Annotated in this window: 38 protein-coding genes; 33 read left to right on the top strand and 5 right to left on the bottom strand. The window is 61.8% G+C overall.

Annotation, left to right across the window (positions count from 1 at the left end):
- Positions 1-343: 343 nt before the first annotated feature.
- Both ACQ754_RS15550 and ACQ754_RS15545 read right to left on the bottom strand, forming a co-directional pair.
- Positions 344-1,036: a glutathione S-transferase family protein gene (locus ACQ754_RS15550; RefSeq protein ID WP_440997963.1), complete on the bottom strand. Its 693-nt coding sequence runs from the start codon at positions 1,034-1,036 to the stop codon at positions 344-346.
- A 122-nt stretch (positions 1,037-1,158) separates the two neighbouring features.
- Positions 1,159-1,716, bottom strand: coding sequence for a YgjV family protein (locus ACQ754_RS15545; protein ID WP_440997962.1), 558 nt, complete (start codon positions 1,714-1,716; stop codon positions 1,159-1,161).
- A 125-nt stretch (positions 1,717-1,841) separates the two neighbouring features.
- On the opposite strand from ACQ754_RS15545, the gene ACQ754_RS15540 reads away from it, so the two are divergent.
- The 5 genes from ACQ754_RS15540 to ACQ754_RS15520 all read left to right on the top strand — a co-directional run bounded on the left by ACQ754_RS15540 (position 1,842) and on the right by ACQ754_RS15520 (position 8,404).
- Complete coding sequence (locus tag ACQ754_RS15540; protein ID WP_440997961.1) at positions 1,842-3,410, top strand: hypothetical protein; 1,569 nt, start codon at positions 1,842-1,844, stop codon at positions 3,408-3,410.
- Between the two features lie 420 nt (positions 3,411-3,830).
- Entirely contained in the window at positions 3,831-4,733 is a 903-nt protein-coding gene (locus tag ACQ754_RS15535; RefSeq protein ID WP_440997960.1) for a hypothetical protein, read from the top strand.
- Between the two features lie 34 nt (positions 4,734-4,767).
- Positions 4,768-5,820 (top strand): matrixin family metalloprotease, encoded by a 1,053-nt coding sequence (locus ACQ754_RS15530; protein ID WP_440997959.1) that lies wholly within the window; start codon positions 4,768-4,770, stop codon positions 5,818-5,820.
- Between the two features lie 173 nt (positions 5,821-5,993).
- A complete protein-coding gene (locus ACQ754_RS15525; RefSeq protein WP_440997958.1) occupies positions 5,994-7,727 on the top strand; it encodes a S8 family peptidase in 1,734 nt (577 codons plus the stop codon).
- Between the two features lie 101 nt (positions 7,728-7,828).
- Positions 7,829-8,404, top strand: a complete 576-nt coding sequence (locus tag ACQ754_RS15520) for a hypothetical protein (RefSeq protein WP_440997957.1) — start codon at positions 7,829-7,831, stop codon at positions 8,402-8,404.
- Between the two features lie 155 nt (positions 8,405-8,559).
- Here the strand turns inward: ACQ754_RS15520 and ACQ754_RS15515 are convergent, their stop codons facing one another.
- Positions 8,560-9,453, bottom strand: coding sequence for a dihydrodipicolinate synthase family protein (locus tag ACQ754_RS15515; protein WP_440997956.1), 894 nt, complete (start codon positions 9,451-9,453; stop codon positions 8,560-8,562).
- A 235-nt stretch (positions 9,454-9,688) separates the two neighbouring features.
- Here ACQ754_RS15515 and ACQ754_RS15510 point away from each other — a divergent pair, with 235 nt between their 5' ends.
- The 28 genes from ACQ754_RS15510 (at position 9,689) to ACQ754_RS15375 (ending at position 41,983) form a co-directional block, all read left to right on the top strand.
- A complete protein-coding gene (locus ACQ754_RS15510; RefSeq protein ID WP_440997955.1) occupies positions 9,689-10,765 on the top strand; it encodes an ERCC4 domain-containing protein in 1,077 nt (358 codons plus the stop codon).
- Positions 10,766-11,285: 520 nt separating this feature from the next.
- Positions 11,286-11,615: a MarR family EPS-associated transcriptional regulator gene (locus ACQ754_RS15505; protein WP_440997954.1), complete on the top strand. Its 330-nt coding sequence runs from the start codon at positions 11,286-11,288 to the stop codon at positions 11,613-11,615.
- Positions 11,616-11,804: 189 nt separating this feature from the next.
- Complete coding sequence (locus ACQ754_RS15500) at positions 11,805-12,989, top strand: ATP-binding protein (RefSeq protein ID WP_440997953.1); 1,185 nt, start codon at positions 11,805-11,807, stop codon at positions 12,987-12,989.
- Positions 12,986-13,957 (top strand): ParA family protein, encoded by a 972-nt coding sequence (locus tag ACQ754_RS15495; protein WP_440997952.1) that lies wholly within the window; start codon positions 12,986-12,988, stop codon positions 13,955-13,957. Before ACQ754_RS15500 ends, ACQ754_RS15495 begins: the two co-directional genes overlap by 4 nt.
- 326 nt (positions 13,958-14,283) lie before the next feature.
- Complete coding sequence (locus tag ACQ754_RS15490) at positions 14,284-14,676, top strand: hypothetical protein (RefSeq protein ID WP_440997951.1); 393 nt, start codon at positions 14,284-14,286, stop codon at positions 14,674-14,676.
- Positions 14,673-15,989, top strand: coding sequence for a lipopolysaccharide biosynthesis protein (locus ACQ754_RS15485; protein WP_440997950.1), 1,317 nt, complete (start codon positions 14,673-14,675; stop codon positions 15,987-15,989). Before ACQ754_RS15490 ends, ACQ754_RS15485 begins: the two co-directional genes overlap by 4 nt.
- Positions 15,970-16,596 (top strand): class I SAM-dependent methyltransferase, encoded by a 627-nt coding sequence (locus tag ACQ754_RS15480; RefSeq protein ID WP_440997949.1) that lies wholly within the window; start codon positions 15,970-15,972, stop codon positions 16,594-16,596. The genes ACQ754_RS15485 and ACQ754_RS15480 overlap by 20 nt, the downstream gene beginning before the upstream one ends.
- A 605-nt stretch (positions 16,597-17,201) precedes the next feature.
- Positions 17,202-18,137, top strand: coding sequence for a glycosyltransferase family 2 protein (locus ACQ754_RS15475; protein WP_440997948.1), 936 nt, complete (start codon positions 17,202-17,204; stop codon positions 18,135-18,137).
- Between the two features lie 47 nt (positions 18,138-18,184).
- The gene (locus tag ACQ754_RS15470) at positions 18,185-19,435 is read left to right on the top strand and encodes a glycosyltransferase (RefSeq protein WP_440997947.1); all 1,251 of its coding nucleotides are present in this window, start codon (positions 18,185-18,187) and stop codon (positions 19,433-19,435) included.
- Positions 19,436-19,563: 128 nt separating this feature from the next.
- A complete protein-coding gene (locus ACQ754_RS15465; protein ID WP_440997946.1) occupies positions 19,564-20,310 on the top strand; it encodes an FkbM family methyltransferase in 747 nt (248 codons plus the stop codon).
- Between the two features lie 6 nt (positions 20,311-20,316).
- On the top strand, positions 20,317-21,729 hold the full coding sequence (locus ACQ754_RS15460) for a hypothetical protein (RefSeq protein ID WP_440997945.1): 1,413 nt from the start codon (positions 20,317-20,319) through the stop codon (positions 21,727-21,729).
- 54 nt (positions 21,730-21,783) lie between these two features.
- The gene (locus ACQ754_RS15455) at positions 21,784-22,725 is read left to right on the top strand and encodes a sulfotransferase domain-containing protein (protein WP_440997944.1); all 942 of its coding nucleotides are present in this window, start codon (positions 21,784-21,786) and stop codon (positions 22,723-22,725) included.
- Positions 22,726-23,048: 323 nt separating this feature from the next.
- A complete protein-coding gene (locus tag ACQ754_RS15450; RefSeq protein ID WP_440997943.1) occupies positions 23,049-23,894 on the top strand; it encodes a glycosyltransferase in 846 nt (281 codons plus the stop codon).
- Positions 23,891-25,021 carry a glycosyltransferase gene (locus ACQ754_RS15445; protein ID WP_440997942.1) on the top strand — a complete coding sequence of 377 codons (1,131 nt, stop codon included), beginning with the start codon at positions 23,891-23,893 and terminating at the stop codon, positions 25,019-25,021. The genes ACQ754_RS15450 and ACQ754_RS15445 overlap by 4 nt, the downstream gene beginning before the upstream one ends.
- 499 nt (positions 25,022-25,520) lie before the next feature.
- Complete coding sequence (locus ACQ754_RS15440; protein ID WP_440997941.1) at positions 25,521-25,856, top strand: FkbM family methyltransferase; 336 nt, start codon at positions 25,521-25,523, stop codon at positions 25,854-25,856.
- 6 nt (positions 25,857-25,862) lie between these two features.
- Positions 25,863-26,702: a glycosyltransferase family 2 protein gene (locus ACQ754_RS15435; protein WP_440997940.1), complete on the top strand. Its 840-nt coding sequence runs from the start codon at positions 25,863-25,865 to the stop codon at positions 26,700-26,702.
- Between the two features lie 464 nt (positions 26,703-27,166).
- Positions 27,167-27,658, top strand: coding sequence for a hypothetical protein (locus ACQ754_RS15430; RefSeq protein WP_440997939.1), 492 nt, complete (start codon positions 27,167-27,169; stop codon positions 27,656-27,658).
- A gap of 215 nt (positions 27,659-27,873) precedes the next feature.
- Entirely contained in the window at positions 27,874-28,764 is an 891-nt protein-coding gene (locus ACQ754_RS15425; RefSeq protein ID WP_440997938.1) for a glycosyltransferase, read from the top strand.
- An 80-nt stretch (positions 28,765-28,844) separates the two neighbouring features.
- Positions 28,845-30,812, top strand: a complete 1,968-nt coding sequence (gene asnB, locus ACQ754_RS15420) for an asparagine synthase (glutamine-hydrolyzing) (protein WP_440997937.1) — start codon at positions 28,845-28,847, stop codon at positions 30,810-30,812.
- Positions 30,799-31,605, top strand: a complete 807-nt coding sequence (locus tag ACQ754_RS15415; protein WP_440997936.1) for a class I SAM-dependent methyltransferase — start codon at positions 30,799-30,801, stop codon at positions 31,603-31,605. Before asnB ends, ACQ754_RS15415 begins: the two co-directional genes overlap by 14 nt.
- A gap of 7 nt (positions 31,606-31,612) precedes the next feature.
- Positions 31,613-33,796: a bi-domain-containing oxidoreductase gene (locus ACQ754_RS15410; RefSeq protein ID WP_440997935.1), complete on the top strand. Its 2,184-nt coding sequence runs from the start codon at positions 31,613-31,615 to the stop codon at positions 33,794-33,796.
- A gap of 160 nt (positions 33,797-33,956) precedes the next feature.
- On the top strand, positions 33,957-34,697 hold the full coding sequence (locus ACQ754_RS15405) for a HipA family kinase (RefSeq protein ID WP_440997934.1): 741 nt from the start codon (positions 33,957-33,959) through the stop codon (positions 34,695-34,697).
- Positions 34,697-35,506 (top strand): DUF3037 domain-containing protein, encoded by an 810-nt coding sequence (locus tag ACQ754_RS15400; RefSeq protein ID WP_440997933.1) that lies wholly within the window; start codon positions 34,697-34,699, stop codon positions 35,504-35,506. Before ACQ754_RS15405 ends, ACQ754_RS15400 begins: the two co-directional genes overlap by 1 nt.
- A 27-nt stretch (positions 35,507-35,533) precedes the next feature.
- Complete coding sequence (gene wecB / locus ACQ754_RS15395; protein WP_440997932.1) at positions 35,534-36,673, top strand: non-hydrolyzing UDP-N-acetylglucosamine 2-epimerase; 1,140 nt, start codon at positions 35,534-35,536, stop codon at positions 36,671-36,673.
- Positions 36,670-37,911, top strand: coding sequence for a UDP-N-acetyl-D-mannosamine dehydrogenase (gene wecC / locus ACQ754_RS15390; protein WP_440997931.1), 1,242 nt, complete (start codon positions 36,670-36,672; stop codon positions 37,909-37,911). The genes wecB and wecC overlap by 4 nt, the downstream gene beginning before the upstream one ends.
- A gap of 54 nt (positions 37,912-37,965) precedes the next feature.
- Positions 37,966-39,015, top strand: coding sequence for a CBS domain-containing protein (locus ACQ754_RS15385; protein ID WP_440997930.1), 1,050 nt, complete (start codon positions 37,966-37,968; stop codon positions 39,013-39,015).
- An 86-nt stretch (positions 39,016-39,101) separates the two neighbouring features.
- Positions 39,102-40,661, top strand: coding sequence for a heparinase II/III family protein (locus tag ACQ754_RS15380; RefSeq protein ID WP_440997929.1), 1,560 nt, complete (start codon positions 39,102-39,104; stop codon positions 40,659-40,661).
- Positions 40,662-40,678: 17 nt separating this feature from the next.
- Positions 40,679-41,983: a glycosyltransferase family 4 protein gene (locus ACQ754_RS15375; RefSeq protein WP_440997928.1), complete on the top strand. Its 1,305-nt coding sequence runs from the start codon at positions 40,679-40,681 to the stop codon at positions 41,981-41,983.
- A 294-nt stretch (positions 41,984-42,277) separates the two neighbouring features.
- Here the strand turns inward: ACQ754_RS15375 and ACQ754_RS15370 are convergent, their stop codons facing one another.
- Positions 42,278-42,400, bottom strand: a complete 123-nt coding sequence (locus tag ACQ754_RS15370; protein WP_440997927.1) for a hypothetical protein — start codon at positions 42,398-42,400, stop codon at positions 42,278-42,280.
- A 6-nt stretch (positions 42,401-42,406) separates the two neighbouring features.
- Positions 42,407-43,192: a transposase gene (locus tag ACQ754_RS15365; protein WP_440997926.1), complete on the bottom strand. Its 786-nt coding sequence runs from the start codon at positions 43,190-43,192 to the stop codon at positions 42,407-42,409.
- Between the last annotated feature and the right edge of the window lie 65 nt (positions 43,193-43,257).

Genomic DNA, 43,257 nt, shown 5'->3' with positions numbered 1-43,257 from the left:
GCTTAAGTCACTGATCCGACAGAGCCCCAAGGCCGCAAATACCACCTCTCACGGCCTTAACCTGTGGAACCGGGGCGATCAGGGCCCGGGAAGAACTGACCATTGCGGTTGTGGAAGCGGAAATGGTGGATCGTTTCTTGACCAACCAAAAGTCGCCGGACCGCGCCGGGGCAGGCACCGGTGCGGAAACGGCCTCACGGTAGGAGGGCACTCGAGTGTGAAATTCCGGAGGCCGCCGGGACGGGCTCGGATTCCCGAAGCGTCGATCCTTCGAGCGGGTTACTCGAAAGGGAATCGGCTTTGGTGGTGCCCGATCGCGGCGGCAATCCCCGTTACCATTGATTCATGCGCCCAGACGCCTCCGGGCCGAGGTGATGGGTGAAACCGGCGATACCCCGGCTTCCTCCGCTGCGAGACGTTGTCGCCTCATCGCGGCCTCGAATCCTTCGCGTTCCCGGAGCCGGTCCCAGTAGGCGCATACCGCGCCGTCCATTTCCGGCCGCAACCCGAGATCCTCCGCAAGCATCAGGGCGTATCCCACAGAGACGTCGGCTATGGTAAAGCGCCCGCCGCAAAGGTGATCGCCCTTCTCAAGGGCGCGCCGGACGGCGTCCAGACGGGATAGGAACCAGCGCGCGTAGTCATCGGCGACCTGCGGTACGCGTCGGGTCTCACTCTCGAGATAGCGGTAGCGGAATATGAGGGTCTGCGGGAATGTCAGCGTCGATTCCCCAAAATACAGCCAGTTGAGAAACGCGCCATAGTCATGCTCCGTGGGAGCCAGCGATAGGTCGCCGTCCCCGTATCGTGCCACTAGATACTCGCAAATGGCGACGGATTCCGTCATCGCGGTATCCCCATCCACGAAGTACGGCACGGTGCCCAGGGCGTTGGTCGTCTTGTACTGCTTGTGCAAGACCCGCGGGGGGAAGGGCAGCACCTCGAGCTCGTAGGGGAGGCCGAGTTCCTCGAGCACCCATAACGCCCGGAAGGAACGGGCGTTCACGCAATGCCAAAGTTTTCTTTGTATATTCATGACGTCATTGCTTTGCGTATCAGTCATTCCGGAGCAGGTGCAACGGCAACCTCGGGTGAGCCCGCGTCCCGGATAGGGCAGTCTCTCGATCGGCATAGGGTGCCACGGGGTTCCTCGCGGAGCTATCCGGGGCCCGAGCCTGCCGATACGAGCTCGTCGGATGCTTGCGGAGAGCGGCGTTTGATCCGAGCGAGGCGCCAGATAGTGACGATATTGGTGATGACGACCAAGGATTCGGCCAGCACCCCGCCCACCGAGCCGACCAGGGCATGGCTCAGCAGCCACGCCAGCGCCGCGATGCCGAGGAGCACGCGCATGGGGATGCCACGAAACAGGAACATCCCCGTGGTGCCCAGGACCATGGCCACGACGGCGGGAAGGTCCGCCCAGCCCTGCCAGGTCAGCGCCGCGGCGACGCCGCTTGCCGCGAGCACTGCCGCCATGACCGCCCTGCTCCCGGGGTGGCGTCGGGCGAGGGTGATGCGCGCGATCACCAGTACTGTCAGCGCGGCGGCCGTCCAGCTCCCGAAGAGCAGGAACTGCAGCGCGAAGGCTACATTGGCGGCGATCAGCAGCACCATCAGGCGGTCATCCCGCTTGCTGGCGAACGCCACCAGGCAGAGCAGGAACGAGACCAGGCCGAAGAACTGGCCGGCCATTGCGCTGTAGGTTTCCAACATCAAATTCTTCGCTAGACCCCCGTAAACCATGCTCCGTGCTGACTATACTGGCTAGAGCGCATCCGGGAGCGATGATCGGCGATGGACCCGTCCCCGGTTCCTGGCCGTTCACGGAGGGACACGGCATGGCATTTGAGACGACCGCTGTGTTCTGGGTCGGTGTGGTGCTGATTTTCGTCTACGCACTGGAGCGGTTCAACACGCCGCCGACCAATCGTTCATCCACGACTTGGCTCCGTTATCACCTCTCCGCCCTGGTGTACGTAGGGCTTTTCGAGATCACGTTCGCCCTGATCGCGCGTTATCCCCAGCTCGTCGAGTACGTTCGCGCCATGGCGCCGACGCTCGAGGAGGCGTTGCCGGATATGACCCGGGATGCCGAGGATCCCACCTCGTTTACCGTCGGTGTGGCGATGCTGTTGTCGGTTCTCGTCCCCAAGGTGCCCGGGTTGGCCCGTGTTGACCAGACCCTGCGAACGGCGTTGCAACGCGTCGCTGCGATTCCCCATGAGGCGCGACGGCTCGCCAAGGGCATTCAGCGGGCCGATTTCGTTCTCGACCCGACCCTGAGTGGGGCGATCCGGGCGCACTACGAGAACGCAGGTCTGGAAGACGGAGCATTCTCGCTGGAGGAACAGCATGCGGTCGCGGAGCATTTCCACAGACTCACGGCGATGATGCTCACCCTGGAGCGTTGGGAAGCCGATCGGCGCTTCGCCCGGTTTTTGCAGGAACGCCGTGAGCAGCACGGCCGTCTCCGAGAGCGTTACGGGCATATCATGGAGATGGCGAGAGGCTACTCCCAGCTCCAGCAACAGGGCGTAAATGCGGAGGGTCGCCCGCTTGGTGAGGCCGCCGAGAAGTTCCGCAAAGGTTTCGAGGCGGAATTGCAGAACCTCATACTCGAAGCAGCGGAGCTGGTGAGTCATACCCTGCTCAAGTGCTGCCTGCGCTCGGCGTCCCGCTTTGCCGAGCTGCGCGCCATGGGGTTGAGGCTGTCCGGTGAGGAGCACTCCCGAATGAATGCCGACCAGATCACCATCCTTCTCGGGGCCCTCGTATTGATCCTGTTGCTGTATTCGGCGCTGGTCAGCGATATCACCCAGATCGAGCCCTTGGTGCGGGTCGCTATGGTGCCCACCATTTACGTATTCGCGGTTCTGGCGGCCGTGCTACCCAAGCAGCACTGGCCGATGTTCCAACGAAGGCCCGGCGCGCCACCGCCGGCGTTCGGCTACGCCCTATCCGGATTGGCCGCGGTGGTTATCGCATTCTGCGTCGCTATCGTGTTTCGCACATTGCTGGAGCTCAAGGGGATGAGCCTGCTTGGTGCGCTGGCCGAGGCCTGGGCGCGCTTTTGGGAAGCGAGCTATCCCTGGCTGTTGATGTCGTTTGTCACCGCGGTTTCCATCGCTGCCATCATCGACTCAACGCACCTGGCCACTATGGGCGCCGGATGGAGGCGCCGCCTGGTGGAGGCTATCGTTCTCGGCGTCGTCGTGGGCAGTACCGGGGCGGTGGTCTGGTTCTACATTGCCCGGCTTCGCACTGGCACCAACGTCCCGGTGCCGCCTTTGGCGGGTGTCCTTTCGGTCTCGTTACTGGTCGGCGCATCCCTCGGCTACACGGTGCCGCATTGGTACCGCGGCAACGCCGAGCCAGTCGATAGCCAGGAGTGGTCGCAGACTTCGTGAGACCGGAGTCGGTACCGGATTCCCGGCTCATGACCAGTCCGTATGCCCCCTTTCTGCAATGTGCGGTTCCGGCGATTGCGCTTCCTCACGGTTCGACCGCATTCCGTAATCCCGCCACAGAGGATTGCCCATCTGAGCGTGCATTTCTCTGGGTCAAATAATGGCGATCCATTCGTCAGTCTGTTCACTGTTTCACTTTCGACTCGACGTCCAATGCAAAATAGAAAATTGGAACATCCACATATACAAAGCGCCAGGCGTTGGCTAAATTGATATTTAGATCTCGGAGGAGGTGCCTGTCGTTCCGATGTAGATCAGTTCACATTACGTTTGCCATGCGTCTTGCATGTGAAGCGGCTCTATTTTCATAGGCCGAGGCCATAACGATCCACAGTAGGCTGCAAACAGAGGCGGAGAGCCATGCGACTATTAATGATCTTCGCGTTCATGCTGGCAACTTTCCACGGCGCCGCACACGCGACAACAATCTTCAAAATGGACTTCAATCAGGTAACCCGGGCCGCGGACGGCATCGTTGTCGGGACCGTGACCGATATCGACTCCCGCAAGGCCGAGGACGGGATCATCTATTCGTTCATCTCCCTGAATGACCTGGAGCTGCTCGGTGGTCGATACGCGGGAGAGACCTTCACCCTCCGCATCGAGGGCGGTCGAGTGGGCGGCGAAGTGCAGGAGATCGCCGGGGCCCCGGACTTCCGCGAAGGCGAGCGGGTCATCGTGTTTGTGGAAGGCAACGGCGAGCGCATCGTTCCGATTGCCGGATGGCATCAGGGGCTCTTTCGCGTGATCACCGATCCCGAGACCGGAACGGACTACATCGCGGATGCGCTCGGCAACCGGATCTACGGCGTGCGCGACGGGGATCTGATCAAGGAAAGCCGGTTCGGGACCGAGGCCGAGATTTTCGGACAAGGCGGGGGCGGCGGCAGCACGGGAGCGGCGCAGAGCGAAGGGCCGCAAGCGAACTTCGGAGAGATCCGCGGTGGGCGTGCCGTACAACCCGGTGATGCCGGTACGGAACCCACGCCGATGATGGAGATGCAGGCACAGGTCGGCGAGCCGCTCACCTTCGAGGCGTTCCGTAGCGAGATTGGTGCCCAGATGGAGGCGGCCGACGTTGGCGAGATGGCGACCCTCACGTCTGCCTCGTCCGAGGAGCTACCGCAAGGGCGGTTCGACGACGCCGCGCCCGCCCGGACGCCCCCCGTCGAGGAGCCCGTGGAGCAGGCGCCCGCCGAGCAAGGGGACGTTCCGCGTCGGATCGCACCGGGATCCCGACCGAATCTCGATACCGAGGAATAGTTTCTCCCGCAACCCTTTGTATAGGAGATGAGGGATGGACAGGATATTCAACGGCTCCAGTCGTTACGCGCTCTTCGGGCTATTCGTAGTGGCCTTTGTGGGTTGGTCCACCGCGGCCGAAGCCTATGGGTACAAGACCTGTGGCGGCAATAAGATGCGCTATAACAACCAGTGGACCAACATGTATATCAGCACCACGTCGTTCCCGGCCGGGAGTTCCTGGGACGCACGCCTCCAGAATGCGATGTGGCACTGGAACAACGTAAAGGGGTCCACCTGGGATTTCTATGTGGGGCGCGATACGGACGGTACCCATAACCGTAGCAATGGGCGCAACGAGGTGTATCTGGATAACGGGCTATCGGGCAGCACCCTTGCCGTTACGAAACGCCGCTGGCACTGCTATTGGGCGTTTGGGTGGCGTCACGGCTACAATGAAACCGACATTGGCTTCAACAACAATGTCTCCTGGCGGCTCGGCGCCCTCGACTACTCGGATCTGAATGATCCCTATAGTTTCGAAGGTGTCGCGTTGCACGAATTGGGCCATGCCCTGGGCCTCAACCACGAGGACCGGTGGCTGGCGACCATGAACTCCTACTACCCCAACAGCGGTCCCGTAGGCCACTGGAAGGCGTGGGATCCGTTACCGGACGACCGCCAAGGGGCGCGTTTCCTGTACCCCGACAGTACGACGGAAAGCGATGTCGCCGGCTCTGCCTTCCGCCGGACCGGCAGCGGCTCATCGAGTCGAGTGGCAAGCCCGACCCAAGCGAATCGGGGGAGTTATGTCACCATCCAATTTACCTTCCACAATATGAGCACCGCGCGGAAGACGTTCAATATTGGATTCTACCTGTCGACAAACGACTACATCAGTACCGGGGATCGCCTACTTGGCGTGAATACGGGGGCCTGGGCGGATCCCGGGTTCTCGGGGACATTCTCACGCACGCTGTATATCCCGCGTGGTGTGGCGACCGGGCAGTATTGGCTCGGTTTCATCGTCGATTTCGACGACGGCCTCAGCGAGAGCAGGGAGTCCAACAATTACATGGAGATGCCACGCGCGATCCAGATTAATTGAGGCCCAAACCAGTGTGGAGTAGGACGATGGAAACTTGCTCTAAGATATGGCTTGCATTTGCGTGCGCTGGTGCATTCGGGCTCTCCAACGGGGCACTGGCGCAGGAGGAGTTCACGACCCTCGATCTCGCTGCGAATCAATTCGAGACTCGCGGGGTCACCGGCGAGATCATCGTGAAACTACGTGAGGTCGAGCAGCGAACGCCCCTGCTCGCCCCCGATGAAGCGCGTGGCCTCGGGCTGCGGGCCTCACCACGGCGGACCTCCGGCGGGGAACTCGTCTACGAGCTCAGTCCACAAACGCTACTCAGCCTGGATACCGCAGAGGCGCTGGAACAACGGGTCAGTGAGATCGTCGGCTCGTTGCGGGCGCGTGGCGATGTGGAATACGCGCAACAAAACTGGATCCTGACAGCCCACGTCGAGCCAAACGATACCCACTACGACAAGCAATGGCACTACTGGACCAACGGCACCGGGTCCGGGGCGTCCGAGGGCGGCATCAACCTGCCCATCGCCTGGGACGAGACCACTGGGGACCGCGCGGTCCGGGTGGCGGTGCTCGACACCGGCATCCTGCCGGCGCACGCCGACATCGCCGCCTCGGGGAACCTCATCTCCGGTTATGACATGATCACCGATGTCTCCATTGCCAACGACGGCGATGGCCGGGACGCCGACCCCACCGATCCGGGCGACGCCGTGGCGGCCGACGAATGCTATCCGGGTAGTCCGCAGCGCGGTGATAGCTGGCATGGCACGCACGTCTCCGGGACCATCGGCGCGGTGGCGACGGACAACGCCAGCGGCGTCGCGGGTGGCAACTGGATGGTTTCGATTCAACCGGTGCGGGTGCTCGGCAAGTGCGGCGGCACCACCGTCGATATCAACGACGCCATGCGCTGGGCGGCGGGCCTGGCGGTCCCCGGCGTCCCTGCAAATCAAACGCCGGCCGACGTGATCAACCTCAGTCTCGGCGGTGGCGTGCCCTGCTCGAACTCGCCAGCGACGCAGCAGGCGATCGACGATGTGGTCAGTGCCGGTGTCGTGGTGGTCGTCTCGGCGGGCAACTCGGCGGCGGATGCCGCCGGTTTTACCCCAGCGAGCTGCAATGGCGTGATCACCGTGGCCGCCAGCGATGCCCGCGGGCATCTCGCCAGTCGTTACTCGAACTTCGGGCCGAGTGTCGAGATCATGGCGCCGGGCGGGGACGTGACCCGCGACGACAATAACGATGGCTTCGCCGATGGCGTGCTGAGCACCGTGAAGGGCGGTTACGGCTTCTATAACGGCACGTCCATGGCGGCACCCCACGTCAGCGCCGTGTCCGCACTACTCCTTGCGGGGGAGTCGGGACTCGGGCCCAATGAGGTCCTGCAGCGCATTCAGGGCAATGCGCTGTCCCGTACCCCAAGCCAGTGCCCGGACGATTGTGGCGCTGGCCTGCTCAACGCGCATTTCCCAGACGAAGGGGCAGGGGACCACTGGGGCTATGAGTACGCCGCCAAGTTCGTCTGCGGCGAACGCACGGATGTCGCACGGGCCAACGCCATCCACTACGATACCATCGTGAATATCCGCAACCCGGGCAGCGAGAAGGTCACGCTCCGCAAGCGCCTCGAACTCGCCATGCCACCGGGCAATCAGCAGGCGGGGGAAACCGCGGAGCTCGCGGAGGAGGTTCTGCCGCGACGCACCACGATCGCGGCGGATTGTCATGATATCGTCCGGCGGGTGTTCGGTGGCACCTTGCCCGCCCCGCACATCGATGGCTATCTGGTGATCGAGGCGATGAGCTCGCTCGATGTCACCGCGCTCTACCAGGGGAGCGTCGTGGCGGAAGAGCGGGTGAGTGCGGTGAATCTGGAGGTCGAGCGGGTCTGGGAGCGTACGAGGAACGAGGAGTAGGTGTGCGGGGTTCGCGAGTCCCGGCGGCGCGGGGTGCCGGGATCCGGCTGACGGCCTTGTCCTGCGTTGTCTGCACCATGGCTCTGGCGAGTGCAGGGCCGGTGCAGGGACAAGAGCCGGAGTCGTCAGGGGATGCGGCGGAGGTCGTCGATTCGGCCTCCGCCGCCATGGGTGCCGAGTTGATCGTCGGCCTGGATCCTGGCGGTGAGCTGTCTGGCTTGCTCCCGACCAATCAGGAGGCGGCGCCAGTGGCCCCCGAGCTCGCGCGGCTGGCGGAACGCCTTTCGGAGATCGCCGGGATCGGGCTGCGCGCCGAACGCCTTGCCTCGGGCGGAAACGTCGTGCTTACCGTCGATTCCCAGGCGCTATCGGCGGACCTCGCGACGCGCCTCGCCGAGGCCGGGGGAGTCACCGGCGTCTATCGCTTGGAGCGCATCGTGCCCCCGGATGGGGTGGCACCCCTGGAGTTTGTCCTCGACCTCCGCGCCGGTGCGTCCTTCCCCCTCACGACCGACATTGCCGACGTGCCCGTGGAAGCTATCCAGCCGATCGGGGAATCGCGCCGGGTGCTCGTGGTGGTCGAACGAAGGCGTCTACTCGGTTCAGCCATGGAACGCCTTCAGGCGTCCCCCGAAGTCCTGTTCGCCCAAGTCAATTGGATGCTGCGAGCGGACTGACGTAGCGAGTCTGCGCTCGTCACCAGCCTGAGGGAGGCGGCAGCCGGCATCACCCGCTTCGCCGGCGCTCCGCCGGCCGGGATGGCGCGGGTTATGCACGGCTCACTGTCCGGCCGTCGCGCCGTAGGCTTCCAACATCGACTGTTACGTTCCATTCAGGCGAGCCGGAGCTGGTCCAACAGCTCGGCCAGTGTGTTTCGTTCGTCTCCTTCCAGCGCCATGAGGGGGCGCGGCAGGCACGGGGACCCGGCCAGCCCCAGCAGTTCGGCCGCCGTGGCGACCACTCGCAGGCCGCCGCCGTGCCGTTCAAACTGTGTCCACAGCGGCTGTAGATGCTCGCACATCGCAATGGCGCGGTCGGCCTCGCCGGCCTGGGCGGCGCGGGTGATGCGCAGGGCGGTTTCGGGGAAGAGGCCGCCGATCACCGAGTACCAGGCATCGCAACCGGCGTTCAGGCCCCGGGCGGCCATGGGGTCACCGCTGACGCCGAGGGTGATGCGGGGCCCGAGGCGCGCGCGTAGCCGTTCGATGCGCTCCCGGGCAGCCACGGTGCCCTCCGGCACCCCGGGAATCTTGATGGAGGCCACGTTGGGCAGGGCGGCGATCCGTTCGTAGAGCGCGTCACTAAATTGAAAGTGCGTGGTGCGCGGATTGTCGTAGACGCATAGCGGCACCGAGAGGTGGGTGGTGACGGCTTGATAGAGACCGAAGACTTCCGCCTCGGAGAGGGGTTGATACGACATCGGCGCCAGCAGTACCGCGCTTGCGCCGATGGATTGGGCGTCTTCGGCCAGGGCCAACACATCCCGTGTGCGCAGCGCGCTGATCCCGATGATGACCGGGATATCCCCGGCGTGCTCCACGGCGAGCCGCCCCACATGCCGGCGCTCGGCCGGCGTGAGATAGGCATAGTTCCCGGTCGACCCGAGGCCACCGATGGAATCAACGCCCGCTGCCGCGAGCCGCTCGACGAGCCGGATGAACGCGGCGTCGTCGATCGCCGCCTCGTTCATGGGCGTTAGAGGGAATGCACTAAGACCGGTGAACATGGTCGCCTCGCTCCCTGTCCCTAGTTGGAATATACGTTGCCGGGCGCGCGTTGCTCCCAGGAGATAGGCCGGACGGGCAGGGGATGATCTAGCGCCGCTGTCATGCGACTGGGCCGTCCATTCCGCCGCCAATAGTACCGAACCCTTCCGGGGCCACCATGGAGGAATTCGCGGTACAGGCGAATCCTTGCGGAGGCATGATCCTACGACGCCGTTCCGGTATGGTAGGTGGTCGATGACCACGGTCTGGCGCGTTGAGGCAGTCGACGACGAGCGGTTCCCCTACCGCATCACCCTCACCCAGAACGGGGAGGTCACCCTCGCGCTGCGGGCGAAGGACCGCTGGCCGGGCCCCGGGGGCAACGTCTTCTGCCTGCGTGAGCGCGAACCGCCGGATAGCGACAGTGCCTGCGAGCTCCTCGAGGAAGTGCCCGTGGTCTCGGTCGACCGTCTCGGCCGCCGCCTGGCGTTGACCCTGGACCGCCCAAGGCGCCGGCGCTGTGACTTCCTGTTTCTCGTTCGCCAGTACAAGAACCGCCCTGGCGAGTACGAGCAGATCTTCTTCCGCACACAGAGCGCGGCGCGGGCGAGCAAGAGTCGCGGACGCACACAGCTGTTCGGTGATCGCACCCTCGATATCCTCATCGACTCCGGCGAGCGCTATCCCTGGCGCTTTAGCGGGGCGAATATCCACCGGGAGGCGCTGCCGAGCGGCGATTACGCGCTCTACGAACATGGCCAGATCCAGGCGGTGGTCGAGCGCAAGACCTTCGCCAACCTGCTCAGCGACATTGGCCAGATCCGCATCCTCCACCAGCAACTCGCGGAACTGGCGAGCTACCCACACCCGGCGCTGGTCATCGAGGCACCCTACGGCCATCTGTTGGATCCGAAGCGGGTCGCACCCTGGCCCGCCGCCCACGTGGCCCGGGCTGTCGCGGAGATCAGCGCCCTGCATTCGGCGTTGCCGGTGATCTACGCCGGCAACCGCAAGCAGGCGAATGAGTGGTGCCATGGGTTCTTCCGTGCCGTGAGCGCCCGGCTGGCGGATGCTGCGCCGGAGACCGTCGCGGCGGTGCGTAGCCGGCACGATGCGGGTAGGGGCGTACATAGCAGCGCCGGCAGTCAGCTCGCGATCCGTCGGGAGGTGCTCGAGGAACTGCCCGCGCGCTTTACGATGACCATGCTCCGACAGCGCTTTCCCCATTTGCCGGTGCAACGCCTGCGTGCGGCGCTGCACCGACTTCGCGAGGAGGGGGTGATCCGGCGCGAGGGGCACGGCCGGGGGAGCGAGTGGGTCCGCGAGGTCTGATGATCGTCGCGCTGGCCCAATGGCTCAATGTCGGTCTGGTCGCGGCAGCTGCGAAAATCTGATCCTATCGATACATCCGGACCATTTGGTCACAAAAAACCCCGCGGTACGCGGGGTTGTGAGGCGACTAAGGAAGGTTTTGAATGCCGTCGGAAGGGAATGTGGTGGAGGCGGCGTCCCGCGAACAAATTTTTTAATAGTCTGAATTATATGGCGATTCTATGGTTGATCATGGTTGTTACCCGTGCTGTTACCCGCTCGTGCGGGTCTTCACAAGGCAGCGGGATACGTTGAGGCGGACTGTCGCCTATATGTCGGGTCCCGGATGATTCCGTGGCGTTCGGCCATCCGGTGTGAACCGGCGCCGACACTCACGCTTGCGCCCTTGCGACGGCCGTCACACTATGCTTGAATCCTCACGCATTCAAAGGATGAGCAAAACCCCCAGATGGACCTCAAGGGGTAGCCGTCTCGGCGGTAGCGTGCCCGAACGCACCGCGCAGCCCGTCCCGGAGAGCTCATGGACACCTCCGACGCCACCCGATATCGAGTCCTGAAGATCCTGGAGTCCGACCCGGGGATGAACCAGCGCCAGATCGCCGAGGCCATGGGGGTGTCGGTGGGCAAGGCGAATTACGTCCTCAAGGGGCTCAAGGAGAAGGGGCTGATCAAAGCGGAGAACTTCCGGCGCAGCGACAAGAAACTGGCCTATCTCTACAAGCTCACCCCGAATGGCGTGGCGGAGAAGATACAGATTACCCGGCGGTACCTTTCGCAGCGTATGGCTGAGTACGAAGCGATTCGGGAGGAGATCGCCGCGCTCAAGGCCGAGCTCGGAGAAGGCGAATAGGTTGGCACCTGGCGGGGCCGGATACGAGCAATCCGGGCATCCCTAGTACTGCAAAAGCGTCGTACTCGTCGGCGGCACAAGTTTTACCCGTTTACCCACCCAGTTGCTATCCTTCGATACTGGCTCGTCCCGGGAGCCTTGCGCGTGCCGAGATGGCGTGGGGAGATGGCACCATGGAGACCGCACACGATGCTCTCTGAGGAGGCGCTGCTGGCCCTCAAACAAGGGGGTGAATCGGAGCGCGTGGAGTTGAAACGCTCCACGGCCCAGGGATCATCCATCCGCCGGGCGATCTGCGCCTTCGCCAACGATCTCGCGGGGGAGGGGAGCATCGGCGTAATCCTGGTGGGACTGGAGGATGACGGTACCTGTGCAGGCCTCCAAGACCGGGATGAGGCCCAGCAAAAGCTGGCCAACTGGGCTCACGGCGGCGACATCCTGCCCCTGCCGGACGTCGAGATCTATCATCGCGACCTCGAAGGCTGTCCGCTCATCGTGGTCGAGGTCCGACCGCACGCCGAGCCGCCGGTTCGCTACCAAGGCCAGGTCTGGGTTCGGGTGGGTACCACCAACAATCGTGCCACGCCGGAGCAGGAACGGCGTTTATCGGAACGACGCCGGGGCGGGGATCGCCCCTTCGATCATCGCCCCGCACCGGGCGCTGGTCTGGCCGACCTAGACCTCGACTATTTTCGGCGGGAGTATCTCCCCAACGCCGTGGCGCCGGACGTGCTCGAGGAGAATCAGCGCAGCACCGAAGAGCAGCTTCGCTCCCTGCGCTTTCTCACCGACGGCCAGCCCAACTATGGCGCCCTCCTGGTCCTGGGGCACGACCCCAGAGCCCATATCCCCGGCGCCTACGTCCAGTTCCTTCGCATCGACGGCACGGAGCTGGCTGATCCCATCAAGGATGAGAAGATGCTCCATGGGGCGTTGCCGGCTATCATGGCCCAGCTGGATGAGCTCTTCGACGTCCATGTCCAGGTCGCCGTGGATATCGAGGCGGCAGCGCGTGAGCAGCGCCGGCCCGACTACCCCGTCTCCGCCCTGCGCCAGCTGGCCCGCAATGCCCTGATCCACCGCGACTACGAGGCAACCCATGCGCCGGTGCGGATCTACTGGTTCAGTGACCGAATCGAGATCCACAACCCCGGCGGTCTCTACGGCCAGGTCACCCGGGAGAACTTCGGTAAGGGGGTGACCGACTACCGCAACCCACTCCTGGCCGAGGCCATGCACACGCTCGGCTACGTGCAGCGGTTTGGTTTCGGCATCCCGATGGCCCTGCGCGATCTGCGGAACAATGGCAATCCCGAACCACGGTTCCATTTCGAGCCGACTTACTTGGCCGTGACTGTGGGGGCCGCCGGATGAAGACCATCGCGTTCTTTAATAACAAGGGCGGTGTGGGCAAAACCGCGTTGGTCTATCACCTTGCCTGGATGTTCGCCGACCAGGGCCGCTCCGTCCTTGCGGCCGACCTCGACCCGCAGGCCAACCTCTCCACCATGTTCCTGGAGGAGGACCGTCTCGAAACCTTCTGGCCGGAGGGACGCAGCACCCACACCGCTCTCGCCCCCATTCGTCCACTGCTTGAAGGCGAGGGCGGGATCGAAGAGCCCTGGGTGGAAGAGATCGACGACATCGGGTTGCTGGTGGGAGACCTCGCTCTCTCGGGTTTCGAGGACGAGCTCTCCCAGCAGTGGCCGCATTGTCTGGACGGCAAGAAGCGCGCCTTCCGGGTCATCGGCGCCTTCGCCGAGATCATTCGCCGGGCAGGGGCCAAAAGGGAAGCGGAACTCGCGCTGGTGGACGTGGGACCGAATCTGGGCGCCATCAACCGCGCAGCCCTTATCGCCGCCGATTACGTGGTCGTCCCCTTAGGGCCGGACCTGTTCTCCCTCAAGGGTTTGCAGAATCTGGGGCCGACCCTGCGGAACTGGCGCAGGGAATGGTGGGAACGGCTTCCCAAGAGCCCCGAGGGCATGGAGGTGCCGCAAGGGCGGATGGAGCCCCTTGGCTACGCGGTCATGCAGCACTCCGTGCGCCTGGACCGGCCGGTGAAGGCCTACGGCAAATGGATGGATCGCATTCCGCGGACGTACCATCAATATGTACTGGCCGAGAAGGGTCAGGAAGGGCTCCGTGTCGATGAGGATCCTGAATGCCTGGCCGCCCTAAAGGACTACCGCAGCCTCATGCCCATGGCCCAAGAGGCACGCAAGCCCATGTTCCACCTCAAGCCTGGCGACGGCGCGATTGGCGCCCACGTTCAGGCGGTCAGCAACTGCTACCGAGACTTCCGGAGTCTGGCGCAGACCATCGAACATCGGGCTCGCTGAAAGCAAAGTGCAGCGATCCAAGTTGTTAGAATCCAGCGTTACCCCGGTGAACTCAAGGGATCACCTATTCCGGCGGTAACATGCTCAGACGCGGCGCGGTTCCCTCTCAGAGATCCCCGGGGATAGCTCCGTCGCAGCGACCACAAGCGCGCCTATCTCTACAAGCTGACCCGGCGGGGGTGCCGGAGAAGGTCCAAATCAACCGGCGTTTAGGGCAAAACCGGGTCAGGAAGCGCAGAACCGGTCGTAGGACCCGTCCCCGCCGGTGAACAAAGCTGCCCGCAGGGCACCCATACGCTCCCCGTAGGCAACGCGCGGTAGCACCAATGCTTAAGAACATGCACAACGCCGAACTCATCAGAGAATGGCACGACGCCATCACCGACGCGGACGCCCGTGACGCCTTCCTCTATATCGTCGGCTGCGCCGCCGCACTGCGCGGTTACGAATGTCACCCGCAATGGAAAGGAGAGGTACGCGGTTTCCGCTTCTACCGGGCCAACAGCAGCGACTGGCCATACTCCTTTATCGTCAACCAGCGCTGGCTGTTGTTCTACATCCGCCGCCCCGGTGTGAGCGCCGCCGGGTTCTCGGCGCGGACGCTGCAGGATGCGTTCGAAACGGCCACGGAGAACTCGGCCGGCGAATGGACCGTGAAGCTTCGTTCCATTGATGACGTGAAGATCCTCTGGCATGTCCTCGGGCTCGGCCGCGGATGAGAGAGTGGCTGCAGCAGATATGGCGGAGCAAATTCGCCAGAAGCGTTGCTGTGGTGGCGAGTGGGACGGCCGGCGCGCAGGCGATTACGATGGCATTCGCTCCCGTCATCACCCGTCTGTATGGCCCGGAGGCTTACGGGTTACTTGGTACGTTCTCCGCGATGGTTGCCATGATTGCGCCGGTTGCCGCGCTGACCTACCCGGTGGCTATCGTGCTGCCGAAGGCCGATGCCGACGCCCGAGCACTGGTGAAACTGGCCCTCATCGTCTCAGCGGTGATTGCCGCCCTTGCGTTCATCGTTTTCGCGGTGGCTGGCGAGTCCATACTCCGCGGTCTGGGCGCGGGCGAAGTGGCAGCCTTCGCGCTCCTCGTCCCGTTGGTGATGCTTTTCACGGCCTGGCTCCAGATCGCCCGTCAGTGGCTGATCCGGCAGAAGGCATTCAAAGTCACCGCCCGCGTCACAGTGACGCAGGCACTGCTGCTCAACGTCTCCAAGACGATTGGTGGACTGGTTTACCCGGTGGCAGCCGTACTGATCACGGTGCAGACGCTCGGCGCGGCGCTGCACGCCATGCTGCTTGGCGCCGCCGCCCGGCGTACAGGCCATAAGCGTTCGGACGATGTAGAGGAACGGGCTGGTGATGCCAGCCCCTTGGCCCTGGCAAGACGACACAAAGACTTTCCGCTCTATCGTGCACCCCAAGACTTGATAAACGCGGCCTCGCAAGGCCTCCCTGTTCTCATGCTCGCGGGCCTTTTTAGTCCCGCGGCCGCCGGCTTCTATGCGCTGGCGCGCACCGTGATGGGGCTTCCGTCAAACCTGGTCGCCCAGTCTGTGGGGACCGTATTCTATCCCCGGATTGCGGAAGCAAAACACAACGAGGAATCGAGCTATCGGCTGATCCTCTACGCCACCCTTGGGTTGGCGGCCATTGGGGCTATCCCGTTTGCTTTCATCGTAACGTTCGGACCTTGGCTGTTCGGACTGGTGTTCGGCACCGAATGGGTCATGGCAGGGGAGTATGCGCGCTGGCTGGCGCTCATGTACTTCTTCAATTTCATCAATCGCCCAAGTGTTGCCGCCATTCCCGTGCTAGGGCGCCAACGTGGCCTGCTCATCTATGAGTTGTTCAGCACAGGCTCGAAAGTCGCCGCACTGTATGTGGGACTGGTGATATACCGCAAGGACGAACTGGCCGTCGCCCTCTTTGGGATCTTCGGGGCGTTGGCGTACATCTCCCTGATCGTTTGGGTCCTCACACTGGCCCGCCAGGCGGAGTACAGACTACGGTATGCACAGCAAGCAGGTTGATAAGACACACTATGAGTTCGCCCGGTATCTTGGGAAGAAGCGCTGGTTAAGCGTTTGGCACCAACTGGATGAGGTTCTTGCTCTAGAGCCCGAGCGAGTGCTCGAGATTGGTCCTGGTCCCGGCGTGTTCAAGGCGGTCGCCTCCGTCTTCGGTGTCTCCGTCGAAACATTGGATCTGGACCCAGAGCTTGGTCCTGACCACGTAGCGTCCGCTACGGAACTTCCGTTCGGTGACGATCACTATGACGTGGTCTGCGCGTTCCAGATGCTGGAACACCTACCTTTCGAAGAGAGCCGCAAAGCATTCTCCGAGATGTCTCGAGTGGCGCGCCGTGGTGTGGTGATTAGCTTGCCAGATGCCAAGCGCGTGTGGCGCTATGTGTTTCACGTGCCAAAGCTTGGTGAGCAGCAACTCCATGTGCCGCGGCCTAGCAAGGGACCTCGCGAGCACGAATTTGACGGCGAACACTACTGGGAGATCAACAAGGCCGGTTACGACTTGATCACAGTCATCGCGGCGTTGAAGGAAGCGGGAGGCGTCGCCCTTGACCGAAGCTATCGGGTGGAGGAGTTTCCATACCATCGCTTCCTCGTCTTCTCGTGCTAACACGCTCGGCATGGCGCATATTAAGGTTGATCATCACCTGTGTCATAGGCATCCGCAACGCCTTGGAAGGGCCGTATGGACGAGCTAGAGGTATCACCTTGAATAACTCGCCATAGCGAACTACTTAAATCCGTGACTGGAGCTGGGTCGGTGCGTCCAAGGTGCTGATTGTTGGTATGATATGCCGCATTGTGGGTCACCCGAATGGTGAGTGCATGGAGCCTGCTCGCTTTACCATCCGCCAGACTCAGTAGCTGATCACCGGCCAAGCCGGTTTGGTGCTCGCCGGCCAGGCGCTGTCGTGCTTTGGCCAGTTGCCGCAGCAGCTCGATCCGAAGTTTCCGGTGCGTGGGCCCGGAGCTGCATGGGGGGCGTGCGCACTCGGCCCATGAGGCTGAGTATGCCCACGAGCGCGCGCTCGGCCGGGCGTCGCACACACCGCTCAATCGCCGCGCAAACCGGCTGCCAAGGCCCTCGCACAGGCGCCAGCGCCTGTGCGAACCCGACAACCGGGCCAATCGGGGCACTGGTGTCTGCATCAGCCCGATTGCTGCGCTGCCGAAACCAAGGCCGTCACGGATTCAGGAACAGATTTACTACGAACAATGACCGAACCTATCGTCTCCGTCATCACCCCAGCCTACAATGCCGAGCGCTATATCGGAGCGTGTATAGAAAGCGTGCAGCAGCAGACTGAAGTGCCTGTCGAGCACATCGTAATCGACGACGGATCTACCGATGCGACGCCCCAGATCTTGGAACGGTTTCCGCACGTACGCCTACTTAGACAGCGGAACAAAGGTGCTGCCGCAGCTCGCAACCGAGGCATTCATGCGGCACGCGGGACTCTTATCAAGTTTCTGGACGCCGACGATGAGCTTGCAACCGAGGCGCTCTATAATCAAGTAATTAAACGTGCCTCTCGGGATGCCTCTGAGATCGGGTACGGCCATACCACGGTAATACAACCATCCGGGCAAAGGACTGTCAGAACAAGAGTTGACACATGGGGCCCAAAAGAGGCTCGTATCCTGGACTTAATGCAGCGCAACATACAAACAGGTATGGCACTGTACCCGCGGCGGGCGCTCGAGCGCGTAGGCGGCTTTGACGAGCGACTTCATGCGAGGCAGGAATGGGATCTAAATCTACGTTTAGTATGTCGCGGTTTCATCTTCCGATCGGACGATGTGCTTGTATATAAGCAAAGACTTCACGGCGGGGCGAACCGTATTTCAAACAGGAAGCTGGATGCGGAACAGGAATTGTATGGGTTGCGTTGTACATACGAAGCAATTCGGGACTACTTCAATGAAGACTTGCATGCAGCGTGGGCCAGCTACGTATGGCAGGCGGGCAGACAATGTACCCTAAAGGGGGACCCAAAGGCCGCAGCGATATTATTTGATGAGGCCAAGCGTATTAGCCCAGAAGGCTATTGGAAGTACTTAAGCCGAAAGTACCGAACGGCGACAGCGGTATTTGGCCCGTATATTCCGGACCTCTGTCTAGGGGTTCTATTGCGACGACGTCGCGCATAAAAGCAGGCGCCGCCTTGCGTGTTGTACAGAATACGATAGAGTTTTGTATGCTTCTTGTAATAACAGGGTTTTGGCCGACGCGCGTGAACCGCGTAACCGGAATATTCGTCGTGCAACAGGTCCGGGCGCTTGCTGCCGCAGGGTTTCGTGTGGTGGTGTTGGTGCCCCGGACCGTCGGCCGCGGGGAATCTGCGCGCCTCACCCTTGAGCAACTTGGCCTCGATACGAGACGGGTGGAACTCAGGGAGTTCCCGCTAATACGTGCACCGGAGATGTTCTCCCGCATTCCCGGTGTAGTTGCGGGAAACGTCTGGCTAGTAGGTGTGGCAGTTCGGCGTGCGGTGCGGCGATATGGGCTGGGTCCCGGGGTCCGGGGCACGATTGTCCATGGTCTCCGTTACCTTGGTTTAAGTGTCGGCAGTTGGCGGACGAGGTCCCTGGGGCCGGTCGTCGCTGTCATGCATGGCATCGATCCAGGTCTCAGAGACCACGAGGGGGCCTCTGGCCGTCTACTCAAACGCACTGTGCGGGGTGCCGCCGAGGCACTGGATAGGGTAGCCCTTGTGGGTTCTCCGCTGCGTGCACACGCGCGGCAAATTGGTGTCCCCGAGGAGAAGCTAACTGTCGTACTCAATGGTACTGAGGTTCCGAATGCGCTGGGCGAGGATAGTAGAAGTCACTATCCGAAACCGGGACGGGTGCGAGTAGTCAGCGTTTCCAACCTGATAAAGTTGAAAGGGATCGATTACAACATTGAGGCATTGGGTCGAATTGCGAAGAGGATGCCTGATTTGGCCTGGGAATACCACATCGTCGGCGACGGTCCGGAACGCCAGCGTCTGCAGGCCTTGGCGTTGGAGCACGGCATCGAGGATCGCGTTACTTTCCGAGGCCGTCTCGACTATGAGACCACGATGGCCGAGTTGGGGAAGGGCGATATCTTCGCATTGCCGAGTTGGCAGGAAGCATTTGGAATAACCTATTTGGAGGCAATGGCGCGGGGGGTACCCGTTATCGGATGCCATGGAAACGGTCCTGCGGATTTCGTCACTCCCGAATACGATGGCCTACTGATCCGGGCGCATGACGTGGACGCCTTGTCGGCGGCGTTGCAGCGGTTGATTACAGAGTCGGGCCTGCGAGATCGATTGGGGCGCTCAGCCCGTGAGACGGCGCGGAAGCATACCTGGGATGAGAATGCGAAGGTCATGCTAGGTCTGTTGGGTCTCAGTGATACCGATGAACGGACGGAGGGCGTGGGCGGTTCATCAGCCTCGGCGGTAGGAGCATCTACTTGAGCATAGGGAAAACCGTACATCTCATCTGGCACCACCCAGCCAATCAGAGACGTCGGTTGCAGGCACTCGCCAGCGGTGTTGGATGGCAGTTGAGCAAACGCGTTACAGGCCGGTCACGGAGGATTCGAGTGTGGGGCGGTGTTTCTTTCGACGTCTACCCGGACAGCACTGCCGCGAGCGCCGTCCTCTACTTCAACGGCTTGCCGGACTACGACGAGATGCGCTTCATGGCCGATTACTTGCGGTATGGTGACGGCTTCCTCGATGTCGGGGCGAACATTGGCACGTACACGTTGTACGCGGCTTCGCTGACCGGGGGACGGGTGGACGCATTCGAGCCGGGCGAGAAGGCCCGCCAGCGCCTCGCCGCTCAGGTGGAGCGGAACGGGTTCCGTGACGTCGAGGTATGGCCCTATGCCTTGAGCGACCAGGAAGGCACGGTCCGTTTCTCTGTGGATTCGGATACTACCAATCACGTGGTGGGGAAAACTGAGGCTCCAGTGAACGTGGTAGAGGTGCAGACGCGTGAACTCGACAAGTGTTGCGGGTCGCGTTCGTACGCTATGGGGAAAATCGACATTGAAGGCGCCGAGCCTTTGGCACTTGCGGGCGCCGAGAACATGCTGGCTGCCCGGAATCCGCCTGTCTGGCTGCTTGAAGTTAACGGGTGCCTGCATCGTTATGGGCATACGGAGGAGGGGCTTCGGGACTGGCTGGCCGAACGGGGCTACCGGATGGCCGTTTATGACGCCGACAAGGGCCGGCTGCGCTATCCACAAAGACCGTGGGAGGAACGGCCCAATGTCCTGGCGGTTGCTGAGGACTGCGTGGATCACGTGACGACACGAATCGCGACTACGCATGGGGACGAGTAAGGGCTTATGGCGACTGCAACGCGCCACTCGGCGGCTAGGCTGAGCGTGCGGCTGCCGCAGGCCCTGGTGGTGGAGTATGGCTACATCTTTCTGGCCATTGCGATGCGGATAGCGTCGGGACCCACCGCGAACCTGAGCTATGTGGCGCTCGCGGCATACGCGCTTACCGGCCGTGCCCAGGCCATTAAGGCGCTAGCACTGTCTTGGCTTTTCACCATGCTGAGCCCTGGCATCGGTGCGGAGGCGTCTTTCGCCACCGTCGGACGCTTCCTGGTGATTGGTGGCGCGGCCGCGGCGGTGTTGCTTCGCAGCCGTTTGGCCCGCGGCCGGCCCCAGGCCAGTAAGTTCGTGTTCGCGACTGTCCTGTTGGGGGGCTTCTTTGTCATACACGCCCTGCTGTTCAGTCCATATCCCGCGGTTTCGGTGCTGAAAGCCCTGTCGTGGACCCTTGCGATAACGACTCTACTCGCTGCCTGGCTGGGTTTGAGCGGCGAGGCGCGCGACTGGGTGGCAGCGGAACTGTTCGGCGGGCTGGCCATTCTGATGCTGGTCAGCCTCCCGCTGATCGCCATGCCGCTTGGATATCTGCGAAATGCCAGCGGTTTCCAAGGAATCCTCAACCACCCGCAGGTTTTCGGGCCGACCATGGCGCTACTTGGCGCGTGGGCTGCTAGTCAGCTACTAGCGCTGCGGCGCCCAGGCTGGCCGATCGTGGCATTGACGGGCGTTTGCCCTGTGCTCATTTTGCTCTCGGAAGCGCGCACTGCAGGGCTTGCGTTGGTACTCGGGGTGGGGGTTGCGGTCGTGATCGTGCCCTTCCTCTCGGGCAGACGCCTCACTGCCATGGCGCCAGGGCTAAAAAGCCGGCGGTTCGTCGCGTTGGCCTCCGTCGCAGCGATGGGGTTGCTGTTGGCGGGCCCCGGGCTAGCCGACCGGATCGGAGGCTACCTCGCCAAGGGGACAGCGTCCGATACGCTCACTGAGGCCTACTATACCTCCCGTGGCCGTCTCATGATGGAGATGTGGGAGAACATCGAGGCACAACCGCTGCGTGGAATAGGTTTTGGCATTGCTTCGAATTCGTGGGATATGCTTATCAAGCGGGATCCGTTGCTCGGCCTTCCTGTTGGTGCGTCCATTGAGAAAGGTGTTATGCCGCTGGCCGTTCTCGAAGAACTCGGCGTACCTGGTTTCCTAGCGGTAACTACTTGGATTTTCGTTCTCTTTCGGCGCAGTGCCCGCACGAGCATCTCCTGTCTTGCGGTGACATTGACTGCTCTGCTCACGAATATGGGTGATTCTACGCTTTTCTCTCCCGGAGGGTGGGGGATGCTTTCACTAATATTGCTGGCTTGGGGGGCGACTGGTTCACGCTCTGAAAAAAATGTTGCTTCTCGTGGCCATCATGAGTGGTATTGATTAACGCGCCAGATTTTTTGCGTACTTGGAGGCTACTAAAAAGAAGCAATCAAGATGGGCGGAATAATATCTGGCGAAAAGTGCGATGCCGGTAATAAGACAACAGGGTTTGTTTTAATGGGTGATTTGCTTCCAGATTTTCTTATTATAGGCGGACAAAAATGCGGCACGACCACATTGTATTTTGACTTGCTCGCGTCGCCTCAAGTGTACTTCCCAAACGACAAAGAACCGGGCAATCTTGCTTATTCCGATGTATTGGGTAAAGCAGGAAAATCGGATTATGCGCACTTATATAAGGGGGCAAGAAGGGGTCAGCGGCGCGGCGACGCATCCACTTTGTACACGATGCTGGAAAACAGTGAACGTGCCGCCTGGCATGCGAACCAGATCTTGGGCAAAGAAATAGACGTCTTTTATGTTATACGCGATCCTTTAGACCGCATACGAAGTCAGTATCGTCATTACTGGTCTACCGGTTCAGAGGATCGCCCAATCGATATAGCCGTACTGGATGATCCAGAGTATGTTCTACGGTCGTCGTATGCGTATCAACTTAAGCCGTGGAGAGATCTATTTTCCGATCGTGTTCATGTAATACAGTTTGAGACGCTTATTGCGCAACGGTGTGAGACGGCAAATCGTATCGCGCGTATTTTGGGGATTGCGCCATACGGAGAAAATATTGAAAGGGAGCATGTTTACAACGCGAGCGAGGATCGCCAAAGCCTAGGTGTTGGGTGGAAGTTGTTTCAGGGCTCCCAAATTTATCGTAACGTTTTGCGACCGATTCTGTCGCCACAAATGCGCCGTCGAGTACGGAAACGCCTTTTGCCGCCGGCTCCGCGACCGCCATCTGACGAGTTATCGGAGAGTACAGTCCGGGAGCTTGTGTCACGGTTGTCGAAGGATCTGACCAAGCACTCCGAAGTTCTTGGCATGGCGCCGTGGACAGTTCAATCGCTCTTGGACGCACATCTAAAAACTGTTTCATGACTGACCGCTTGGTCCCGATATGGATATGGCAACGCATAATTAGTCCGCACCGGGCAGGCTTGTGGATTGAGCTTGCGCGGCGCGGGCATGATGTTACCTACGTGGTGGAACGCGAGATGTCCGCAAGGCGAGCCGCATTGGGGTGGGACACCCCGGTACTTCCAGGAGTGAGGCTGCGACTCGCCCCGAATGCCTGCGCTATGCAACGAGCCGCTATTGAGGCACCGTCCGACGCGATTCATATATGTCAGGGCATACGAAGCAATGGTCCGATCGGTAGGGCGCAAATCGCTTTGACGCGGCGTCGCGCTCGACAGTGGGTGATGATGGAGACGGTGGACGATTCCGGCTGGCGGGGATTGCTGAAGCGCATTGGCTATGGGCACCTTTTCCGGCAGTGGCGGCAGCGCCTGGAGGGGGTCCTCGCAACCGGCGCCATTACGCCCGACTGGGTTGCAGCCCGGGGGATGCCCGCGGATCGGGTCTTCCCGTTTGCCTACTTCCTGCCGGATGATTGGACCACAGAGATGCCAGACGATGCGGAAGACCGTCCGTTCCGTTTTCTCTTTGTAGGCCAGATTATTGAGCGCAAGCGCCTTCACCTGTTGATTGACGCCCTGTCGATGTTGCGCAAGCGTGACTTCGAGTTCGTCGTGGTTGGTGATGGACCATTGACCACCGAGATGCGTACTCGGGCGGAAAAGGGGCTCGGGGGGCGAGTGCGCTGGATCGGGCCGGTTCCGATGGATGAGGTGAAGGCGCACATGCGCACGGCGGATTGTTTGGTGTTGCCGAGCCGCCGTGACGGTTGGGGAGCAGTGGTGGTGGAGGCGCTGATGGCCGGTACGCCCACGGTGTGCAGCGACGGTTGCGGTGCCGCAGAGGCGGTGCTCTGGAGCGGCTGCGGCGGGGTGTTTCGCAGCGGAGATAGTCAGGATCTCACACGATTGCTGCAAGATGTTATGACAGCGGGACGCATGAGCACCGAGCAACGTGCGGCCCTGGCCGATTGGGCGAGGTGCCTAGGGGCTGCTGCCGGTGCGAAATACCTTGAGAGTATTCTCGCGCACAGCGAAGACCAGTGTGAAAGGCCGCTGCCACCATGGCGACCATCTGATCACGAGGTTGGGTATACCGTAACCACGCATGCGGCGGGTCCACTGGAATGAGATTCGTACATGTGGTGCCGCATGTGAGCGCCGAAGCCTCTGGTCCGTCGTATTCGGTACCGCGACTGTGCCAAGCTCTTGCCGGACTTGGCCATGAGGTCGAGCTTTCCTGCCTTGGTGCCGGAAGAAAGGTCGAAGGTGTGACGATAGACGAGCACAAACAATGGCCCGTTCTCGGGCGGTTCGCGCCGTCTAGCAGTCACCCCCGGGCACTCCGGAAGAAGGCGGGCGAGGTGGACGTCATACATAATCATGGCCTTTGGTCGATGGTGAATGTGGCCACGGGTTGGGTGGTACCGGGACGGGGCGCGAAGCTGGTGGTTTCTCCGCGGGGGACACTCTCTGAGTGGGCGCTGAACCGGAGTTCGACTGCAAAGCGTGCGCTTTGGCCATTGCAGCGTCGCGCGTTGGCCAAGGCGGATATGCTCCATGCGACGAGCGAGGATGAGTACGCAGACATCCGTAGGCTCGGTTTGTCTGCACCGGTGCTGCTCAGTCCGAATGCGGTGGACGTTCCGGATAGGCTTCCGGATAGCGACGGGAGCCGGAAGGAGCGCACGCTGTTGTTCCTCAGTCGCCTGCACCCTAAGAAAGGAGTCGATCGGTTACTGCACTCCTGGGCATCCCTTGAGCGGAGATACCCGGGATGGCAGCTCCGCATAGTCGGTATTGGCCCATCCGAGTATGAGGAGGAATTAACCTCGTTGTCCCGAAAGTTGGGCCTGCGGCGGGCTGCATTCGTCGGTCCGCTTTACGGCGAGGATAAGGCGGAGGCCTATACGAATGCCGATCTCTTCGTGCTACCGACACACTCCGAGAACTTCGGCCTAGCAGTCGCGGAAGCGTTGGCCCATGGAGTTCCCGTCATCGTGTCCAAAGGGGCACCGTGGTCGCGCGTCGAGAGTCAGGGCTGTGGGTGGTGGGTTGACAACGATGTTGAAAGTCTTACGCACGCACTCGGCGCCGCGATGAGCCTGCCCGCTGAGGATCGTCTCGCAATGGGCTTGCGTGGACGGGAGTGGATGGGTGAGGAGTTCTCCTGGGACTCCGTTGCTCGGGATATGGAGCGCGCCTATCGCTGGCTTCTTGATGGGGGCGGGCTTCCGTCCTGTGTTCGCGTCGACTGATTTCGTAACGGCTGCGATAAGTGAGAAAGAATGGTTGCGCGCTTTCTGCGGAGGTTGACGGAGAGGGTGTTGGCCCCGGTGGTTCTGACACGGAATGCACCGCGCGGTGGTGGGAAATTGGTGATCAGCCCCGCTGTGGGTGGTTTGAAGTATACTTTCCGGTCGCCGGCGTCATGGGACGAAGAACTAGTACGCATGGCCGGCCTGCTTGTTGAGCCGGGTGCGCGCGTTTGGGACGTCGGCGCGAACACTGGGCTCTTTAGTGTCACTGCCGCACATTACGCGTCATTGGAAGGGGCGGTGCTAGCCTTTTGAAGCCGATACCGACGCGCTTCGTCTGCTGCACCGAACAGTTCGCCGTCAGCCGAGTGGTAGCTCGGAGATCCGCGTCGTTCCGGTTGCTGTCGGGTCGAGCATCGGATTCACAGACTTTGCCATTGCGCGAAGGGCTCGGGCGGCGAATGCGATACACGGGTACGGTTCGACCTAAACCGGGGGCGTGGCCGAGGTCCGTACTGTGCCGCTCATGACGTTGGATGGCTTACTGGACCACTTCGCGGCGCCAACCGTGCTGAAGATTGACGTGGAAGGAGCCGAATTGGACGTGCTGCACGGTGCCAGCCATGTGCTTTCTGATCATCGGCCAGCGATCTACTGTGAGGTAGCAAAACGAAACCAAAAGGCCGTAGCAAAGGTCCTCCGTAAGGACGATTATCGCCTGTATGATGGGTCTGCCTATAATGGTGACCAGGCGGGCGCGACTTCATTTTGTAGCCATAATACGATCGCAATCCCAGAAGAACGGGTCACTCAGACTACGACTACGCCGAACTAAGAATCGATGACGAGCACAGAAACCCCAAAAGTAGAATGGCAGCCGGGGCGCGCGCCAATCGCTGTCCTGATGATATCCCTAAACGAAGCGCACAATATGCGCGGTGTCCTTGATAACTTGGTCGGCTGGGCCCAAGAGGTTTTCCTAGTAGACAGCTTTAGTAGCGACGAGACTGTAGACATAGCCCATGAATACGGTGTTCGCGTGGTGCAGCGGGAGTTTCAAGGTTTTGGGGATCAGTGGAACTTTGCTGTTGCTGAGCTGCCAATCTCCGCCCCATGGTCAATGAAGCTGGACCCTGACGAACGATTGAGCGAAGAATTAAAAAAATCTATTGGGACTTTCACGATTCAAGGTGTGTCGAACGGCTTCTCATTTGAGAGAAGGCTTTGGTTCATGGGGCGCCCGTTGCCCATTAAACAAGAAGTCGTGCGGGGATGGCGTACTGGGTCGTGTACGTTTACTAATGTAAGCGTGAATGAGCACCCGATAATTGATGGAGGTGTGGAAAAACTCAAGGGGGTCGCTGATCACTACGATAGTCCTAATCTGCATCACTGGGTGGAAAAGCAGAACCGGTACACTTCAGCGGAAGCAGAGGCCCGATACTATAAGGAGTCTTTTGCGGGGAAACCTACGCTATTTGGGTCCCGATTTGAGCGACGCATGTGGTTTAAAAAAAACTATAAAAACATCCCTATGCGACATCAGTTGCAGTTTATTTTGAATTGCGTTCGCGCACAAGTATGGCACAGCGGGAAAGCCGGGATTGGGTGGGCGCGACACAGAGTCTGGGTGCAACGCCTTATTGAGGATAAGTTGTTCGAATTAAATAACAACCATTAGCTTCTGTGACGATGAGAGGGTCTGTTCATGAGAGACTGAAGCGCAAGGTTGAGGGGCTCCCTGAATGGGTGGCGCGGCCGCTGGTTTATACGCCGTTCGTTCTTCGCCTTGGGCTTACATATAGCTCGTCAACCGCTGAAATATCTCGCGTTGCAGAAGTTGACGTCAGGTCCTCTGAAGATGCCCTGTTAAACAGGCTCATTTATATATTTGAGTCGGCGATTCGAACCGTTCCTTTTTATCGAGACTTTTTCGGAGATAATGGGTTTACCACCGGGAGCGTCCGGTCAATCGCGGACTGGCACATGCTTCCAGTCGTCACAAAGCGGTGTCTCCAGGAAGTGGGGTTGGAACATCGATGCTCGGAGGTCGAGGCTGGCACAAGGGTTAACACGGGCGGGACCTCGGGGCAACCTCTTGAGTTCGTGCTGGATAAGCGGGCGTTCGCGCGCGAGTGGGCGCATATGCACTGGATCTGGCGTGCCCAGGGGTATCGGCCGCGGCATCTCAAACTCACGTTGCGTGGGAAGCATTTCAGCGATGGTGGTGCGATCCGATACAACGCGGTCCACAACGAGTACTTGGTGAATGCTAATGCGCCGATGCGTGAGGTGGTGGATGCCGCCCTCGGCCGCCCGCTGCACGTGCATGGCAGCGGAGAGCAAGCGCGGCCCGTCGTGCACGTGGAGAGCCTGGCGCACGCGGTGACCAAGGGGATTCTTGGCGAAGTGGGTTCGGGCATTCACGACGTCGTCGAGGCGAACGCCACCGTGAATGAGGCGGTGCAGGTGCTGCGCGAGTCGGATCCCTCGGTGGAGGTGATCCACACGAATCAACAGGCGCGGCTGCGGGACCTCCGCGTGGCGCCGACCGCGGGGAACGGGCTGCTGCCGCCGGTGCGGCGGACCTTCAGCGAAGCCCTTCCGGCGATGCTGGACCGTATCCGCCTCGCCTGATGGCGGACCGCCTGTGACGGCCACTCTCTACCTTGCCGTATCGGGCCATGGATTCGGCCATGCCAGTCAGATCGCGCCCGTGGTTACGGGACTGCGTGCGCAGGTCCCGGGGCTACGCGTCGTTATCCGAACCGCAGTACGCCGCGGCGTCATCGAGTCGCTGTTCGGGGCGCGACGTGCCGGTGGTTGCGGGCGCCCCGGAGCCCCTGATTCAAATGCGTGGGCCGCTGGATCTCGACGTGACAGCAACCTGGCAAAGCTATGCCCGCTATCACGAGGAACTCCGCCGGCATGTGGACGAGGAAAAGGCGCATATCCGTGATGCCGGCGCGGATCTGGTGCTAGCTGATGTGCCCTATGTCCCCATCGCGGCGGCGGGAGAACTCGGCGTTCCGGCTGTCGCCCTCTGTTCGGTGAACTGGGCGGACGTCCTCGAGCACTATCTGCCGGTGGGAGACGCCCGCATAGACGGCCTCGTCGACGAGATCCGCGCCTGCTACCGCCAGGCGGAGTGCTTCATCGCCCCCACGCCGTCGATGCCCATGCCGGGACTGGAGAACCTGGAGCGGGTTGGCCCCATCGCACGGCTCTCAACCGCGAGGCCTGGAGCGCTGAGGCAGCATTTGCCGAAGGCAGAGGGAAAGTCGATCGTCCTCGCCACCATGGGAGGCATCACCGGCGGAACCAGGGCCGCGCGATTTCCCCGGATTGACGGGGTTCGCTGGATCGTCCCGGATGAAGTGGTTCCGCCCCAACGCCCGGATGTCACCCCCGTCGGTAACCTCCAAATGCCATTCCTGGACGTTCTGGCAGGCTCCGACGTGGTGGTTACCAAGCCGGGCTATGGCACGTTCGTCGAGGCGGCGTGTCATGGCGTTCCGGTGGTGTATGTCGAGCGCGATGACTGGCCGGAAAGCGCCGCGCTGGAGGCGTGGTTGGCCGGCCATGGCGTGGCGTTGCCGGTGAACCGCGTAACGTATGAGCATAGCAATTTCGCCGAAACGATTAATACCGCCTTGACAGCTCCGCGACGGAAGAACGTCGTCCCGACGGGGATTTATACGGCGGTTAAGCAGCTTACAAATAGGTTGCAACGATCTGGATGATCGATCGATGAGACCGATGGGTTCGCTCAACTAATGTCGCGCATTGAATTGACGAATAAACCTATCAATTATTGCAATATATGTGCGGAATAGCCGGTTACATGTCGCCCAATCCGGCGTCACATTTCGCGACGGCCCTAGATGACGCCGCTCGCGGTCTTTCGCACCGTGGCCCGGATGACAGTGGGATCTTTGAGGATTCTCAACACCGCTTAGGGCTTGTTCAAACGCGTCTGTCCATTCTTGATCCTTCGCCGTCAGGCCATCAGCCGATGGTGAGCGAGGACGGACAAGTAGTCCTTGTTTTTAACGGAGAGATCTATAACTTCAAGGAGCTTCGTGACGAATTAGTAGCCGCCGGGTACAACTTTACGGGGCATTCTGATACCGAAGTCGTGCTGACGACATACTTAGCAACTCGCAAAAACAATAACGCTATAGAAACGCTGTTCCAACGGCTAAACGGAATTTTTGCGTTAGCGCTCTGGGATGCGGAGCCCGAAGAGCTGATTTTGGCCCGGGACGCATTCGGTGTAAAGCCGTTATATTACTCAGTAGAAGAGTCGAATTTCTGTTTCGCCAGCGAGATCAAAGCCCTATCATCTTTGCTGCGCATTGTACCGGCGTTGGATGCCGACGCTATCGAAAGATACCTGAGTTTTCTTTGGTGTCCCGGTGAGGGCACACCAGTGCGCGGCGTGAGTCGCTTGGGGCCTGGCGAGGCGCTTCGGGTCCGTAATGGCACGATCGTCGAGCACTCGACGTGGTATCAGTTGCCGGTTTTTCGATCTCATAACGTGGTCAGTATGGATGAGGCAGTCAATGGGACAAGAAATGTTCTACGGCGAGCTGTTCATCGACAAATGGTTGCGGATGTGCCGGTGGGTGCCTTTCTATCGGGCGGCTTGGATTCAAGTGCGGTCGTTGCGTTAGCCAAGGAAAAGAACCCTAACATCCGGTGTTTTACGATCGAGATGGCAGGCGGGCAGGACGCGGGTAGTACGGATGACTTACCCTATGCGCACCGCGTTGCTCGGCACCTGGACGTTCCCTTAGATGTGGTTCGCATTGACGCTGGGCGAATGGCAGATGACCTCCAAACCATGGTCGCGCAGCTGGATGAGCCGCTTGCCGATCCTGCGCCCCTCAACGTGCTCTACATTAGCCAACTTGCGCGAGAGCAAGGAATCAAAGTGCTACTTTCGGGCGCTGGGGGTGATGATCTGTTCACCGGCTATCGACGTCACCGGGCCGTTATGGCAGAGCGCTGGTGGGCGTGGCTACCGCGGAGTGCGCGTCAGGCGTTGACAGAGCTTACAGGAGCGCTGGACCAACGCAGAACGCTATGGCGGCGTCTGGCAAAACTCTTCGGCGGCGCGGGCCTAGAGGGTGATGCTCGTTTGGTGAATTATTTTCGATGGATGCGGCAGAAAGATTTAGAGTCGCTGTATTCGGAGGATTTTCGCGCCGCTCTAGGTGATGACGCACCCGAAAAGCCGATGCTAGAGTTTCTCGCAGATCTGCCGTCGGATGTAAGTCGCTTGGAGCGGATGCTGGCGCTGGAACAACGGTTTTTTCTGACTGATCATAACCTTCTTTATACCGATAAAATGTCGATGGCAGCAGGGATCGAGGTACGAGTACCATTTTTGGATCTTGACTTGTCTGAATTTGCGGCACGTATTCCGACGCGCCTCAAGCAACGGGGAAAGGAAGGAAAATGGGTACTTAAGAAAGCCATGGAGCCGTATCTGCCCCACGACGTGATATATAGACCCAAGAGTGGGTTCGGTGCGCCATTACGGCGTTGGATGCGAAACGAACTGCGCGAGTTGCTAGGTGACATTCTGTCTGAGGACAGCTTGAAACGTAGAGGAATGTTTAACCCGTCCGCGGTGCAGCGCCTGATTGCCGACAACGATGCAGGGCATGTCGATGCAAGTTACACACTGCTGTCATTACTTTGCGTAGAGATTTGGTGTCGACATTTCTTGGATACATCGAGTGCATCTAGGAAAAGGGAAATCAGACATTATGAAAAAGGATAAAGTAGCGGTTCGGGAATTCTGGAACGAAGCGTCGTGTGGCGAGGCGTTATACTTATCAGGAGAGGTGTCCCAAGCCTATAGGGAACAGGCGAACATCCGCTATAAGCTAGAGCCCTATATCCCCGATTTCGCGGGGTTCGCGCGAACACACGGTTTAAAAGTTTTGGAAGTTGGCGTAGGGCTTGGGGCTGACCACCAGCGTTTTGCCGAGGCAGGTGCTGATCTCTATGGATTGGACTTGACTCCGCGCGCGATCGAACACACCCAAAGGCGTGTGGCCGCGTTTGGATTGTCATCACATCTTTCCGTGGGAGACGTGGAAAATTTGGACTTTCCAGATAACTATTTTGATCAGGTGTATTCATGGGGTGTTCTTCACCATAGCCCAAACACTTCGAAAGCAATAGGGGAAGTAAAACGGGTTTTGAAGCCTGGCGGAAGCGCCAGGGTAATGATATACCACAAGTGGAGCTTGGTTGGTCTTATGTTATGGACCCGTTATGCGCTTCTAACCCTCAGGCCATGGCGGACATTAAATTATATTTATGCACGGCACATGGAGAGCCCGGGAACAAAAGCATATTCGCGCTTGGAGGCACAAGAGCTTTTTTCCGGGTTTAGCGCGGTAAGTATAGAGACTGTGCTTACACATGGGGACTTGTTGGAGTCCCACGCAGGCCAGCGTCACGAGGGTATGGCCCTAGCAATAGCACGGAAACTCTGGCCCAGAAGGTTTATTCGTGCCGCGCTCCCGAGATCGGGGTTGTTCATGCTAATTAAAGCTCGAAAGTAGCGGCGACGTGAAACAGGTTCTACAAGACCTCAAGGACGGCAGCACAGAGCTCGCGGAGGTTCCGCAACCGGGGGTTGGGCGCAGGGAGCTTCTCATCAACACCTACACGACCCTCGTCTCCGCTGGCACGGAGCGGATGCTCGTGGAGTTCGGCAGGGGCAACTGGGTGCAGAAGGCCCGTCAGCAGCCGGACAAGGTGCGCATGGTGCTTGAGAAGATGCGCACCGATGGCGTCGCCGCGACAATGGACGCGGTGCGCAGCAAGCTGGATCAGCCCCTCGCGCTCGGGTATTGCAACGTCGGCACGGTGGCGGAGGTCGGCGAGGGCGTCGCGGGATTCTCGGTAGGTGACCGAGTCGCCAGTAACGGCAAGCATGCCGAGACCGTAGCGGTTCCGCAGAATCTTTGCGCGCGTGTGCCGGACAACGTCAGCGATGACGCGGCGGCGTTCACGGTTTTAGGGGCGATTGGGCTCCAGGGGATCCGCTTGGCGAACCCCACGCTCGGCGAGTGTGTGGTGGTGACCGGCCTCGGGCTCATTGGCCTGCTGACGGTGCAGATGCTTCGTGCGCAGGGGTGTCGGGTGCTGGGGATCGACCTGGATCCGGAGCGCCTCGCGCTGGCCGAGCGCTTCGGGGCCGAGGTGGTGAACCCCGGTGCGGGCGAGGACGTGCTCGCCCGCGCCGAGGCCTTCTCCCGCGGACGCGGCGTGGACGCCGTGCTGATCACCGCCTCCACCCGGAGTAACGAGCCGGTGAGCCAGGCGGCGCAGATGTGCCGCAAGCGCGGGCGTATCGTCCTGGTGGGGGTGACCGGCCTGGAGCTCTCCCGGGCCGACTTCTATGAGAAGGAGCTCTCCTTCCAGGTGAGCTGCTCCTATGGGCCGGGGCGGTACGACCCGGACTACGAGGAGCGGGGCCAGGACTATCCGGTGGGTTTCGTCCGCTGGACCGAGCAGCGGAACTTCGAGGCGGTGCTGGACCTGATGGCCTCGGGTGCACTGGATGTGGAACCGCTGATCTCGCACCGGTTCGCCATCGACGACGCGGCGAATGCCTATGAGCTGCTGGCGTCCGACGAGCCGTCGCTGGGGATCCTGTTGGAGTATCCGCGCGAGACGGGGGGTGTGGGGTCGCCTGCGGGGCGGGCTCCTACAGGGGCGTATACGGAGACGGATGCCAGGGCTCGGACTGTTCCGATTAATGCAAAAGGGGCCGCACCGACTGGGGAGGAGGCCTCCGCGGTACGCGTCGCCTTCCTCGGGGCCGGGAACTATGCGGGGCGGGTACTGATGCCGGCGTTCCAGGAGGCCGGGGCGGCGATGCACACGGTGGTCAGTCACGGCGGCGTCAGCGCGACGCACTACGGAAAGAAGTTCGACTTCCAGCATGCGTCCACCGACGTGCAGGAGACACTGGCCGACGAGGCGGTGGACGCGGTGGTGGTTGCCACCCGCCATGACGCCCACGCGGGGCAGGTGTTGGAGGCCCTGCGGGCGGGCAAGCATGTCTTCTGCGAGAAGCCGCTGTGTTTGACCCATGAAGAGCTCGCGGAGATCGAGCAGGAGATCAACGCGCGCCCGAACCAGCGGCTCATGGTGGGGTTCAACCGCCGCTTCGCCCATCATGTGGTGCGGGCGAAGGCGCTGCTCGCCCGTGTCGACGCGCCCAAGAGTGTGATCATAACGGTGAACGCCGGAGCGATCCCCGCCGATCACTGGACGCAGGATCCCGCAGTGGGTGGGGGGCGGATCATCGGCGAGGCCTGCCACTTCATTGACCTCGCGCGCCATCTGGTCGATGCGCCAATCGTCACCCATCAGGCCTTCCCGCTGGGTTCTCACCCGGGATTGGAGATCACCGAGGACAAGGCGACGATCCAGCTCGGATTCGCCGACGGTTCCCAGGCGACGATTCACTACCTAGCGAACGGCCACAAGGGGTTCCCGAAGGAGCGGGTGGAGGTGTTCGCGGCCGGCCGCATCCTGCAGCTGGACAACTTCCGGCGGCTCCGCGGCTGGGGCTGGCCGAATCTGCGACGCTCGCGGTTGTGGCGTCAGGACAAGGGCAACCGGGCAACCCCCGCGCAGTTCCTCGAGGCGGTGCGCCGCCAGTGGCCGGACCCCATTCCCCGGGAAGAGCTGATCGAGGTCTCACGCACGGCCATCGAGGTGGCGGAGCGCCTTCGCTAAAGGTTGGGACGGCAGGGACCGGCTTGGCTACTCCATCGGAAAACACCAACGGAATCCGGATAACGGTTTGGGGGACGGGTACTGACGGTCTTCGGCACACGGCCGGAGGCGATCAAGATGGCGCCGGTGGTGCGGGCGCTGGAGGCTGCGGAGGGGGCTGATGACGGTGGAGATCGTCGAGATCCTGCGTCGCTCGGAACAGGGAGTGACGAAACCGTTCATCTGCCGGGGGGAAGACGGGGCCATTTATTTCGTTAAGGGCCGGGGCGCGGGGCGCCACAGCCTGATCGCGGAATGGCTGGCGGGTCGATTCGGACAGCATATGGGATTGCCCATCGCGTCGTTCGAGCTGGTAGAGGTCCCCCACGAGCTAGTTGATGCGGTCGGGGACACGGAAAGCCAACGTGAGTTGGGGGCGGGGCTCGCGTTTGGCTCGATGGAGCGTGAGGTCACGGAGCTGACCTATGCCCGGGTTGAGGAGATTGCGCAACAGCTGCGGGGCGAGGTCTTGGTCTTTGACTGGTGGATCCGCAACGGCGATCGAATGCTCAGTGAGGCCGGCGGCAATCCGAATCTGTTTTGGGATGAGGCGCAGCAGAGCCTTGTGGTCATCGACCACAATGACGCCTTTGACCGGGACGTTGATCCTGCGTCGTTCGTCGCGCATCACGTATTCCGGTCGGTCGTGCCAGCGCTTCGGGATGACGCTGGGCTGCGCGATGCGTGTCTGCGGAAGTGTCGAGATGCGCTGTCGCTTTGGGATACAGTGGTAGCAGAGATACCGCAGAGCTGGTGGTATCAGGATCCAGAACAGACAGTGCCAGCAACCTTCGATGTGGAGGCCGCGCAGGCGCTACTCCAGGAGTGCCTTGCGGATCGGTTTTGGCCGTGGGAACGATGATGAAACGACAAGCCTGCCGCTACGCGATCGTGCGCTTCATGCCGTTTGTGGAGACCGGCGAGTTCGCAAACGTCGGTGTGGTGCTCGTTGCGCCGAAGGGTGCGTGCTTTGACTTCAAGCTGCTCCGGCGTCGTTACGGCCGCGTAACCCGTTTCTTTGATGACCTCGATGGGCGCGTGTATAAGGCCGCCATGGCTGGCCTTTCGGAGGAGTTGACAAGGGTGCAGGAACTCGCCGCGCGGCGGAACGGCACTTCCCTGAATGCCCTTTTCGAGGAGGTCATCCGCCCACGGGAGACGATGATCCGCTTCTCGGAGCCCGGTGTGACGTTGGTGGAGCAGCCGCAGCAGGCAGTCCAACAGCTCTTTGCCCACTATGTGGAGCGGTCGTTCAATACGAAGCGCTATCGTGAGCGGGTTTTGGACAAGACCCTGCGCGGGTGGCTCACCCAAGCGCAGCTTGATCGTCGGTTCGGACCGGATCAGGTAGGCGATGACGTGTTTCATGTGCGCTTTCCCTTCGTGGCGCACGAGGGCCAGCGTGCCTACCGGATCATCAAACCACTGCACCTTGGTCAGACGGAATCAAGCCAGATCCTCGACCATGGTGGCCGCTGGTACTTCCGGCTGCGGGAGCTCAAGAAACGGCGGCTGTTGCCGAAGCATGTGCTCTTGGCCGTCGAGGGGCCAGAGGGGGATGGCACTCGTGTGGAGGCATACACAAGCGCCATTGAGGAACTGAGCGAAACCGGAGTGAATGTGATCCCGTACGAGCGACGGGATGAGATCATCGAGTTCGCCCGCGGATAGAACAAACGACGATCAGGGAAGGTAACGTTGGGGGCACGGATACTCACCGTCTTCGGCACGCGGCCGGAGGCGATTAAGATGGCGCCGGTGGTGCGGGCGCTCGAAGATGCGGACGGGGTGGATGCGCGAGTCTGCGTGACCGGTCAGCACCGGGAGATGCTCGAGCAGGTGCTCGCGCTCTTCGATATCGAGCCATCCTTCGACCTTGCCGTGATGCGCCCGGGCCAGGACCTCACCGGCGTGACCAACGCGGTGCTGGAAGGCATGGGGCCGGTGCTCGACGAATATCGCCCCGACTGGGTGCTGGTCCACGGGGACACCACCACCACGTTCGCCGCCGCGCTGGCCGCGTACTACCGCCAGATCCCGGTGGGGCACGTGGAGGCGGGGCTTCGCACGGGGAATCGCTATTCCCCGTGGCCGGAGGAGATGAACCGCCGGCTCGCCGGGGCGCTCGCCGAGCGGCACTTCGCACCCACTGCGGGGGCGCGGGAGAACCTGCTGCGCGAGGACGTCCCGCCGGAATCCGTGACTGTGACCGGCAATACCGTGGTCGACGCGCTGCTGGGCGTGGTGGACCGGCTGCATGGCGAGGAAGCCCTGCAGGCGCAGTGCCGGGAGGCCGTGGGCGCGCTGGATACGGGCAAGCGGTTGATTGTCGTGACCGGGCACCGCCGGGAGAGCTTCGGCGAGGGGTTCCGGAACCTTTGCCAGGCATTGCGGCAGCTCGCCGACCGGGGGGACGTGCAGATCGTTTACCCGGTCCACCTCAATCCCAACGTCCAGGGGCCGGTCTACGAGCACCTCGGCAACCACCCCGCCGTGCGCCTGATGGCGCCACTGGAGTACCTGCCCTTCGTCTGGCTGCTCGACCAGGCCGAGCTCATCATCACCGACTCCGGTGGCATCCAGGAGGAGGCGCCCTCGCTTGGCAAGCCGGTACTGGTCACCCGCGAGACCACGGAGCGCCCGGAGGCCGTGGAGGCCGACACGGTGCGCCTGGTGGGCACAGATCCCGTGCGCATCGTCGGTGAGGCCGAGCGGCTGCTCGATGACGACGAGGCCTACGCCGCCATGGCCCGGGCCCATAACCCGTATGGGGATGGCAAGGCCGCGACCCGCATCGTCGAGGCACTGATTGGTGCAAACAGGGAGGCCACGACTTGAGGGATTCGCAGGAGCGCGCCGCCGTCACCGTCCTGGGGCTCGGCTACATCGGCCTGCCCACCGCCAGCCTGCTGGCCACGCGCGGGTTCCGTGTGCACGGCGTGGATGTGAACGCCGAGGTGGTGGAGACCATCAACCAGGGCGCCATCCACATCGTGGAGCCGGATCTCGACGTGCTGGTGCGCTCGGCGGTGCAGAGCGGCCAGCTCCGTGCCGGCACCGAGCCCGAGCCCGCCGACGTGTTCATCCTGGCGGTGCCGACGCCCTTTACCGAGGATCGGGAGCCGGACCTCGGGTTCGTCGAGGCGGCGAGTCGTGCGATGGCCCGGGTGCTGGCCCCCGGCAATCTGGTCATTCTGGAGTCCACCAGTCCGGTGGGGACTACCGAGCGGGTGGCGCGCTGGATCGCGGAGGAACGACCGGAGCTTGGCGGTGGGGCGGTGCATGTGGCCCATTGTCCGGAACGGGTGCTGCCGGGGCAGATCATCAAGGAGCTGGTGGACAACGATCGGGTGGTGGGCGGACTGGACAATGCCGCCACCGAGGCCGCCGCGGCCTTCTACCGGGAGTTCGTCTCCGGTGAGGTGCTGACCACCACCGCCCGGACCGCGGAGATGGCCAAGCTCACCGAGAACACCTTCCGCGATGTGAACATCGCCCTGGCCAATGAGCTCTCGGTCATCTGCGAGCGCCTGGATATCGACGTCTGGCGGCTCATCGAGCTCGCCAACCGCCATCCGCGGGTGAATGTCCTCCAGCCCGGTCCCGGTGTGGGCGGTCACTGCATCGCGGTGGATCCCTGGTTCATCGTCGCCTCCGCGCCGGAGCAGAGCCGGCTGATCCGAACGGCCCGGGCCGTCAATGACGACAAGCCCGACGAGGTGGTGGCCCAGGTCGCCGCCCAGGCGCGCCGCCTGCGCGAGCCCGTGATCGCCTGCCTGGGCCTGGCGTACAAGGCGGATGTGGATGATCTTCGCGAGAGCCCCGCCCTGCGCATCACCGAGACCCTCGCGCGCGAAGGCGTGGGCGAGATCCTCTCGGTGGAGCCCCACATCCAGGAAGCCCCAGAGGCGCTCGCCCGTCATGACGTCCGCTTGGCGGACGTCACTGAAGCAATGGAACGCGCCGACCTCATCGTCCCCCTCGTCCCCCATCGCCCCTTCCGTAACATTCCCGCCAGCCAGCTCCAGCGCAAGATGGTGGTGGATGCGTGCGGTTTGCTACGTCTGCTGAGCTAATAGGGGTGACGATTCGCGTACCAACGATATTCCGAACCCAGTCGATTGTTTGCTATGTCCAGTAACAAGAATATTCCCGAGAATCTGGAAGAGGTAGCCCACCAAATTCAGAATGGGGTGTCGTATCATGAGGAGACGGTACGGACGCTGCTGTCTTGGTTCGATCATCAGAAACGTGGCCGGTGGGTCGTGGCCCGAATCAGAAACGCCTTGCGGCATTTGGATCTGACGACAGTTCCAGACTTTGAAACGGCGTTCATCGACGGGAAAGTGAGGATACAGAAGCGGGCGGAGCATGCACGGGAGTTAGTACAAACCCCGATGTCCAATGGGAGTGAAGAGGCGTTCGAAGAGGGTCATCGGGATTACGAGGATCCCGTTTCCCGGGTGCGCATGCTGCCGGCTGCTAACCGTCCGCCAGAATCCGTTTTACGGGATGACCCGGTTACATTGGCTATTACCAAGATGCTCGTGAATGATTTTTCTCAGCTTCCGGTAATGCAGGGCGAACGAACAGTACATGGACTCATCAGCTGGAAGTCCATTGGAAAGGCCCGGGCGTTCGGGCAGAGCTGCGAGCAGACACGAGACTGCCTTGAGAAAGCTGCGATTATAAGAGCGGACAAGCCGCTCCTTTCTGCGGTATCATCGATAATCGAGAATGAAGTTGTGCTCGTCAAGGAAAACGACGAAAGGATCATTGGGCTCGTTACGACAAGCGACGTCAGTGCCCAGTTCAATGAACTGGCTCGACCATTTCTTCTGATTGCGGAAATTGAAAATCATTTGCGTCGGATTATCGATGGTAAGTTTACAGTTGATGAGCTAGGTGAAGCTTGTTCTATTGATAACTCGAAGCACAATATAGCTGGGGCTGAAGACCTTACATTCGGGAATTATACTCGAATTCTTGACCATCCGGACCGATGGGAACGGGTCGGTATAGATCTTGACAGGAAGCGTATCATGGACCGCCTGCATGAGGTTCGGAAAATTCGCAACGACGTGATGCATTTTTCCCCGGACGGCATTTCTGAAGGGGACTTGGAGATTTTGCACGATACTGTCCATTTCATGCAAAGATTGTCCGCGGCGCACTCATAGGAACTGGAGGATACAGACCGGCCGGTTTAATGCGGCGAATTGTCAGGCTTTTTCACACTGCCCGCCACTTGCGCCGGGAGCAGGTGGTGTGGCGATTGTGGTATCGCGCCTACCGGCCGCGACCGGATCTGCGCCCGGCGCCGGCGCTCCGCCAGCGTACCGGGCAGTGGCAGGAACCGGTGGCCCGAGCCCCCAACATGCTGGGCCCGGAGACATTCCGATTCCTCAATGAGACGGGATCGGTGCAAGACCCCGCCGACTGGAATGATGCGGCGGCCGCGAAGCTCTGGCTATACAACCTCCATTACTTCGATGATCTGAATGCGCGGGACGCCGGCCAGCGTGAGCGCTGGCACCGAGCGCTGCTGGAGCGATGGGTAGGGGAGAATCCCGCCGGCGTGGGCAACGGCTGGGAGCCGTACCCATGCTCGCTGCGCGTCGTGAACTGGGTGAAGTGGGCCCTCGGTGGCGCGGATCTGGAGGCGGCATGGCGGCACAGTCTCGCGGTGCAGGTGCGGTGGCTCGAGCGACACCTGGAGTATCACCTCCTGGGTAATCACCTGTTCGCCAATGCCAAGGCGCTGGCGTTCGCGGGTTTGTTCTTCGAAGGGGAGGAGCCGGAGCGTTGGTTGCGGCGCGGGCGCAGGATCCTGGATCGGGAGGTGGCAGAGCAGGTCCTGCCCGATGGGGGGCACTTCGAGCGCAGCCCCATGTATCACCTCATTATTCTGGAGGACCTACTGGATCTGCTCAACGTGCACCAAGCCTACGGCGTGGAGGCACCGGCGGCTTGGCGAGAGGCGGTGGGGAGAATGCTGGGTGCCCTGCCGGGCATGCTGCATCCGGACGGAGAGATTGGCTTCTTCAATGACGCGGCATTCGGCATCGCCCCAACGCCGGCTGCGGTTCTCGATTACGCAGACCGGCTCGGTCTCCGCGGCGAAGCCATTGAGAAGCCCGTGGTGGCGCTACCGGACACCGGCTATTACCGTCTGGCCCATGGTCCGGCGGTCTGCATTGCCGATGTGGCAGTGATCGGCCCCGATTACCTGCCCGGACACGCCCATGCCGACACCCTGAGTTTCGAGCTCTCCCTCGATGGCCAGCGTGTATTGGTGAACTCTGGAACCTCGGAGTACGGGATCGGCGCCGAGCGCCTGCGCCAACGGGGCACGGCCGCACACAACACGGTCCTCGTGAACGGGGCGGACTCCAGTGAGGTCTGGAGCGGCTTCCGGGTGGCACGGCGCGCGCGTCCGCTGGATGTCGACTACAGTGCCGACGGCGAGGAGCTCTGGCTCGCAGGCGCCCATGACGGCTACCGCCGTCTCTCTCGAGCGCTGCTGCACCGCCGCTCCTGGCGACTGGGCCCGAGCGGCCTTTCCGTACACGATGAGCTGACCGGCCCCTTCGATGAAGCGTGCGCGCGTTTTCACCTGCACCCTACGGCCACGCTGATCGAAGTGGGGCAGAGTGAAGCGCGGCTCCGCACCGCGGCGGGGCGTGAGGTGGTACTTGCGCCGGAGGGGGGCACGTTGCGCGTTGAACCCGCCACGTATCACCCGGAGTTCGGGGCGGTCATCCCAACGCAGTGTCTGGTCGTCGCGTTCCGGGGGCCGCGCTGTGCAAGTCATCTGCACTGGTAGAAGGGCATCGTGCCTTCATGAGGATCCTCTTTCTTTCCGATAACTTTCCCCCGGAGACCAACGCGCCGGCCACTCGGTTGTACGAGCACGCGGTGGAGTGGGTGCGCACCGGTGATGAGGTAACGGTAGTCACCTGCGCACCGAACTTCCCCGAAGGGAGGGTCTTCCCCGGGTACCGGAACCGCTGGTACTCGGTGGAGGAGATGGACGGTATCCGGGTAGTGCGGGTGAAGACGTTCATCACCGCCAATGAGGGCTTTCTCAAGCGCACGCTGGATTACATCTCGTTCATGGTGGCAGGGGCGGCGGCCGGTGTGTTTCAGAAACGTCCGGACGTGGTGGTGGCGACCTCGCCACAGTTCTTTGCTGCGGTCGGGGGCTGGCTGGTATCTGTGCTCCGACGCCGACCCTTCGTCTTCGAGCTGCGGGACCTGTGGCCGGCGTCCATCGTGGCCGTCGGGGCCATGGAGCAAAGCCGCACCATCCGCTTCCTGGAGCGCCTGGAGCTATTTCTGTATCGCCGGGCGCGGCGGATTGTGGCGGTCACAGAATCGTTCCGGAAGGATCTCGTTCGCCGCGGTGTCCCCGAAGACAAGATCGATGTTGTCCGCAACGGCGTCCATCTGGAGCGCTTTCAGTCGGCGGAACCAGACCAGTCGTTGGTGCAGGAGCTCGACCTCGAGGGGAGGTTCGTCGTCGGCTATGTCGGTACGCACGGCATGGCCCACGCCCTGGAAAAGGTCGTGGAGGCGGCGGCGTTGTTGCGGGATCGCCCCGACATCGCCTTCCTCTTCGTCGGCTCGGGCGCGGCCAAGGCCGAGGTGGACGGCCTCATCCGGGAGAAGGGTCTCACCAACGTGCACTCGCTGCCACGCCAGCCCAAGGAACGGGTGCCCGCGATCAGCGCGCTCTGTCATGCAGCGGTGATCCCGTTGCGTGACTCACCCGTATTCGAGAGCGTCATCCCGTCGAAGCTCTTCGAGTGCATGGCGACGGGTACACCAGCGATTATGGCCCTGCCCGAGGGGGAGGCTACCGGGTTGCTCGAGGCCTATGGCGTCGGGGTTCGGGTGCCACCGGAAGACCCGGAGGCTTTGGCTCGCGCGATCGTGAAGCTTGCGGATGACCCGGCGCGCCGCGCTATGTACCGGCAGGCGGGGCTAGCCGCAGCGCCCGCCTTTGCCCGCGACGCGCAGGCCGCCCGAATGCGTGAGTCGTTGGCGCGGGCCGTCGGAAACGCTGATGTGGTTAGACCGCACGGTGAAGAGAGGAAGCGCGGTGCGGACAACGAGCCAGCCCGGCGTAGGGGGGATGGAGGCTAGGGACCGTAGTCCGGTAGATGGCGTGACGTCGCTGATATCCCGCCGAATGTGCAACCGTAGACCTGAATCCGTGACGGCGCCCTATGTGGCAGCGCAGCAATGAGGTTCATAGCGGTGCAGAAGCCCTCTATCGGTGAAAATGATCCGAGCGCCGGTGCGTTTTGGTCGCGCTGGCTAGCTTGGTGACCGGCGTCGAGGGCGCAATGTGGGCACACGGCGGTTCGGACACGAGCGCCACACTGCCGTGTCGTGGCGGCATCGCTTCGGGGGTGGGCCGTCGCGGCGAAGGCCGGCTCATGGCGGCGCCATGCGCCATTGCCCGTGCAGGCGCGTAAAGCACGCCAGTGCCGGGCAGTGGGCGCCGAAGACAAGCCAGCGGCGGCGGGCGTGATGGGCGATGGCGGCAGCGACGCACATCAGCTCCTAGATTACCGTGCGCAGGCGCCGACGCTTGGCCGGATGCCGCGGCGGGGCATCGTCACCGGTGAGTGCGTTCTGGCCGATCAGCCGCAGCACGTTGTAGGCGAGCGCGGCCAGCGAGAGCACCAGGTCGTTGGTGGCGAATTTCCCCGAGGGCAGGCGCTCGAGGTCCAGATCGGTCTTGATCTCGGAGTGGAACTGCTCGTGGGTGCCGTGCTCGGCGTAGAGCGTGATCACGCGCTCGGCGTCGGCGGCCTCGACGCTCAGGGTGGTGAGATAGCCGTGCACCTCGTAGGCGGGCACGAGCAGGTGCTGGCCATGGCGGTCGATGGTGCGCTCGGTGACGCGCAGCACCCGGCGCAGGATGAGCCCTTCGCCCTCGCCGCCGCGGCGCTCGAGGGTGTCCTCGAAGACCGCCACGCGCTTGCCCTCGCGCGGGTGCTGCCAGCTGAGCGTGTCATTGGCCAGCGCGGCCTCGACCACGGCCTCGGCGCCGCCACCGCGCGGGTTCCACTTCACCAGCGCCTCGACCGGCGCGCCGCCTTCGGCCTGGCGCGCCCGCGAGGCGTGATCGATGGTGGCAAAGAGCTTGCCGGCGTCGAAGCCCGCATCCATGCGAACGAGCAGCGGCGCATCACTCAGCCGCGCCGCCGGCGCGAGGGCGCGCTCGAGGGCATAGTCGGCCTCATGGGCCGAGTGCGCACTTCCGGCGCGCAGCTCGAGACCCACACACCAGCCTTCTTCGCCGAGATAGGCACCGATCGGCGCATAGCCGTCGTAAGCGTTCATTTCCGGCCGTCTTGACCGGGCAGTGAGGAAGGCCTCGGGGTAGCGCTAGCCGAAGCGGTTGTCGT

Source organism: Arhodomonas sp. SL1 (assembly GCF_052060015.1).
Classification (GTDB): domain Bacteria; phylum Pseudomonadota; class Gammaproteobacteria; order Nitrococcales; family Nitrococcaceae; genus Arhodomonas.
Note: the sequence above shows the minus strand (reverse complement) of the source record. Positions and strands in the feature narration are given on the sequence as shown.

Excerpts from the sequence above, each read along its gene's own strand:
- ACQ754_RS15550 (WP_440997963.1), bottom strand. The coding sequence starts at position 1,036 with ATGAATATACAAAGAAAACTTTGGCATTGCGTGAACGCCCGTTCCTTC.
- ACQ754_RS15545 (WP_440997962.1), bottom strand. The coding sequence starts at position 1,716 with ATGTTGGAAACCTACAGCGCAATGGCCGGCCAGTTCTTCGGCCTGGTC.
- ACQ754_RS15540 (WP_440997961.1), top strand. The coding sequence starts at position 1,842 with ATGGCATTTGAGACGACCGCTGTGTTCTGGGTCGGTGTGGTGCTGATT.
- ACQ754_RS15535 (WP_440997960.1), top strand. The coding sequence starts at position 3,831 with ATGCGACTATTAATGATCTTCGCGTTCATGCTGGCAACTTTCCACGGC.
- ACQ754_RS15530 (WP_440997959.1), top strand. The coding sequence starts at position 4,768 with ATGGACAGGATATTCAACGGCTCCAGTCGTTACGCGCTCTTCGGGCTA.
- ACQ754_RS15515 (WP_440997956.1), bottom strand. The coding sequence starts at position 9,453 with ATGTTCACCGGTCTTAGTGCATTCCCTCTAACGCCCATGAACGAGGCG.
- ACQ754_RS15510 (WP_440997955.1), top strand. The coding sequence starts at position 9,689 with ATGACCACGGTCTGGCGCGTTGAGGCAGTCGACGACGAGCGGTTCCCC.
- ACQ754_RS15505 (WP_440997954.1), top strand. The coding sequence starts at position 11,286 with ATGGACACCTCCGACGCCACCCGATATCGAGTCCTGAAGATCCTGGAG.
- ACQ754_RS15500 (WP_440997953.1), top strand. The coding sequence starts at position 11,805 with ATGCTCTCTGAGGAGGCGCTGCTGGCCCTCAAACAAGGGGGTGAATCG.
- ACQ754_RS15495 (WP_440997952.1), top strand. The coding sequence starts at position 12,986 with ATGAAGACCATCGCGTTCTTTAATAACAAGGGCGGTGTGGGCAAAACC.
- ACQ754_RS15490 (WP_440997951.1), top strand. The coding sequence starts at position 14,284 with ATGCTTAAGAACATGCACAACGCCGAACTCATCAGAGAATGGCACGAC.
- ACQ754_RS15485 (WP_440997950.1), top strand. The coding sequence starts at position 14,673 with ATGAGAGAGTGGCTGCAGCAGATATGGCGGAGCAAATTCGCCAGAAGC.
- ACQ754_RS15480 (WP_440997949.1), top strand. The coding sequence starts at position 15,970 with ATGCACAGCAAGCAGGTTGATAAGACACACTATGAGTTCGCCCGGTAT.
- ACQ754_RS15475 (WP_440997948.1), top strand. The coding sequence starts at position 17,202 with ATGACCGAACCTATCGTCTCCGTCATCACCCCAGCCTACAATGCCGAG.
- ACQ754_RS15470 (WP_440997947.1), top strand. The coding sequence starts at position 18,185 with ATGCTTCTTGTAATAACAGGGTTTTGGCCGACGCGCGTGAACCGCGTA.
- ACQ754_RS15460 (WP_440997945.1), top strand. The coding sequence starts at position 20,317 with ATGGCGACTGCAACGCGCCACTCGGCGGCTAGGCTGAGCGTGCGGCTG.
- ACQ754_RS15455 (WP_440997944.1), top strand. The coding sequence starts at position 21,784 with ATGGGCGGAATAATATCTGGCGAAAAGTGCGATGCCGGTAATAAGACA.
- ACQ754_RS15450 (WP_440997943.1), top strand. The coding sequence starts at position 23,049 with ATGATGGAGACGGTGGACGATTCCGGCTGGCGGGGATTGCTGAAGCGC.
- ACQ754_RS15445 (WP_440997942.1), top strand. The coding sequence starts at position 23,891 with ATGAGATTCGTACATGTGGTGCCGCATGTGAGCGCCGAAGCCTCTGGT.
- ACQ754_RS15435 (WP_440997940.1), top strand. The coding sequence starts at position 25,863 with ATGACGAGCACAGAAACCCCAAAAGTAGAATGGCAGCCGGGGCGCGCG.
- ACQ754_RS15430 (WP_440997939.1), top strand. The coding sequence starts at position 27,167 with ATGCACTGGATCTGGCGTGCCCAGGGGTATCGGCCGCGGCATCTCAAA.
- ACQ754_RS15425 (WP_440997938.1), top strand. The coding sequence starts at position 27,874 with ATGCGTGGGCCGCTGGATCTCGACGTGACAGCAACCTGGCAAAGCTAT.
- asnB (WP_440997937.1), top strand. The coding sequence starts at position 28,845 with ATGTGCGGAATAGCCGGTTACATGTCGCCCAATCCGGCGTCACATTTC.
- ACQ754_RS15415 (WP_440997936.1), top strand. The coding sequence starts at position 30,799 with ATGAAAAAGGATAAAGTAGCGGTTCGGGAATTCTGGAACGAAGCGTCG.
- ACQ754_RS15405 (WP_440997934.1), top strand. The coding sequence starts at position 33,957 with ATGACGGTGGAGATCGTCGAGATCCTGCGTCGCTCGGAACAGGGAGTG.
- ACQ754_RS15400 (WP_440997933.1), top strand. The coding sequence starts at position 34,697 with ATGAAACGACAAGCCTGCCGCTACGCGATCGTGCGCTTCATGCCGTTT.
- ACQ754_RS15385 (WP_440997930.1), top strand. The coding sequence starts at position 37,966 with ATGTCCAGTAACAAGAATATTCCCGAGAATCTGGAAGAGGTAGCCCAC.
- ACQ754_RS15375 (WP_440997928.1), top strand. The coding sequence starts at position 40,679 with ATGAGGATCCTCTTTCTTTCCGATAACTTTCCCCCGGAGACCAACGCG.
- ACQ754_RS15370 (WP_440997927.1), bottom strand. The coding sequence starts at position 42,400 with ATGTGCGTCGCTGCCGCCATCGCCCATCACGCCCGCCGCCGCTGGCTT.
- ACQ754_RS15365 (WP_440997926.1), bottom strand. The coding sequence starts at position 43,192 with ATGAACGCTTACGACGGCTATGCGCCGATCGGTGCCTATCTCGGCGAA.